At 73.2% G+C, this 55,972-nt stretch carries 51 protein-coding genes and 1 riboswitch (2 of these 52 running past the window's edge); of the genes, 19 read left to right on the top strand and 32 right to left on the bottom strand.

Features of this window, described 5'->3' with window-relative positions; genetic code table 11:
• Both ACFPM7_RS09420 and ACFPM7_RS09415 read left to right on the top strand, forming a co-directional pair.
• On the top strand, nt 1–323 hold the 3' portion of the coding sequence (locus ACFPM7_RS09420; protein WP_378246019.1) for a class I SAM-dependent methyltransferase. 472 nt of this gene lie to the left of the window's left edge; only the last 323 of its 795 coding nucleotides appear in the window; the start codon falls outside the window, past its left edge; it ends in the stop codon at nt 321–323.
• 27 nt (nt 324–350) lie between these two features.
• Nucleotides 351–2,138 (top strand): choline/carnitine O-acyltransferase, encoded by a 1,788-nt coding sequence (locus tag ACFPM7_RS09415; RefSeq protein ID WP_378246017.1) that lies wholly within the window; start codon nt 351–353, stop codon nt 2,136–2,138.
• Nucleotides 2,139–2,145: 7 nt separating this feature from the next.
• On the opposite strand, the gene dapC is transcribed toward ACFPM7_RS09415, so the two are convergent.
• Nucleotides 2,146–3,225, bottom strand: a complete 1,080-nt coding sequence (gene dapC / locus ACFPM7_RS09410; protein WP_378246015.1) for a succinyldiaminopimelate transaminase — start codon at nt 3,223–3,225, stop codon at nt 2,146–2,148.
• On the bottom strand, nt 3,225–3,551 hold the full coding sequence (gene fdxA / locus ACFPM7_RS09405; protein WP_378246013.1) for a ferredoxin: 327 nt from the start codon (nt 3,549–3,551) through the stop codon (nt 3,225–3,227). Before fdxA ends, dapC begins: the two co-directional genes overlap by 1 nt.
• 163 nt (nt 3,552–3,714) lie before the next feature.
• On the opposite strand from fdxA, the gene ACFPM7_RS09400 reads away from it, so the two are divergent.
• Nucleotides 3,715–4,434 (top strand): GNAT family N-acetyltransferase, encoded by a 720-nt coding sequence (locus ACFPM7_RS09400; protein WP_378246011.1) that lies wholly within the window; start codon nt 3,715–3,717, stop codon nt 4,432–4,434.
• Here ACFPM7_RS09400 and ACFPM7_RS09395 read toward each other — a convergent pair.
• The 10 genes from ACFPM7_RS09395 to typA all read right to left on the bottom strand — a co-directional run bounded on the left by ACFPM7_RS09395 (nt 4,394) and on the right by typA (nt 17,131).
• Nucleotides 4,394–5,272: a hypothetical protein gene (locus ACFPM7_RS09395; protein WP_378246009.1), complete on the bottom strand. Its 879-nt coding sequence runs from the start codon at nt 5,270–5,272 to the stop codon at nt 4,394–4,396. The two genes, ACFPM7_RS09400 and ACFPM7_RS09395, sit on opposite strands and share 41 nt — an antisense overlap.
• Nucleotides 5,273–5,317: 45 nt before the next feature.
• Nucleotides 5,318–5,773 carry a hypothetical protein gene (locus tag ACFPM7_RS09390; RefSeq protein WP_378246007.1) on the bottom strand — a complete coding sequence of 152 codons (456 nt, stop codon included), beginning with the start codon at nt 5,771–5,773 and terminating at the stop codon, nt 5,318–5,320.
• The gene (gene mshB / locus ACFPM7_RS09385) at nt 5,770–6,636 is read right to left on the bottom strand and encodes an N-acetyl-1-D-myo-inositol-2-amino-2-deoxy-alpha-D-glucopyranoside deacetylase (RefSeq protein WP_378246005.1); all 867 of its coding nucleotides are present in this window, start codon (nt 6,634–6,636) and stop codon (nt 5,770–5,772) included. The genes ACFPM7_RS09390 and mshB overlap by 4 nt, the downstream gene beginning before the upstream one ends.
• A 108-nt stretch (nt 6,637–6,744) precedes the next feature.
• Nucleotides 6,745–7,785, bottom strand: a complete 1,041-nt coding sequence (locus ACFPM7_RS09380) for an ABC transporter ATP-binding protein (protein WP_378246003.1) — start codon at nt 7,783–7,785, stop codon at nt 6,745–6,747.
• Nucleotides 7,782–8,927, bottom strand: coding sequence for an ABC transporter ATP-binding protein (locus ACFPM7_RS09375; RefSeq protein WP_378246001.1), 1,146 nt, complete (start codon nt 8,925–8,927; stop codon nt 7,782–7,784). Before ACFPM7_RS09375 ends, ACFPM7_RS09380 begins: the two co-directional genes overlap by 4 nt.
• Nucleotides 8,927–9,844, bottom strand: a complete 918-nt coding sequence (locus ACFPM7_RS09370) for an ABC transporter permease (protein WP_378246343.1) — start codon at nt 9,842–9,844, stop codon at nt 8,927–8,929. Before ACFPM7_RS09370 ends, ACFPM7_RS09375 begins: the two co-directional genes overlap by 1 nt.
• Before the next feature lie 10 nt (nt 9,845–9,854).
• Nucleotides 9,855–10,853 carry an ABC transporter permease gene (locus ACFPM7_RS09365; protein WP_378245999.1) on the bottom strand — a complete coding sequence of 333 codons (999 nt, stop codon included), beginning with the start codon at nt 10,851–10,853 and terminating at the stop codon, nt 9,855–9,857.
• A gap of 162 nt (nt 10,854–11,015) precedes the next feature.
• Nucleotides 11,016–12,818: an ABC transporter family substrate-binding protein gene (locus tag ACFPM7_RS09360; protein ID WP_378245997.1), complete on the bottom strand. Its 1,803-nt coding sequence runs from the start codon at nt 12,816–12,818 to the stop codon at nt 11,016–11,018.
• Between the two features lie 580 nt (nt 12,819–13,398).
• The gene (locus tag ACFPM7_RS09355; RefSeq protein ID WP_378245995.1) at nt 13,399–15,138 is read right to left on the bottom strand and encodes an ABC transporter family substrate-binding protein; all 1,740 of its coding nucleotides are present in this window, start codon (nt 15,136–15,138) and stop codon (nt 13,399–13,401) included.
• Nucleotides 15,139–15,223: 85 nt separating this feature from the next.
• On the bottom strand, nt 15,224–17,131 hold the full coding sequence (gene typA / locus ACFPM7_RS09350; RefSeq protein WP_378245993.1) for a translational GTPase TypA: 1,908 nt from the start codon (nt 17,129–17,131) through the stop codon (nt 15,224–15,226).
• A gap of 179 nt (nt 17,132–17,310) precedes the next feature.
• Here typA and ACFPM7_RS09345 point away from each other — a divergent pair, with 179 nt between their 5' ends.
• Both ACFPM7_RS09345 and trpS read left to right on the top strand, forming a co-directional pair.
• Nucleotides 17,311–17,466: a hypothetical protein gene (locus ACFPM7_RS09345; RefSeq protein WP_378245991.1), complete on the top strand. Its 156-nt coding sequence runs from the start codon at nt 17,311–17,313 to the stop codon at nt 17,464–17,466.
• A 135-nt stretch (nt 17,467–17,601) separates the two neighbouring features.
• A complete protein-coding gene (trpS, locus tag ACFPM7_RS09340) occupies nt 17,602–18,564 on the top strand; it encodes a tryptophan--tRNA ligase (RefSeq protein ID WP_378245989.1) in 963 nt (320 codons plus the stop codon).
• A gap of 22 nt (nt 18,565–18,586) precedes the next feature.
• On the opposite strand, the gene ACFPM7_RS09335 is transcribed toward trpS, so the two are convergent.
• The 3 genes from ACFPM7_RS09335 to ACFPM7_RS09325 all read right to left on the bottom strand — a co-directional run bounded on the left by ACFPM7_RS09335 (nt 18,587) and on the right by ACFPM7_RS09325 (nt 21,419).
• A complete protein-coding gene (locus ACFPM7_RS09335) occupies nt 18,587–19,288 on the bottom strand; it encodes a (deoxy)nucleoside triphosphate pyrophosphohydrolase (protein ID WP_378245987.1) in 702 nt (233 codons plus the stop codon).
• Between the two features lie 81 nt (nt 19,289–19,369).
• A complete protein-coding gene (locus ACFPM7_RS09330) occupies nt 19,370–20,701 on the bottom strand; it encodes a sensor histidine kinase (protein ID WP_378245985.1) in 1,332 nt (443 codons plus the stop codon).
• 1 nt (nt 20,702) lies between these two features.
• The gene (locus ACFPM7_RS09325) at nt 20,703–21,419 is read right to left on the bottom strand and encodes a response regulator transcription factor (protein ID WP_378245983.1); all 717 of its coding nucleotides are present in this window, start codon (nt 21,417–21,419) and stop codon (nt 20,703–20,705) included.
• Between the two features lie 148 nt (nt 21,420–21,567).
• Here ACFPM7_RS09325 and ACFPM7_RS09320 point away from each other — a divergent pair, with 148 nt between their 5' ends.
• From ACFPM7_RS09320 to ACFPM7_RS09305, 4 genes are all read left to right on the top strand, one after another.
• Nucleotides 21,568–22,641 carry a LolA family protein gene (locus ACFPM7_RS09320; protein WP_378245981.1) on the top strand — a complete coding sequence of 358 codons (1,074 nt, stop codon included), beginning with the start codon at nt 21,568–21,570 and terminating at the stop codon, nt 22,639–22,641.
• A complete protein-coding gene (locus tag ACFPM7_RS09315) occupies nt 22,638–23,615 on the top strand; it encodes an ABC transporter ATP-binding protein (RefSeq protein WP_378245979.1) in 978 nt (325 codons plus the stop codon). Before ACFPM7_RS09320 ends, ACFPM7_RS09315 begins: the two co-directional genes overlap by 4 nt.
• Nucleotides 23,612–24,472, top strand: a complete 861-nt coding sequence (locus ACFPM7_RS09310) for an ABC transporter permease (RefSeq protein ID WP_378245977.1) — start codon at nt 23,612–23,614, stop codon at nt 24,470–24,472. Before ACFPM7_RS09315 ends, ACFPM7_RS09310 begins: the two co-directional genes overlap by 4 nt.
• 100 nt (nt 24,473–24,572) lie before the next feature.
• Nucleotides 24,573–25,193, top strand: a complete 621-nt coding sequence (locus ACFPM7_RS09305) for a hypothetical protein (protein ID WP_378245975.1) — start codon at nt 24,573–24,575, stop codon at nt 25,191–25,193.
• A 13-nt stretch (nt 25,194–25,206) separates the two neighbouring features.
• Here ACFPM7_RS09305 and ACFPM7_RS09300 read toward each other — a convergent pair whose 3' ends face one another.
• The 3 genes from ACFPM7_RS09300 to ACFPM7_RS09290 are packed head-to-tail and all read right to left on the bottom strand — an operon-like array spanning nt 25,207 to nt 28,780.
• Entirely contained in the window at nt 25,207–26,208 is a 1,002-nt protein-coding gene (locus ACFPM7_RS09300) for an ABC transporter ATP-binding protein (RefSeq protein ID WP_378246341.1), read from the bottom strand.
• Complete coding sequence (locus ACFPM7_RS09295; RefSeq protein WP_378245973.1) at nt 26,205–27,788, bottom strand: ABC transporter permease; 1,584 nt, start codon at nt 27,786–27,788, stop codon at nt 26,205–26,207. The genes ACFPM7_RS09300 and ACFPM7_RS09295 overlap by 4 nt, the downstream gene beginning before the upstream one ends.
• Complete coding sequence (locus ACFPM7_RS09290) at nt 27,752–28,780, bottom strand: thiamine ABC transporter substrate-binding protein (RefSeq protein ID WP_378245971.1); 1,029 nt, start codon at nt 28,778–28,780, stop codon at nt 27,752–27,754. The genes ACFPM7_RS09295 and ACFPM7_RS09290 overlap by 37 nt, the downstream gene beginning before the upstream one ends.
• A gap of 19 nt (nt 28,781–28,799) precedes the next feature.
• A riboswitch (TPP riboswitch) is annotated at nt 28,800–28,910 on the bottom strand.
• A 34-nt stretch (nt 28,911–28,944) separates the two neighbouring features.
• Here ACFPM7_RS09290 and ACFPM7_RS09285 point away from each other — a divergent pair.
• Nucleotides 28,945–29,241, top strand: a complete 297-nt coding sequence (locus ACFPM7_RS09285) for a 4a-hydroxytetrahydrobiopterin dehydratase (protein WP_378245969.1) — start codon at nt 28,945–28,947, stop codon at nt 29,239–29,241.
• Here ACFPM7_RS09285 and ACFPM7_RS09280 read toward each other — a convergent pair.
• From ACFPM7_RS09280 to ychF, 3 genes are all read right to left on the bottom strand, one after another.
• On the bottom strand, nt 29,231–30,388 hold the full coding sequence (locus tag ACFPM7_RS09280; RefSeq protein ID WP_378245967.1) for an alkaline phosphatase PhoX: 1,158 nt from the start codon (nt 30,386–30,388) through the stop codon (nt 29,231–29,233). The two genes, ACFPM7_RS09285 and ACFPM7_RS09280, sit on opposite strands and share 11 nt — an antisense overlap.
• A 99-nt stretch (nt 30,389–30,487) precedes the next feature.
• Nucleotides 30,488–30,613, bottom strand: coding sequence for a hypothetical protein (locus ACFPM7_RS09275; protein WP_378245965.1), 126 nt, complete (start codon nt 30,611–30,613; stop codon nt 30,488–30,490).
• Nucleotides 30,614–30,805: 192 nt separating this feature from the next.
• On the bottom strand, nt 30,806–31,885 hold the full coding sequence (gene ychF, locus ACFPM7_RS09270; RefSeq protein ID WP_378245963.1) for a redox-regulated ATPase YchF: 1,080 nt from the start codon (nt 31,883–31,885) through the stop codon (nt 30,806–30,808).
• Nucleotides 31,886–32,234: 349 nt separating this feature from the next.
• On the opposite strand from ychF, the gene ACFPM7_RS09265 reads away from it, so the two are divergent.
• Together ACFPM7_RS09265 and ACFPM7_RS09260 are read left to right on the top strand one after the other, a co-directional pair.
• On the top strand, nt 32,235–35,450 hold the full coding sequence (locus ACFPM7_RS09265) for a S8 family serine peptidase (RefSeq protein ID WP_378245961.1): 3,216 nt from the start codon (nt 32,235–32,237) through the stop codon (nt 35,448–35,450).
• A 98-nt stretch (nt 35,451–35,548) separates the two neighbouring features.
• Complete coding sequence (locus ACFPM7_RS09260) at nt 35,549–37,015, top strand: AlkA N-terminal domain-containing protein (protein ID WP_378245959.1); 1,467 nt, start codon at nt 35,549–35,551, stop codon at nt 37,013–37,015.
• On the opposite strand, the gene ACFPM7_RS09255 is transcribed toward ACFPM7_RS09260, so the two are convergent.
• A complete protein-coding gene (locus ACFPM7_RS09255) occupies nt 36,995–38,503 on the bottom strand; it encodes an ATP-dependent DNA ligase (RefSeq protein WP_378245957.1) in 1,509 nt (502 codons plus the stop codon). The two genes, ACFPM7_RS09260 and ACFPM7_RS09255, sit on opposite strands and share 21 nt — an antisense overlap.
• 111 nt (nt 38,504–38,614) lie before the next feature.
• On the opposite strand from ACFPM7_RS09255, the gene ACFPM7_RS09250 reads away from it, so the two are divergent.
• Entirely contained in the window at nt 38,615–39,289 is a 675-nt protein-coding gene (locus ACFPM7_RS09250; RefSeq protein ID WP_378245955.1) for a hypothetical protein, read from the top strand.
• Here the strand turns inward: ACFPM7_RS09250 and ACFPM7_RS09245 are convergent.
• Complete coding sequence (locus ACFPM7_RS09245) at nt 39,186–40,139, bottom strand: EamA family transporter (RefSeq protein WP_378245953.1); 954 nt, start codon at nt 40,137–40,139, stop codon at nt 39,186–39,188. The genes ACFPM7_RS09250 and ACFPM7_RS09245 overlap by 104 nt on opposite strands.
• 93 nt (nt 40,140–40,232) lie before the next feature.
• On the opposite strand from ACFPM7_RS09245, the gene pdxR reads away from it, so the two are divergent.
• Nucleotides 40,233–41,633: a MocR-like pyridoxine biosynthesis transcription factor PdxR gene (gene pdxR, locus ACFPM7_RS09240; RefSeq protein ID WP_378245951.1), complete on the top strand. Its 1,401-nt coding sequence runs from the start codon at nt 40,233–40,235 to the stop codon at nt 41,631–41,633.
• On the opposite strand, the gene ACFPM7_RS09235 is transcribed toward pdxR, so the two are convergent.
• The gene (locus ACFPM7_RS09235; RefSeq protein ID WP_378245949.1) at nt 41,630–43,021 is read right to left on the bottom strand and encodes a class II fumarate hydratase; all 1,392 of its coding nucleotides are present in this window, start codon (nt 43,019–43,021) and stop codon (nt 41,630–41,632) included. The two genes, pdxR and ACFPM7_RS09235, sit on opposite strands and share 4 nt — an antisense overlap.
• 96 nt (nt 43,022–43,117) lie before the next feature.
• On the opposite strand from ACFPM7_RS09235, the gene ACFPM7_RS09230 reads away from it, so the two are divergent.
• Complete coding sequence (locus tag ACFPM7_RS09230; RefSeq protein WP_378245947.1) at nt 43,118–44,098, top strand: NAD(P)/FAD-dependent oxidoreductase; 981 nt, start codon at nt 43,118–43,120, stop codon at nt 44,096–44,098.
• Between the two features lie 81 nt (nt 44,099–44,179).
• Here ACFPM7_RS09230 and ACFPM7_RS09225 read toward each other — a convergent pair whose 3' ends face one another.
• On the bottom strand, nt 44,180–44,797 hold the full coding sequence (locus tag ACFPM7_RS09225; protein ID WP_378245945.1) for a L,D-transpeptidase: 618 nt from the start codon (nt 44,795–44,797) through the stop codon (nt 44,180–44,182).
• An 84-nt stretch (nt 44,798–44,881) separates the two neighbouring features.
• Nucleotides 44,882–45,937: a class II fructose-bisphosphatase gene (gene glpX, locus ACFPM7_RS09220; RefSeq protein WP_378245943.1), complete on the bottom strand. Its 1,056-nt coding sequence runs from the start codon at nt 45,935–45,937 to the stop codon at nt 44,882–44,884.
• An 836-nt stretch (nt 45,938–46,773) separates the two neighbouring features.
• Here glpX and ACFPM7_RS09215 point away from each other — a divergent pair.
• Complete coding sequence (locus tag ACFPM7_RS09215; protein WP_378245941.1) at nt 46,774–47,781, top strand: DUF4245 domain-containing protein; 1,008 nt, start codon at nt 46,774–46,776, stop codon at nt 47,779–47,781.
• An 84-nt stretch (nt 47,782–47,865) separates the two neighbouring features.
• On the opposite strand, the gene ACFPM7_RS09210 is transcribed toward ACFPM7_RS09215, so the two are convergent.
• Genes ACFPM7_RS09210 through ACFPM7_RS09195 form a run of 4 tightly spaced genes read right to left on the bottom strand, consistent with a single transcriptional unit; the run spans nt 47,866 to nt 50,282 of the window.
• Nucleotides 47,866–48,069: an exodeoxyribonuclease VII small subunit gene (locus ACFPM7_RS09210; protein ID WP_378245939.1), complete on the bottom strand. Its 204-nt coding sequence runs from the start codon at nt 48,067–48,069 to the stop codon at nt 47,866–47,868.
• Nucleotides 48,066–48,464 (bottom strand): sugar ABC transporter substrate-binding protein, encoded by a 399-nt coding sequence (locus tag ACFPM7_RS09205; protein WP_378245937.1) that lies wholly within the window; start codon nt 48,462–48,464, stop codon nt 48,066–48,068. The genes ACFPM7_RS09210 and ACFPM7_RS09205 overlap by 4 nt, the downstream gene beginning before the upstream one ends.
• A 4-nt stretch (nt 48,465–48,468) precedes the next feature.
• Nucleotides 48,469–49,710, bottom strand: a complete 1,242-nt coding sequence (gene xseA, locus ACFPM7_RS09200; protein ID WP_378245935.1) for an exodeoxyribonuclease VII large subunit — start codon at nt 49,708–49,710, stop codon at nt 48,469–48,471.
• Entirely contained in the window at nt 49,707–50,282 is a 576-nt protein-coding gene (locus ACFPM7_RS09195) for a lipid droplet-associated protein (RefSeq protein ID WP_378245933.1), read from the bottom strand. The genes xseA and ACFPM7_RS09195 overlap by 4 nt, the downstream gene beginning before the upstream one ends.
• 87 nt (nt 50,283–50,369) lie before the next feature.
• Between ACFPM7_RS09195 and ACFPM7_RS09190 the strand changes: the two genes are divergently transcribed.
• Nucleotides 50,370–51,338 carry a 4-hydroxy-3-methylbut-2-enyl diphosphate reductase gene (locus tag ACFPM7_RS09190; RefSeq protein WP_378245931.1) on the top strand — a complete coding sequence of 323 codons (969 nt, stop codon included), beginning with the start codon at nt 50,370–50,372 and terminating at the stop codon, nt 51,336–51,338.
• A gap of 11 nt (nt 51,339–51,349) precedes the next feature.
• Here ACFPM7_RS09190 and ACFPM7_RS09185 read toward each other — a convergent pair whose 3' ends face one another.
• Together ACFPM7_RS09185 and rmuC are read right to left on the bottom strand one after the other, a co-directional pair.
• A complete protein-coding gene (locus tag ACFPM7_RS09185) occupies nt 51,350–52,024 on the bottom strand; it encodes a DUF6542 domain-containing protein (RefSeq protein WP_378245929.1) in 675 nt (224 codons plus the stop codon).
• Nucleotides 52,025–52,110: 86 nt separating this feature from the next.
• Nucleotides 52,111–53,067 (bottom strand): DNA recombination protein RmuC, encoded by a 957-nt coding sequence (rmuC, locus tag ACFPM7_RS09180; RefSeq protein ID WP_378245927.1) that lies wholly within the window; start codon nt 53,065–53,067, stop codon nt 52,111–52,113.
• Between the two features lie 98 nt (nt 53,068–53,165).
• On the opposite strand from rmuC, the gene ACFPM7_RS09175 reads away from it, so the two are divergent.
• Both ACFPM7_RS09175 and ACFPM7_RS09170 read left to right on the top strand, forming a co-directional pair.
• Nucleotides 53,166–54,314 (top strand): exonuclease SbcCD subunit D, encoded by a 1,149-nt coding sequence (locus ACFPM7_RS09175; protein ID WP_378245925.1) that lies wholly within the window; start codon nt 53,166–53,168, stop codon nt 54,312–54,314.
• On the top strand, nt 54,311–55,972 hold the 5' portion of the coding sequence (locus ACFPM7_RS09170; RefSeq protein WP_378245923.1) for an AAA family ATPase. 1,254 nt of this gene lie beyond the right edge of the window; only the first 1,662 of its 2,916 coding nucleotides appear in the window; it begins with the start codon at nt 54,311–54,313; the stop codon falls past the right edge of the window. The genes ACFPM7_RS09175 and ACFPM7_RS09170 overlap by 4 nt, the downstream gene beginning before the upstream one ends.

Below are 55,972 nucleotides of genomic sequence, written 5' to 3'. Positions count from 1 at the left end.
TGGTGGTCTCCACCGGCTGCGTCGGCTACATCACCGAGGCCACCCTGGCAAGGGTCGCGGGCGAGCGGCTGCCGTGGATGGCGCACTTCGTGCTGCGCATGTTCCCCTTCGCCCCGGTCGCCGACCGCCTCGACGCCCTCGGCTACGAGACCGAGGTCGTGGACCACATGTTCCCGCAGCGCCGCTTCGCCTCCGACGCCGAGCGCGAGCAGGTCCTGGACACCCTCGCCCAGGTCGGGGTCGACCCGACGGGGTGGGAGACCGAGGGCTGGCTGCACGCCCGATTGCACATCTCCCGTCCCCGCGCCAGAGTCTCGGCGTAGATCAGCTCCGCTTCCCGAAGGACGACCGTGGACACCGAAACCCTGTCACCGCGCACGTTCGGCAACGAGGACCGCCTGCCCAGGGTGCCGCTGCCCACCCTGGAGGAGTCCTGCGCGCGGTTCCTGCAGTGGTGCGCGCCGCTGCTGAGCGCCGAGCAGCTCGCCGAGACCGAGGAGGCGGTCGCGGCGTTCCTGCGGCCGGGCAGCCCGGCGCGCACGCTGCACGCCGCGCTGGAGCAGTACGACGCCACCGAGGGCGTGCGCAGCTACCTCGACCTGTTCTGGCCGTCGCGCTACCTCGGCCGCCGGGACCGGATCGCGCTCAACGCCAACTTCTTCTTCCTGTTCGAGGATGTCGAGTCCGACCAGGTGTCGCGGGCGGTGGCGCTGCTGTCGGCCGCGGTGGAGCACAAGCTGGCGCTCGACGCCGAGGAGCTGGCGCCGGTCGTGCTGCGCGGGCAGCCGCAGTCGATGGAGCAGCAGAAGTTCCTGTTCTCCACCACACGTATCCCCGGCGTCGAGCAGGACACCGTCCGCGCGCCGTACGGTCACGGCTGGGACGGGCCCTCGCCCGCGCGGCACGTCGCGGTCTTCTTCCGCGGCGCGGTGTTCTCCCTCGACGTGCTCTCCCCCGACGGCCTGCCCCACTCCCCCGACGCGCTGGCCGCGGGCCTGCGCTCGATCCTGGCCGACGCGGTCCGCCCCGCCTCGCCCGTCGGGCACCTGACCACCAAGGCCCGCGCCGAGTGGGCGGCGAGCCGGGAGGCGCTGCGGGCGCTGCCGGGCAACGCCGGGGCGCTGGAGGTCATCGAGTCCGCGCTGCTGTGCCTGTGCCTTGAGGACTTCGCGCCCGCCGACCTGCAGGAGGCCTGCGACCAGCTGCTGCACGGCGACAGCGGCAACCGGTGGTTCGACAAGGCGGTGTCGCTGATCGTCTTCGCCGACGGCCGCGCGGGCATCAACGTCGAGCACTGCGGCCTCGACGGCACGACGATCCTGGCCTTCACCGACGCCCTGCTGCGCCCGCCGCCGCCGCGTTCGCCCGCCGTCGCCGACGGCGAGCCGCAGGTCGCCGCGGTCGAGTTCACCGTGGACGAGGCGCTGCGCGCCGACATCGCCGCCGCGGCCGCCTCCTTCGGCGAGTACGCGGCGGGCACCGCGACGATGACGGTGTCCTTCCCCGCTTTCGGCGCGGAGGCGATCAAGGCGCTGTCGATGTCCCCCGACGCGTTCGTGCAGATGGCCTACCAGCTGGCGCACAAGCGTTCCAAGGGCCTGACCGGCGCCACCTACGAGTCCATCGCCACCCGCCAGTTCCAGAACGGCCGCACCGAGGCGATGCGCGTCGTCACCCCCGAGGTGCTGGCGTTCCTGGCCGCCGTCGAGGACCCCGAGGCCACTGAGGAGGCCCGCCGCGACGCCCTGCGCGCCGCCGCGTCGGCGCACGTGGCCAGGGCCAAGGAGTGCCAGGCCGGGCTCGCGCCCGAGCAGCACCTGTGGGAGTTGCAGTGGGTGCAGCGCAGGCGCGGGGCCGAACTGGGCACGACGGAGCCGCTCGCGCTCTACGACTCCCCCGGCTGGCTGGTCATGCGCGATGACTACCTGAGCACGTCCTCGGCGCCGTCGACCACGATCCAGTACTTCGGCTTCGGCTCGACCAGCCCGCAGTGCATCGGCGTGGCCTACGTGCTGCTGCCGGAGCGCTTCAACGTCTACCTGAGCACCCCGCGCTCGGTCGCGGCGGAGATGACCGCCTTCGCCGACCACCTGCGCACCGCGGTGGCCGAGCTGGGGGCGCTGCTGTCGGAGGCCTGAGCGGTCATCACGCGGTCGTGAGGCGGACGACGGCGGCGGTGACGCGCTCGTCGGTGGCCGTCAGCGCGACGCGGACGTGCTTGTCGCCCGCGGGGCCGTAGAAGGTCCCGGGGGCGACGAGGACGCCCAGGTCGGCCAGCCAGGAGACGGTGTCCCACGCCGACTCGCCGCGGGTGGCCCACAGGTACAGGCCGGCCTCGGAGTGCTCGACGGTGAAGCCCGCCTCGACGAGGGCGGCGCGCAGGGCGTCGCGGCGGCGGCCGAAGCGGGCCTTCTGGGCGGCGATGTGGTCGTCGTCGGCCAGGGCGGCCGACATCGCCGCCTGGACCGGGAAGGGCACGATCATGCCCGCGTGCTTGCGGATCTCCAGCAGCTTCGCGACCAGAGCCGGGTCACCGGTGAGGAAACCGGCCCGGTAGCCGGCGAGGCTGGAGGACTTCGACAGCGAGTGCACGGCCAGCAGGCCGGTGAAGTCCCCGTCGCAGACCGACGGGTGCAGGATCGACACCGGCTCGGCGTCCCAGCCCAGGGCCAGGTAGCACTCGTCGGAGGCGACGACGACCCCGCGCTCGCGGGCCCACGAGACGACCTTGCGCAGGTGCTCGACCGGCAGCACCCTGCCGGTCGGGTTGGCGGGCGAGTTCAGCCAGATCAGGCCCGGCACCTCGGGGCCGAGCGCGGTGAGCCCGTCCGAGCGCACCGGCCTGGCCCCGGCGAGCAGCGCCCCGACCTCGTAGGTCGGGTACGCCACCTCCGGGAACACCACCGCGCGGCCGCCGACCCCCAGCAGGGTCGGCAACCAGGCCACCAGCTCCTTGGAGCCGATGGTGGGCAGGACCGCCCCCTCGGACAGCCCCACCACGCCGAAGCGCCGCGCCATCGCCGCGACCGCGGCCGCGCGCAGCGCGGGCGTGCCGTGCGTGGTGGGGTACCCGGGGACCTCCGAGACCGACGCCAGCGCCGCGCGGATGACCGGCGGCACCGGGTCGACCGGTGTCCCCACGGACAGGTCGACCACGCCGTCGGGGTGCGCTCGCGCGCGGGCGGCGTGGCCGGCCAGGCTGTCCCAGGGGAAGTCAGGCAGCACTAGTGGTCGTGCTCACGGGCGTCGAGCGCCTTGATCCAGTCGGGGTCGTGGCTGGTCTTGCCCGTCTTGGACGCTCCACCCGGCGAACCGAGGTCGTTGAAGAAGTCCACGTTGGCCTTGGTGTAGTTGGTCCACTGGTCGGGAACGTCGTCTTCGTAGTAGATGGCCTCGACCGGGCAGACGGGCTCGCAGGCGCCGCAGTCCACGCACTCGTCGGGGTGGATGTAGAGCATCCTGTCCCCTTCGTAGATGCAGTCGACGGGGCACTCTTCGATGCAGGCCTTGTCGAGCAAATCGACGCAGGGCTCGGCGATCACGTACGTCACTGCGGTCTCCTGCTCCTTCTATCTTTGACGCGCGCAGGCGTCCTTCTGCGCGACAGGCGTCAGTATCTCTTGCCGCCCACTGTGGCATGCAGCAGGTGCCGAGTTGCTCACATTGCGAGAGCTCGTGGCTGGTTCGGGCAACTGGTTCGGGCAACACTGCAGTATGCACTCCACCCGGGCGCTGGAAACGGTGTGCGCCGACGCGTGGCCCGCGATGGCCGAACAGGACCTCGGCGAATGGCGGATGCGCGCGGCGGGCGGCTACACCGGTCGGGCTAACAGCACCCTCGCGCTCGGCGACCCGGGGATGCCGGTCGGGGCCGCCCTCGACGCGGTGACGGACTTCTCCCGCGCCCACGGCATCCGGCCGTACCTGCAGGTCGTGAGCGGGTCGGCGGTCGAAGCGGAGCTGCGGGCCCACGGCTGGGACGCCGCCGACCACGCCAGGGGCGCCGAGACCCACGTCCTGACCGCCCCGGCGGGGCCGGGAAGCGGCGGTGGTGCTGGTGGCGGTGAGGTGTCGGACGCGCCGCCCGCGGGCTGGCTGGAGGTGGCCGTCGGCGGGGAGCCGACCGCCGCCCAGCGGCACGTGCTGACCGGCGGACCGCGGGTCGGGTTCGCCACGGCGCGCGCGGACGGGGAGATCGCGGGCGTGGCCCGCGGGTGCGTGGTCGGCGACTTCCTGCACATCGCCGTGCTGGAGGTGCTGCCACGGCACCGCAGGCGCGGCCACGCCACCGCGCTGATGGCCGCCCTGAGCCGCTGGGCGGGCTCGCCGCACCGGGTGCTGCAGGTCGCCACGGCCAACACCGGCGCGGTGGCGCTCTACCGGCGCGCGGGCTTCACCGAGGCGCACCGCTACCGGTACTGGGCCCGCGGCTGATCCACTTGCGGCCCTTCTTCACCGCCCGCTTCAGCGCCGAGCGCTCGCCGAGGTAGTCGCCGAGCGCGCCGACGAGGGGCAGCATCCCGATGGCCTGGTGGTAGAAGCGGCCCTGCGGGCGCTTGTCGATCTCCTCGCCGAGCGCGTACAGCGTGCGGCCGAAGCGCCACAGGGTGCGCGCGGCGGCCTTCACGGTGACGCGGCCGTGCTTCTCGGCGCTCTCGTCCAGCTCCTGGGTCAGTTCGGCGGTGGCGGCGTCCTCGTCGGCGCGCTGCTCCGCGCCGCCCTCGGCCAGCGCGCGATCGATCTCGCGGTCGAAGAGCACGTGGGCGATGAGCTGGACGCGCGCGGCGCGGTCGAGGCCGTTCTCGATGCCAACGGCCGCGAGCACGATGCCCTGGCCCGCGGTGGCGAGGGTGGACTGGATGGGCAGGCGGTCGGCCAGCGCGCCGCCGACCCCCGGGATGGCCGCGATGAGCACGGTGAACCGGCCGACCCGGTTGACCCACCACCGCTCCCGCTCCTCGACGCCCATCTCCGCCCACGCCTCGGTGCCGGGCACGCGCACGTGCTCCAGGCCCTCGCGCAGCCGCTCGCGCAGCGACCGGTCGACCTTCTCCAGGTGGTGGTCGTCCTCGCGGTCGGCTGCGGAGCCCTCGATCTGCTCGGCCCCAGCTGCAGGCTCCGGCGCCTGCGCGGACACAGCGCGCTCGGGCAGGACCTTGCGGACCAGGAAGAACGGGTTGGAGTCGCGCAGCGCGTCGAGCATCGGCGAGGTGGCCCGCACGAAGGGACGCAGGACGGACGCCACGTGCGCGTCGGAGATGTACTCAGCCACCCGGCCATCCTCGCGCGCCCGCGCGGATACGGCATGACGCGGGCCTCAGGTGCCGCGCGCACCCTTGGCGGCCATCTCCTTGTTCCGCGCGATCGCGGCCTTGGCGAGCACGTCGCCGATGCGGAACGCGGCGGGGAAGGCGCCCGCGCCCAGCAGCAGCAGCATCCGCCAGTCGCTCAGGACGATGCGGTCGCCGCCGGGGACGACGAGCACGAACAGCAGCATGACGCCCAGCCACATCCACAGCGGCGCGCCCGCGACCGCGGCGCGCGGCTCGACCCTGGCCGCCGCGCCGACGAGCCACCACATGCTGACGGCGGCGACCAGCGCGGAGATGGGGAACGGCGCGCCGCCGAGGTCCGGCAGGGCGGTGCCGTCGAAGCGCAGCGGCAGGTAGAACAGCTCGAACACCGCGAGCGCGGCGCTGACCAGCAGCAGGCCGGTCAGCGAACCGGGCTGCTCATCCCGGTCGGGCACGCTGGCGCCGCGCTCGGCCGTCACCGGTCGGCGCCCGCGTGTTCGACCGGGGCGAGACCGCCGAACAGGTCGGACTCGACGGGGCCGGTTCCGGAGGCCAGCACGTAGAACTCCCGGTCCAGGACCGGCTGGGCGATGCCGTTGGACAGCGCGTAGGCCAGGGCGCCGCCGTCGCCCTGCCAGACGCCGACCTGGGTGGCGTGGGCGCGCAGGGCGCGCAGCTTGGCGGGCAGGTGGTCGGAGATGTCCACCGACGTGGTGATGGCGGAGTCGGCGACCACGGGCAGCTCGCCCGCCCCCGGCAGCCGGTAGGGCTGTTCGACGCCCGCCAGCGCGGCCAGGCCGTCGGTGACGGCCTGCTCGGAGACCACCGCGTGGTAGAGCCGCTGCACGTCCGGGCAGCTCGCCAGGGCCTCGACGGTGACGTCGTGGGCGCGGACGTGGTCGGGGTGGCCGTAGCCGCCGTCGGGGCCGTAGGTGATGACCACCTGGGGCCGGACGTCGGCGAGGATCGCCGCGAGGGCGGCGGCCTGCTCGGCGAGGTCGCCCGCGGCGAAGGCGCGCGGGTGCGCGTTGGCCTCGGTGCCGACCATGCCCGAGTCGCGCCAGCGGCCCATGCCGCCGAGGTAGCGGTGGTCGGAGACGCCGAGCGCGGCGCACGCGGCGCGCAGCTCGCCCACCCGGTAGCCGCCGAGCTGGTCGGCGGCGTGCGCGGCGAGCTGGGCCAGCGACTCCGGGATGATCTCGCCCTCCTCGCCGAGCGTGCACGTCACGAGGGTCACCTGCACGCCCGCGGCGGCGTAGCGGGCGATGGTCCCGCCGGTCCACAGGCTCTCGTCGTCGGGGTGCGCGTGCACGAGCAGCAGGCGTGGTGGGGCTGTCAGCATCGGGGTCAGCCTAAGCAGAGTAAGGCGATGCCGGTGCACGAACCCTCGAGTTCGCGCACCGGCATCGGCGGTCATACCGGGAAGTGGATCTTTCCCGGGGTCACCCTACTACGGCAGGACCTGCCGTTCCTCGGCGAAGTGGCACGCCGAGAGGGTCGCGCCGTGGGCCACCAGCGGCGGCTCCTCGGTCGCGCAGATGTCCTGCGCCTTCCAGCAGCGCGTCCGGAACCGGCACCCCGACGGGGGGTTGGCCGGGCTGGGCACGTCGCCGGTCAGCACGATGCGCTGCCGCTGCCGCTCCTGCTTGGGATCGGGCACCGGCACCGCGGACAGCAGCGCCTGCGTGTACGGGTGGGTGGGGCGGTCGTAGATGACCTCCCGGTCGCCGATCTCGACGATCTTGCCCAGGTACATCACCGCGACCCGGTGCGAGATGTGCCGCACGACCGACAGGTCGTGGGCGACGAACAGGTACGCCAGCCCGAGCCGTTGCTGCAGCTCCTCCAGCAGGTTGACCACACCGGCCTGCACGGAGACGTCCAGCGCCGAGACCGGCTCGTCCAGCACGATCATCTTCGGGTCCAGGGCCAGCGCGCGGGCGATGCCGATGCGCTGGCGCTGGCCGCCGGAGAACTCGTGCGGGTAGCGGTTGCGGTGCTCGGGGTTGAGGCCCACCAGCTCCAGCAGCTCGTCCACCCGGCTCTGGATCTTCTTGTCGTCGCCGTAGCCGTGGATGCGCAGCGGCTCGGCCACCACGTCGTTGACCTGCCACCGCGGGTCCAGCGAGGCGTACGGGTCCTGGAAGACGATCTGCATGTCCTTGCGCAGCGGGCGCATCTGCGCAGGCTTGAGCGAGGTCAGCTCGCGGCCCTCGAACTTCACCGACCCGGAGGTCGGCTTGTGCAGCTGCAGGATCGCCCGCCCGGTGGTGGACTTGCCGCAGCCGGACTCGCCGACCAGGCCCAGCGTCTCGCCCTTGTTCAGGGTGAGGCTGATGCCCGCGACCGCCTGGACCTCGGCCACCGTGCGCGGGATGATCCCGCCGCCGCGGATCGGGAAGGTCTTCACCAGGTCGGTGACCTCCAGCAGCGGGGCGGTGCCCGCGTCCGGGGTGGCCGCGCGGCCCGCCTTCGCGTAGGTCTCGGTCATGAGCTATGGCCTTCCTCGTCCGAGCGCTTGTCCACCCCGAGGTCCTCCACGACGGCGAGGGTCGGGTCGATGGCGGTCAGCGCGGCCGGGTTCTCCACCAGGCCGATCTCGTCGTGCTCGAAGACCTTCTCCGGCTCCTTCATCGAGGCCACGTCCTGCCACCGGTGGCAGCGGCCGTAGTGGCCCGCCGTGTCGGTGGCGGCCAGCACGGGCTCGACCTGCTTGCACTCGTCCACGACGAGCGGGCAGCGCGGGGAGAAGGAGCAGCCGGTGGGCAGGTTGATCAGCGAGGGCGGGGAGCCCACGATCGGGGTCAGCCGCTGGCCCAGCATGGCCGGGTTGGGCAGCGAGCCGAGCAGGCCGACGGTGTAGGGCATCCTCGGGTTCTCGAAGAGCTCGTCCACCGGGCCGGACTCCACGACCGTGCCCGCGTACATGACCTGCACGCGGTCGACCATGCCCGCCACGACGCCGAGGTCGTGGGTGATCATGACGATGGCCGCGTCCGTCTCGTCGCGGATGCGCAGCAGCGTCTCCAGGATCTGCGCTTGGACGGTCACGTCGAGGGCCGTGGTCGGCTCGTCGGCGATGATCACGTCCGGGTCGTTGATGATCGCCATGGCGATCACCACGCGCTGGCGCATGCCGCCGGAGAACTCGTGCGGGTACTGCTTGGCCCGCCGCACCGGCTCCGGGATGCCGACCAGCTCCAGCGCCTCGACGGCCTTGGCCCACGCGACCTTCTTGGACACGTCGTGGTGGGCCCGGTACGCCTCGGCCAGCTGCCACCCGATGGTGAAAACCGGGTTGAGCGAGGTCATCGGGTCCTGGAAGATCATGGCGATCGAGTTGTTGCGCAGGCCCTGCATCTGCTTGTAGGACTGCCCGACCAGCTCGCGGTCGCGGAACTTGATCGACCCGGTGATCTTGGCGGTGTTGGGCAGCAGGCCCATCACCGCCATCGACGAGACCGACTTGCCGGAGCCGGACTCGCCGACGATGCCCAGCACCTCGCGGGGCCGCAGCGAGTAGGAGACGTTGCGCACGGCGCGCACGAGGCCGTCGTCGGTCCCGAAGGTGACCGAGAGGTCGTCCACGGCGAGCACGGCGTCGGTGGTGACGCGCTCGTTGAGTACGGTCATCAGGCACGCACCTTCGTCTGCCTCGGGTCGAACGCGTCGCGCAGCCCGTCGCCGATGAAGTTCACCGCGAGCGAGAGCAGCACGATGATCACGAACGGACCCCAGAACAGCCAGGGCCGCCCGGTGATCTGCGAGTAGTTCTCGTTGATGATCAGGCCGAGCGAGGTGTCCGGGATCTGCACGCCGAGGCCGATGAAGCTCAGCGCCGCCTCCGAGAGCACGGCGAGAGCGACGGCCAGCGTGGCGTTCACCGTGATGCTGCCGATCATGTTCGGCACCAGGTGCCGGAAGATCACCCAGCGGGTGCTGGCGCCGGAGGCGGTGGCCGCCTCGATGAACTCCCGCTGCGAGAGCGACAGCGTCTCGCCCCGGCTGATGCGCGCGATGGACATCCAGCCGAAGGAGGCCAGCACCAGCGCCACGACGTACCACGAGCCGCTGAGCGCGTTGACCAGGATGGCCGCGACGGCGATCTGCGGGATGATCAGCAGCAGGTCGATGAACCGGCTGATGGCGGTGTCGACGTAGCCGCGCAGGTAGCCGGCGAGCGCGCCGAGGGTGACGCCGACGGTCGTCGCGACGACGGCGACGACCAGCGCGATCTGCACCGACAGGCGGGTGCCGCGCATGAGCTGCGCGAGCATGTCCTTGCCGATCTGGTTGGTGCCGAGCGGGTGCTGGCCGCTGGGCGACTCGTAGCGGCCACCGCTGGCGTCCTCGACCGAGATGGTCCAGAACAGCGGGCCGAGCAGGCCGAAGGCCACGATCAGCAGGAAGACGACGAGGCTGGCCACGGCCAGCTTGTGGCGGAAGAACCGCTGGCGGATCAGAGTGCTCTGCTTGCGCGCCTTGGTCGAGTCGAACTCGCTGACCTTGGTGACCGGGGCACCCCCGCCCGGGGAGCCCGCGGTGAGCATCGACGGGTCACTAGGCAAGGCGAATCCTCGGGTCGAGTACGCCGTACATGATGTCGGCGACCAGGTTGAAGACGATGACGAGCGTCGCGGTGACCATCAGCCACCCCATCAGCATGTTGGGGTCGAACTGGCGCACCGAGCTGACCAGCAGCGAGCCCATGCCGCGCCAGCCGAAGACCGTCTCGGTCACGATGGCGCCGGTGAAGACGGTGGCGAAGTTCAGCGAGAACAGGGTGGTCACCGGGATCATCGCGTTGCGGAACGCGTGCCGGAGGATCACCCGCCGCTGCGAGAGGCCCTTGGCCTTGGCGGTGCGCACGTAGTCCGAGTGCAGCGTCTCCAGCATCGAAGCGCGCTGGAAGCGGCTGTAGGCCGCGAAGCTGATCAGGGCGAGGGTGAGCGTCGGTAGTGTGTAGACGCTCGTATATTGGAAGATCACTTCGCCGAAACTGCCCTCGAACCCGCTGGTCGCCGGGCTGACCGTGCTGAGCCAGCGGTCGAAGCCCATGTCCTGCAGGACGTTGTTGAACTGGATGCCGTAGGTCTTCAGGATCACCGCGACACAGAAGACGGGCATCGAGAACATCAGGAACGCCGCGGACGTGGCGAAGTAGTCGAAGATCGAGTACTGCTTGACGGCGGCCAGCAGGCCGACGGACACACCCAGCAGGATCGCCAGGACCTCAGCGCCGATGACGAGCCGGAAGGTGATCCAGAGCGCCTGCATGACGGAGTCGAAGACGTCGACGCTGGCCTGCCCGAGCGCGATGCTCTTGCCCCAGTCGCCGGACAGGAAGTCCGTCAGCCAGTTCCAGTAGCGCTCGATGATGGGCTTGTCGAGGCCAAGGGTGATCTCCAGGGAGCGGATCTGCTCCTCGGTGACGTTGGGGCGCGCGCGGTACTCGGCCAGGGGATTGCCGGAGGCGGCGACCATCACGTAGGCAAGGAAGCTGCCGATCATCAGGATCGGGACGGATATCAGCAGCCTTCGGATGATGTAGCGAATCACGAGAACTCCTCGGTGGGGCCCCGGGCGACCGGTAGGTGCGCACGCGTCCTTGGCCCGCACCAGTGTGCTCCGGTTGAGGCCAGTGCCCAAGCGAAGGGGCCGGGTGTTGTGGCCCGGCCCCTTCGCTCGTAGACCGTCAGCCGCCGGGGGGCGGCAGGGCGACTAGGAGGTCTTCACCCACTCGTTGGCGTTCCAGAGAGCGCCGTAGTACGACTGGAAGTAGACCTTGTCGATACCCTTGAACGCCCACATGCGCGGCAGCTGGAACAGCGGCAGCGAGTAGTTCGCGTCGGCCAGGGCCTTGTCGGCCTTGGCGTAGGCGGCCTGGGAGGCGGCCGGGTCGAGGTTGGTCGTGGCGTCGGCGAACGCGGCGTCAGTGGTCGAGTCCGACCAGTTGGACCAGTTCTGGCCACCGCCGGTGGAGTAGATCGACTTCTGGCCCGACTTGAACGGCGCGGACGACCAGGCGAACAGGGCGATGTCGTAGTCGCCCTGGCTCACGCGAGTGTCCAGGAAGTTCGGGTCGGTGTCGTCGACGATCTCGAAGCCAGCGGCCTTGCAGTGCGCCTGGACCAGCTCGACGGTCTGCTTGCGGCGCGGGATGTCGGTGTGCGAGATCTTCAGCGACAGCTTGTCGCCGCCCTTGGTGGCGACACCGTCGCCGCCAACGGTCCAGCCAGCGCCCTCGAGGGTGGCCTTGGCCGCGTTCGCGTCACCGGTGTACTGCGCGTAGTTGTCGACGTAGCCCTCTTCGCTCTGGAAGAAGACCAGCGAGCCGAGCGGCTTGGCGTCCTCGAGAACCGGGCGGACCAGCTTCTCGACCAGCTCGTCGCGGTTCACGCACTGCATGAACGCCTTGCGGACCGCCGGGTCCGACAGGAACTTGTTCTTGATGTTGAGGTCGAAGTGCTCGAAGGTCAGACCCTCGTTGGCGCCGAAGGTCACGCCCTGGGCCGAGAGGTTGCGCAGGCGCTCGGCCGCGTTCGCGTCCGGCTGCGCCATCGAGTTGACCTGGACCTCGCCGTTCTCCAGCGCCTGGGCCTGGGCCACCTGGTCGGAGATGCCGCGCAGGATGACCTTGGCCGGGCCGCCCTTGTTGCCGATGAAGGCGTCGTTGCGCTCAAGGGTGACCGAGCTGTTCTGCTCGAAGCCGGTGATCTTGTACTGCGCCGAGGACGGCATCAGCTCGGCGGTGAAGCCGTTCCACTTGGTCTTCCAGAACTCCGCGACCTTGGTGAGCTCGGCCTTGTCGGAGGTCGGGGTCAGAGTGGTGACGTCGGCGACGCCTGCACCCTTCTCCAGCACGTGGGCCGGGAGGATGTCCAGGGAGATGCCGAACAGGCTCTTGTAGTCCGGGTAGGCCGTCTCGAAGGTCGTGACGAACTCGGTCTCGGACTTGCACTCGGCCTTGTTGATCAGGTCGTAGCCGGTGGTGCCCGCCGCGGCGAACAGGTCGGCGTCGTCGTCGCCCTTGACCTTGCCGGTCTGCGCCAGCCAGGCGAGGTAGAAGTCGTCGCAGTCCCAGGCCTCGCCGTCGGACCACTTGACGCCGGGCTTCATCTTCCAGGTGACGACCTGCGGGTCCTGGCTCGTCAGCTCGACGGCTTCCATGACGTCCTTGTTGAGCAGGACCTTGTCATTGCCATCGAGCTTGTAGGCGCCGGACAGCACCATCGTCAGCGCGAACGAGTTGTACGAGTTGTTCGCGTCCGCCGTGGCGTTGTTGTAAGCCGTGAACGGGTTGTCGGTGGAGACGGTGATCGTCTCGGTGCCCTGGGCCACCTCGGGGGAGGTGTACTCGTCACCCGACTGACCCTTGGAAACGGCCATCGAGTTGACGTCGCCGCTGCCGTCGGTGGAACCGTCGGTGCCGCCACCGTTGTCCGAGCCGCCGCACGCGCTCAGGACGAGCGACGTCGCCGCGACTGCGGCGAACGCCGACAGTGTGGATTTCTTGATTGACACGTGCCCTCCTAGCACAGGGCCCCGCACTCGGCCGGTCCGGCCGAACGGTCCCTTACCCATCACGCCCCCAACGACCGTCGGGCGGCGCACTAACCGCGCACGCTAGGAACGAAACGGTCCCCCGGTCACCTGTGCCACGGCGATCGTGACCAAAGGGTGACACGCGACGTGGGCCACGCAACGCGACCGTTACCAGCGAGCACACAGCGCAGGATGCCAGTGACTGGCTGTGTCGCCGACCGGGGGCTGTCCCAACGACGGCATGTCCAGATCGCGCCAATTCCCCCATGCGGCCGGTCGGCGGCAGCTGAGCCCCACCGTTCGGGTGACTACACAGTGTTTACAGTATTCCGTCCGCGCGGTCTTCGCCCGATTGCGTGATAACCGACAGTTGTCCCCCGGCTGAGGTCCGGGCTAGGCCGTGTTTCGGGTGTGGGGCACGCGAGAGTCGTGATCAGTTCGCCCGCACGCGGCGCGGGCGGGCCGCCGCGGATACCGGAGTTGTATCCGGGCGTGTCCGCCCGTGCCGCGTGCGGGTGAACTGGCGCGGCTATCGCGTGCCCCACATCTGAAACACGGCCTAGCTCTGCCGCTTCCACTCGTCGGCGAGGGCGAACGGCCCGGCCAGCGGCGGGCCCGCCGCGACGCCGGTCACCGAGCGGTGCACGACCAGCTGGGACGACTCCTGGTACAGCGGGTACACCAGCGCGGCCTGCCACAGCCGCGGCTCCACCGAGGCCAGCACCTCCGCGGCCGGGGTCGCGCCGGTCAGCGCGGCCTTGACGGACTCGTCGACGCCTTTGTCGCAGTAGCCGAGCGGGTTGGCGGCCACCGGCTCCGGGGTGTCGCCGGGCGGGGTGGAGGAGGTCGTCGGCGTCGGCGTGGCGCCCGCCTCCGCCTCGCCCGCGCAGCCGAAGCGGCCCGCCAGCGCGACCGCCAGGTCACCGCCCGCGGGCAGCGGTCCGACCAGCAGGTCGACGGTCTCCTGGTCCGGGTCGTACGGGTCGGCCGGGGTGAGCACGCGGGACTGGATGCCCGCCACCGACAGCTGCCGCTGCACTTCGGCGGCGAGGTCGGTGTAGTCCTCGCGCCCGGCGGCGATCGTCAGGTTCAGCGGGGTGCCCGCGCGCTCCCACATCCCGGATTCCTCGGTGTAGCCCGCGCTGGTGAGCAGCTGCCGCGCCAGGGCGGGGTCCGGCTTCACCGGCACGTCGGACGGGCGGGTGGCGCGGTAGCCGGGGGCCGAGGGCGGGGTGATGAGCGCGTCGGCGAGCAGCTGCCCGGCCGGGCCGCCGCCGGTGCCCACCTCGACCAGCTCCGCGCGGTCCAGGACGGCCACCACGGCACGGCGCACCGCTGACTGGCGCATGGCCTCGCTGACGGGCCTCAGCAGCACGGTGGCGACGGTGGAGCCCGGTACGGGGGTGGTGACGACCTCCGCGCCGAGGCCGTCGACCAGGGCCTCGCCCTCGGCGTCGACGGGCAGCAGCCCGAGCTGGGTGTGCCCGGTGCGCAGCGCGCCGACCAGGCCCGCGGCGTCGGTGCGCCGCAGCACGATGCGGTCGAGCGCGACGGGCTCGGTCCAGTACCGGTCGTTGCGCTCCAGGACGACCTCTCCCCGGTCGCGGTCGAGCTGGCGCAGCGAGTACGGCCCCCCGCTGGCCGGGTAGCCGTCGGCGAGCGCGCCGCCCCAGCCGCCGGGGCTGTCCTTGAGCAGGTGGGCGGGCAGCAGGTCGGAGAACAGCGACCGCCAGCCCGGGTAGGGCTGGGCGAAGGTCACCTCGACCACCTTGCCGCCTTCCCGGGCGGAGATGTTCTCGATCAGCCGGTAGCCCGCCCCGTCGACCGAGCCGGGGGACTCGCGCAGCTGCTCCCACAGGTAGACGAAGTCCTCGGCGGCGATGGGCGCGCTGTCGGACCAGGCGGCCTCTTGGCGCACCCGGTAGGTCACCACGTACGGCTCGGCGGTGGTGACCTCGGCGGAGACCATGACGGTGCGGTCGAGGCGGCGCACCCCGTCGGGACCGGTGCGGAACACCGAGGGCAGCAGCACCTGGGCCAGCGAGGTGGTCAGCGTCGACTGGTCGGACAGCTTGTGCGGGTTCAGCCCGCCGTCCACACTGCCCACCCCGACGACGACCTCGCCGGGGTCGACCACCCGGCTCGTCTCGGTCCTGGCGATCTCGGTGGTGACCAGCGGCGGCGGCGGCGCGTTGGTGCAGCCCGCGACCGCCACCACGGCGACCGCCGCAGCGGCCGCCTTGACAGCCGCCCCGGCTCTGCGCCGGGCGGCTCCCCGGCGGGCGACAACCCGGCGCACGTCGAACCTCCCTGGAATCCCCCGGGATGACATGCTGCCAGAAGGCACGGGGGGCCCACCCGGCGATCGGGCGAGCCCGGTCGCGCTACTTCTGGTCGCGCGCCTTCTCCCGGGAGCGCGTCCTGCCCCGCGTGGTGGCGTCCAGGATGACCTTGCGCACCCGGACCACGTCGGGTGCGACCTCGACGCACTCGTCGTTGGCGCAGTACTCCAGCGCCTCCTCCAGCGAGAGCTTGCGCGGGCGCGCGAGCGTCTCGAACACGTCGGCGGTGGAGGAGCGCATGTTGGTGAGCTTCTTCTCCTTGGTGACGTTCACGTCGAGGTCCTCGGCGCGGGGGTTCTCCCCGACGACCATGCCCTCGTACACGTCCGCGCCGGGCTCGACGAAGAACGTGCCGCGGTCGGCCAGCTGCAGCATCGCGTAGCCGGTGACCGAGCCCTGGCGGTCGGCGACCAGCGAGCCGCTGTGCCTGCTGCGGATCTCGCCCGCCCAGGGCGCGTAGCCCTCGAAGATGGCGTTGGCGATGCCGGTGCCGCGGGTCTCGGTGAGGAAGTCGGTGCGGAAGCCGATCAGCCCGCGGGACGGGACCACGAACTCGATCTTGACCCGGCCGGAGCCGTGGCTGCTCATCTGCTCCATGCGGCCCTTGCGGCCCGCCAGCAGCTGGGTGACCGAGCCGAGGTGCTCCTCGGGGGCGTCGACGGTCAGGCGCTCGAACGGCTCGCACAGCGAGCCGTCGATCTGCCGGGTGACGACGGTGGGGCGCCCGACGGTCAGCTCGAAGCCCTCGCGGCGCATCTGCTCGACCAGGATCGCCAAGGCCAGCTCGCCTCGACCCTGCACCTCCCAGGCGTCGGGGCGCTCGGTGGGCAGCACCCGCACCGACACGTTGCCGATCAGCTCGGCGTCGAGGCGGTTCTTGAGCAGGCGGGCGGTGAGCTTCTTGCCGCCGTTGCGCCCGGCCAGCGGCGAGGTGTTGACGCCGATGGTCATGGAGATGGCGGGCTCGTCCACGGTGAGCCGGGGCAGCGCCTCGGGGGCGTCGACGTCGGCGAGGGTGTCGCCGATGGTGATGTCGGGGATGCCCGCGATGGCGACGAGGTCGCCCGCGGCGGCCTCCTCGGCGGGGACCCGCTCCAAGGCTTCGGTGATCAGCAGCTCGGTGATGCGCACGTTGCTGATCGAGCCGTCGGCGCGCATCCAGGCCACGGTCTGGCCCTTGCGGAGCTTGCCCGCGTGGATGCGGCAGAGCGCGATGCGGCCGAGGAAGGCCGAGGCGTCGAGGTTGGTGACCAGGGCGCGCAGCGGGGCCTCGGCGTCGCCGACCGGCGGCGGGACGGTGCCCAGCAGCAGGTCGAAGAGCGGGTCGAGGTTGTCGCTGTCGGGCAGGCCGCCGTCCTCGGGCTGGGTGAGGCTGGCGCGGCCCGCGCGGGCGGAGGCGTAGACGACCGGCAGGTCCAGGACGGACTCGTCCAGGTCGTCGAACTCCGAGGCCAGGTCGAGCAGCAGGTCGTGGGACTCCTCGACCACCTCGGCGATGCGCGCGTCGGGGCGGTCGACCTTGTTGACGACCAGCACCACGGGCAGCTTGGCGGCCAGCGCCTTGCGCAGCACGAAGCGGGTCTGCGGCAGCGGCCCCTCGGAGGCGTCGACCAGCAGCAGGACGCCGTCGACCATGGACAGGCCGCGCTCGACCTCGCCGCCGAAGTCGGCGTGGCCGGGGGTGTCGACCACGTTGATGGTCACCGGGCCCTCGGGCGTCTGCCTGCGGACCGCGGTGTTCTTCGCGAGGATCGTGATGCCCTTCTCGCGCTCCAGCTCGCCGGAGTCCATGACCCGGTCGACCAGCTCGGCGCGGGCGGCGAAGGCCCCCGACTGGCGCAGCATGGCGTCGACCAGGGTCGTCTTGCCGTGGTCGACGTGGGCCACGATCGCGACGTTGCGCAGGTCGAGCCTGCGCAGGCGGGTGGGCTCTGCGGTCGCTGTGGGCACGCGCGTGCTCCTGAGTCTCGCTGGCGGGTGGCGGCGGTCGGCGGGCGTGCCCAAGCAGCGGAGGCGCTGCTGCCGCACCATGAGGGTACCTCCCGCGGGGTTGTGGCCGGACCCACAGGGCGGTGCGGGCGGGTTCGCCTAGCCTCATCCAGGGGTTCCTCGTCGGTGAACGGAGTCGAATGGGCAAGAAGCACAAGACGCCCGCCGACCGCGTGAAGAAGCTGATGAGGAAGGGCAAGGTCAAGAAGAAGTGCTGCCGCTCGAAGTCCCCGTGCAAGAAGTGCCCTGTGTTGGCACTGCGCAGGATCAAGGCGGAAATGAAGAGCGCGGCGTGAGCGCGCGCTGCTACCTTGCCCGCATGAGCACCGGACTGTGGTGGGCCGCCTAGCGGCGGCCGCACCCTGTCCTCGACCAGGCCGTCCGTTCCGGGCGGCCTGCGGCGTGTCCGGGACCAGACTGTAAGGAAAGTCATGACCCGGCTCTCGGCCATCACCCCCTCCGGCCACGCCCACGCGGGCAACCACCTCGGCGCGCTGCGCCACTGGGCCCGCGACGGCGGCCCCGAGGACCTGTATTTCGTCTCCGACCTGCACGCGATGACGCAGTCCTACAGCCCGCCGCGGCTGCGCGCGCTCACCAGGGAGCTGCTGGCGGTGCTGGTCGCCGAGGGCATCGCCCCCGAGCGGCTGTGCGTGCAGTCCGACCTGGTGCGGGAGCTGGGCGCGCTGACCTGGCTGCTGGAGTGCGTGTGCTCCTACGGCGAGGCGGCCAGGATGACGCAGTTCAAGGCCAAGGGCGACGCGGCCGCGCGGCTGGGCCTGCTCACCTACCCGGTGCTGATGGCCGCCGACATCCTGCTGCAGGGCGCCGCCGAGGTCCCGGTCGGCGACGACCAGCTCCAGCACGTGGAACTGGCCCGGTCGCTGGCCAGGCGGTTCAACTCGACCTACGGCGAGGTCTTCACCGTGCCGAGGGCGGTGACCCCGCCGACCGCGGCGCGGGTGCGCGACCTCTCGGCCCCGGACCGCAAGATGTCGAAGTCGACCCGCGACGCCGCGGGCACGGTGTTCCTCCTCGACCCGCCGGACCTCATCCGCCGCAAGGTGGCCCGCGCGGTGACCGATTCCTCCGACCACTCCGCCGGCGTGGCCTACCTGCCCGATGAGCGGCCCGGCGCGGCGAACCTCATCGAGATCTACGCCGCGTGCGCCGGGGTCGCGCCCAAGGAGGTCGAGTTCGGCTCGTACGGTGAGCTGAAGTCCGCGGTCGCGGAGGCGCTGGTCGAGGAGCTGCGGCCGGTCCGGGAGCGGGTCCAGGAGCTGCTGGCCGACCCCGGCGAGCTGGACCGGATCAGGGCCGACGGCGCCCAGCGGGCCCGCGAGCGCGGCGCGCACCGGCTGTCCTCGGCGCTGCGGCTGGCAGGCGTCGGCTGAGGTCCACCGGTCCGCCCCCCGCTCAGCCGACCGGGGCCGCCAGCCTGCCGCGCAGGGCGGGCAGCAGGACCCGGTCGGCAGGCAGCCACTCGACGCTGTCGATGTCCTGCTCGGTGAGCCACCGCACGGCCTGGTGCTCCAGCGCCCGCGGCGTCCCGGTGGGCGCCTCGGCCGCGTACAGCCGCAGCACCAGGTCCTCGGCGATGGCGACGTCGGGCCCGATGACCTCCAGCGGGCGGACCTCGATGCCCAGCTCCTCGCGGCACTCGCGGCGGACCGCGTCCGCGTCGGACTCGCCGGGCTCCACCCGGCCGCCGGGGAACTCCCAGAGCCCGGCCGCCTCCGGCGGGTAGGCACGCTGCTGGGCCAGCACCCGTCCGCGCCGCAGCACGGCGGCCCCGACCACGACCCGCGCCTCGGCCAGCACCGCGGCCCGCCGGGCGATCCGCTCGCGCAGCCCCTCCGCCCAGCCGTGCGGTCCGCGCGCGGCGACGGTCAGCTCAGTGCCGTCCGCCACCGCCTCGATCCCGACGTCCAGCGCCACCGGCACCCGGCCCGCCGCCACGGCGCGCAGGCCGTCGACGTCGAGGTGCACCACGCGCAGCCGGTGCTCGCCGACGCACACGTCCTCGCCGGGCACCACCAGGGCGGCGGGCTCGGCGCCCAGCACTCCGGAATCGGTGAGGGCGGCGGCGACGGCCCGGGGCGGGAGGGGAATCCGCATGCGCGCATCCTGCCCGCGACCGCCGGGGATGGGGACGGGACACGCCTGGTTGACCCGCTCGGCGCACGCTCCGTACGCCGTTCAGCCGTGCGCGCGCCAGGTGACCTGGAAGCGCGCGCCGCCCTCCGGCGACTCCCCCACCCGCACCGCGCCGCCGCGCCTGCGGACCACCTCGGCGACCAGCGCCAGCCCCAGCCCGGACCCGCCGCTGCTGCGCGCCCTGTCGTCCTGCACCCGGTAGAAGCGGTCGAACACGCGCTCGCGGTGCTCGGCGGCGACCCCGTGCCCGTCGTCGTCCACCACGAGCCGGGCGGAGCGGTTGCCCGCCAGGACGGTGACGGTGATGTGGGCGCGCGCGTGCCGGAAAGCGTTGCGCAGCAGGTTGTCCAGCACCAGTTCTACTTCGGACGGCGCCGCCTGCACCCAGCACGCGGCGGGCGGCAGGTGCAGCTGGACGGTCGGGCCGCCCGCCGGGCAGCGGCGCACCGCCGCGGCGGCGGCCTCGCGCAGGTCGACCGGTTCGGCGGCGGGCAGCTCGCCCGCGTCCGAGCGGGCCAGCGCGAGCAGGCCGTCCACCAGCGAGGACAGGCGCTGGGACTCGGCGACGACCTCGGCGAGGACTTCCTGGGACAGCTCGGCGTCGGGGTGGGCGACGGCGACCTCGGCCTGCACGCGGATGGAGGCGACCGGGGAGCGCAGCTCGTGGGCGGCGTCGCCGGTGAAGCGGCGCAGCCGCTCGGTGGCCTCGTCGCGGCGGGCCAGCAGGGCGTTGAGCGCGCCCGCGAGCGCGCGGATCTCGTCGTGGGCGTCGGGCAGGGGCAGGCGCACGCCCGGGGCGAGGCGGCCCGCGGCGGTGCGCATGCGCTCGACCGGGCGCATGGCCTGGCGGACGGTGAGCCAGGTGGCCAGCGCGACCGCGGCCGAGACCAGGCAGGCGGCCAGCAGCAGCCAGGTCAGGGCCTCGTCGTCGGCGCTGTGGAAGCCGACGAGCCCGGTGCCGACCGCGACGAGGCGCTGGCTGCCGTCCGGGGCGGTGGCGACGGTGCCGTGCCAGCGGGTGGGCGGGACGTCGCGCTTGCGCAGCAGGGGGGTGGCGGCTTTCAGCTCGCGGATGTCCGCGGTGGACAGCAGGGGGCCGGGGCCGCTGTCGAGCGGGACGCCCGCGGTGTCCAGGACCCACACCTGGGTGTGCGGGTTCGGGGTGCCCGCCCGCTGCCCGGCGGCGACCGCGGCGACAGCCTGGCCCAGCACCGCCGAGAGCTCCTTGTCGGCGGCGCGCACCAGCACCGAGCCCGCGAGCTTGCTGGTCAGCACGGCCACACCGACCAGCACCACGAGGGTGGCCAGGGTGGCGACGCTGGTGATGCGGAAGCGGGTCGAGCGCCGCAGCCACATCCCCCGGAGCCTGCTCATGTCACCGCGGCCGCGCGGGGTCGAGCGCGGCGTCGATCTCGCCGGTGGAGGCCAGGTAGCCGTGGCCGCGCACGGTGCGCACGATGCCGCCCGCGCCGACGGCGTCGAGCTTGCGGCGCAGGTAGCCGACGTAGACCTCGACGGCGTTGCGGGTGGCGGCCTGCTCGTCGCCCCAGACCGCGCGCAGCAGGTCGTCCTTGGTGACCACCGAGCCCGCCCGGCCCGCCAGCGCGTCCAGCACGGCGAACTCGCGCGGGCTCAGCGCGACCGGCTCGCCCGCGAACCGCACGGCCCGGGTGGCCCGGTCGACCTCCAGCTCGCCGAGGCGCAGCACCCGGCCCGCGCCCTCCTCGGCGCCGCGGCGCAGCATGGCGCGCACCTGGGCCACCAGCACGACGAAGGAGAACGGCTTGACCAGGTAGCCGTCGGCGCCGAGGTCGAGGCCGTCGGCCTGGTCGATCTCGCCGTCCTTGGCCGAGACCAGCAGCACCGGGCTGCGCACGCCCTTGGCGCGCAGCGCTTCCAGCACCCGGTAGCCGGACAGGCCCGGCAGCATGATGTCGAGCAGGATCACGTCGAACGTCCCGGTCAGCGCGGCCCGCAGCGCACTGGGGCCGTCGGCGGCGACCGCGACGTCCATGCCCTCGGCGGACAGGCCGCGCTGCAGCGCCCGGCGCACGCCCGGCTCGTCGTCGACCACCAGCACCCGAGGCTTCACGCTGCCATCATGGCGGGTGGCCGGGGAATCCCGCCGCCGCTCTCAGCGGGTTCTCAGCGTGGCGGGCGCTCTCAGCGCCATCTCAGGACCCGGGGTGCAGCCTCGGTGGTGCGGGAACACGAACCCGACTTCAGGGGAGAAGACAACGATGGACAGGAAACGCACCGCGCTGGGGATCGCCGCGGCAGGGACCGCGACGGGGGTCGTCGGCCTCGTCCTGCTGGCCACGCCCGCCGGGGCGGGCGCCGCCCCGCCCGAGCTGCCCGCGACGACGCCGGAGGCGCTGGTCGGCTCGGTGCTCACCGCCGAGGTGCCCGCGATGGCGGGCACCGTGCAGCTGACCAACGACCTCGGGCTGCCCATCCCGGGCCTGCCCAGCTCCGACGGCCACATGGCCAGGGTGTTCGCCGACGGCGACGGCCGCTTCCGGGTCGCGCTGGAGGACAGCGGCTCGGCCGAGCGCACGATCGTCGCCGACGGCGTGAACACCTGGATCTGGGACACCGCCGACCGCAGTGTCACCAAGTTCGAGGGCACCGGGGCCGCCCCCGACGGGGTGCCCACCGACAAGCTCGCCGACCCGGCCACCGCGGCCCGCGAGCTGGTCGCGCTGATGCAGAAGGACAGCACCATCACCATCGACGGCACGGCGCGCGTCGCCGACCGGCCCGTCTACCAGCTGGTGCTGACCCCGAAGCCGACCGAGCGCACGCTGCTGCGCGAGGTGCGGGTCTCCGTCGACGAGGCCACCCGGCTGCCGCTGCGGCTGGAGGTGCTGGCCAACGGCCAGGCCGAGCCCGCGCTCAGCGTCGGGTTCGCCGAGTTCGACACCGGCGCGCAGGACCCGGCGCTGTTCCGGTTCACCCCGCCCGCGGGCACCACGGTGACCGAGGGCGAGGCGGACAAGCCCGCCAAGCCTGCCAAGGGCAACGAGCTGCTCGACGGCGTCGACCTCAAGGTCGTCGGCGAGGGCTGGGACACCGTTCTGGTCGGCAAGGTGCCCGGTGAGGCGCTGAGCACCCCGATCCCGGGCGGCGCGGGCCGCGGCGAGAACACCGCGACCGGCCTGCTCCAGCAGATCGGCCAGGAGGTGACCGGGCCCTTCGGCACCGGCTACGCCATCACGACCAAGGTCGGCACCGCGCTGGTGACCACCGACGGCCGCGTCGCCGTCGGCGCGGTGCCCCAGCAGGTCCTGGCCGAAGCGCTGGCCGCGAAGTGACCGCGGGGTCGACCGTGGTCGCGGCCGCGCGCACACGGGGGTTGCGCAAGGTGTACCGGGGGACAGTGGCCGTCGACCACGTCGACCTCGAAGTCCCGACCGGTGCGGTGATGGGGATGCTCGGGCCCAACGGCTCGGGCAAGACCACCACGATCCGGATGCTGCTCGGCCTCGTCGCGCCCACGGCGGGCGAGGTCGAGCTGCTGGGCCACCGGCTGCCCGAGGGGGCGGCCAAGGCCCTGCCCGACGTGGGCGCCCTGGTGGAGGGGCCCGGGTTCCACCCGTTCCTCTCCGGCCGGGAGAACCTGCTGCGCATGGGCGCCGCCGAGCCCGCGCTGGCCACCGCGGCCATCCCGGCGGCGGTGGCCGAGGCGCTGGAGCGCGTCGGCCTCGCCCACGCCGCCGACCGCCGCTACAAGGGCTACTCGCTGGGGATGAAGCAGCGCCTCGGCCTGGCCGCCGCGCTGCTGGCCCCGCGCCGCTTCGTCATCCTCGACGAGCCGACCAACGGCCTGGACCCGGCGGGCACCCGCGAGGTGCGGGCGGTCATCGCCGACCTGCACAAGGCGGGGACGACGGTGCTGGTGTCCTCGCACCTGCTCGCCGAGGTGGAGGCGACCTGCACGCACGTGGCGGTGCTGCACCAGGGCACCGTCGTCGCCCAGGGCGAGCTGGGCACGCTGCTGGACTCGGGGAACGCGACGCTGCTGGTCACCACGCCCGAGGTCGCGCTGGCCGTGGACGCGCTGCGCGACAACCGCATCCCGGCCAGGGCGGTGCCCGAGGGCATCCTGGCCGACCTGACCACCAGCGGCGCGCCCGAGGTCGTGGCGACCCTGGTGCGCGCCGGGGTGCCGGTGCACGAGGTGCGCCGCCAGCGCACCGGCCTTGAGGACCTCTTCGCCCGGCTCACCGAGTCCAGCGAGCCCGAGGCGCTCGACGCCGAACTCGCGCTGATGGGGGACCTGCGATGACCGCGATCACCGACGTGGCGGCTGTTCCCGCCGCCGCCCGCACCACGGCTCCGCTGGGCAGGCTGCTGCGCTCGGAGCTGCGGATGATGCTGCGGCGGCCGCGCACCGTGGTGGCGCTGGCGCTGCTGGCCGTGGTGCCGGTGATCGCCGGGATCGCCATCCGCATCGCCTCCAGCGGCGACGGCCCGGTCGGCGAGGGCCTGGCCGTGCTGGTCGAGGGCAACGGCCTGATGCTGCCGATCTTCACGCTGCTGGCCGCGCTGACGATGCTGCTGCCGCTGGTCGGGGCGACGCTGGCGGCCGACGCGCTGGCAGGCGAGTCCGCCCACGGCACACTGCGCTCGCTGCTGATCGCCCCGGTCGGCCGGGGCAGGCTGCTGGCCATCAAAGCCTTCGGCGTGGCCACGGTGACCCTCGTCGCGACCCTGGTGATGGCGCTGACCGGCACGATCACGGGCGTGCTGCTGCTCGGCGGCGACGGGATGCTCACCGTCTCCGGCACGACCCTGTCCTTTGTGGATGGACTGGGCCGGGTGCTGCTGGCCGCGCTGCTGGTCGCCGTGCAGGTGTGGGGCGTGGCCGCGGTGGCGCTGGCGGTCTCGGCATGGACCGACCACCCGCTGATCGTGCTGTCGGTGGCGCTCGGCCTGCTGATCGTCTCCGGCGTGCTGAGCGCGATCCCGGCGCTGGACTGGCTGGAGCCGTTCCTGATCACCACCGGCTGGGAGTCCATCGGCGAGGTCGTGCGCGACCCCATCCCGTGGGGCTCGCTGTCGGAGGGGGCGCTGCGCGCCGGCTGCTACATCGTGATCGGCTGCTCGCTTGCCCTCTCGCGCATGCTCAGCCGCGACGGCTAGTCCACTGCCCGTCGGGGCGGTCTCGGGGGAACCCGGGACCGCCCCGACGTCGGCGTCGCGGAGATCGCGCGCGGCGGACCCCGTCGGGCACGGTGGAGCGATGGACAAGCCGCAATCGGAGAACGCAGGGATCTTCGCCGCCGTCACCGCCCGTGCGGTCAGCACGCTGCGGCGCAGCCGAGGCAGCGCAGGCGAGGGCACGGCGGGCGAGAGAACCGCGAGCGCGTTCAGCGGCATGTCCTCGGTGCAGGAGCTCAACGACTTCATCACCGCCACCGGGAAGCCGTGGTACCACGGCGGCGGCTACGCGATGCTGCAGTGGTGCCTCCACTACGGCCTGGAGGCCGTGGAGACGCGGGACCTGGACATCTTCGTGCTCGGCACCGACGAGCACGCCGCCGTGCACCTGGCCCTCTTCGGGGTCGCGCCGGAGCAGCTGGGCACCAAGCCGCCGCTGGGCGGGTACGAGGTCTCCCTGCTGTCCGCCCGGGGCGAGCCGGAGCGCTTTCTCATCGACGGCGTCCCCGTGGTCAGTCCCCTGGTTCTCGCCAGGAACTACCAGCGCAGCCCCTTCGACGAGATCAAGCGGCGCAACCAGGACGCCGACACCGAGTCCGACGAGGGCAAGCAGCAGCGGCGGGCGCGCCGGGCGGGCGTGATGCCCGAACTGCTCAAGATGTTCAACGCCGACATCTCCTCCGGGGCGCTCACGCCGATGTAGCGACGCCGCCGGGTCACGCCCGGCCGATGAGCGCCACGCCGACCGGGTCGACGGCGAGAGCGATCCGGCTGCCCACCTCGGGTGCGCCCGCGACCTCCGCGACGGCGTCCACCGGGCCGTGGCCGTCGAGGTCGGCGACGACGCGGACGTGGTCGTGGCGGTGCGCTCGGCCGGTGACGACCGCGGTCGGCTCGCCCGCGGTCACCCGCAGGCCCGCGGGGCGCAGGCCGATGCGGGCCGCTCCGTCGGGGGCGGCCAGTGCGGCCGTGCCGAACTCGCAGGTCAGGACGCCGCTCTCGATCGTCGCGTCGGTGAAGGTCGTGCAGCCGAGGAACCGGGCGGTGGTCTCGTCGGCGGGCCGCCGCCAGACCTCGGCGGGCCGGCCGACCTGGCGGATGCGGCCGGAGTCCATGACCGCGACGCGGTCGGCGAGGGTGAAGGCCTCGTCGTGGTCGTGGGTGACGACCAGCGCGGTGGTGCCCGCCTCGCGCAGCAGCCGCGACAGGTCGATGGCCAGCTGCTCGCGCAGCGAGCGGTCCAGCGCCGAGAGCGGCTCGTCCAGCAGCAGCAGCCGCGGTCGGGGGGCCAGCGCGCGGGCCAGGGCGACCCGCTGCTGCTCGCCGCCGGAGAGCGTGGCCACCCTGCGCTTCCCGTAGCCGTCGAGGCCGACCAACTCCAGCAGCTCGGCGACCCGTCCCGGCGAGCGCTCGCCGCGCATGCGCAGCCCGAAGGCGACGTTGCCCGCGACGTCGCGGTGCGGGAACAGCTGGCCGTCCTGGAAGACCAGGCCGAACCCGCGGCGGTGCACCGGCACGCCGGACAGGTCGGTCCCGTCCCAGGACACCCGTCCCCGGGCGGGTTCCAGGCCGGCGACGGCGCGCAGCAGCGTCGACTTGCCGCAGCCGGAGGGGCCCAGCAGGGCGAGCACCTCGCCGTCGCCGATCTCGAAATCCACATCGGACACAGCAGCGACAGATCCGTAGTGGACTGTCAGGCCGGTGGCGCTGAGCATCAGAACTCCCCCAACTCGCCCGCGCGCAGGCGTTCCACGACGAGGACGACCGCGACGGTCACCAGCATCAGCAGCGTGCAGGCGGCGTAGGCCATCTGCGCGTTCAGCTCGCCGGGGCGGGCGACCAGCCGCCCGATCACCACCGGCAGGGTGGCGGTGTCCGGGCGGGCCAGGAAGCTCGTCGCGCCGAACTCGCCGAGCGCGACGACGTAGCCGAACCCGGCCGCGGCCAGCAGCGACCGCGCGGCCAGCGGCAGGTCGACCTCCCGCCACACCCGCCACGGCCCGGCGCCCAGCGACGCTGCGGCCTGGCGCAGCCGCTCATCGATCGAGCGCAGCACGGGCAGGACCAGCCGCACCACCAGCGGCGTCACCACGAGCGCCTGGGCCAGCGGGACCAGCGCCGCGGAGGTGCGCAGGTCGCCGGGAAGGGCGTCGAGGGTGATCAGGTAGCCGAAGCCGACGGTCACCGCGGACACCCCCAGCGGCAGCATCAGCGCGGTGTCGAGGGCGTCGACGAACCGCGCCCGGCGCAGCGCCACCAGCGCGACCGAGGCGCTGATGCCCAGCACCAGCGCCAGGACCGTGGCGTCGGTGGCCGCGCGCAGCGAGTTCATCGCCGCCTCCCAGCCGGTCACCGACAGCGAGCCGCGGAACCCGGTTCCCGACAGCGCCGCGTAGCCCGCGAACCCGCCGTCGAAGGACCGGACGACCAGCGAGGCGATCGGCGCGACCAGCAGCGCCAGGACCACCCCGGCCGCGCCGACGACCCACCACTCGCCGCCGCTCGGCCCGCGCGTGCCCTCGGCGCGCGGGCGCAGCGCCAGCGCCGACTCGCGCCGCCGCCGCGCCCGCGCGCCCAGCACCAGCACCGCGACCACGGCCGCCACCTGCAGCAGCGACAGCGCCGCCGCCCCGGAGAGGTCCAGCAGCTCGACGGTGCGCAGATAGATCTCGGTCTCCAGCGTCCGGTGCCGGGCGCCGCCGAGCAGCAGCACGACACCGAAGCTGGTGGCGCAGAACAGGAACACGACCGCTGCGGCGGAGCCCAGCGCCGGGGTCAGCGCGGGCAGCGTCACCGAGGTGAACGTGCGCAGGCGCGAGGCGCCCAGCGACCGGGCCGCGTCCTCGGCGCGGCGGTCCAGGTGCGCCCACAGCCCGCCGACGGTGCGCGCCACGACGGCGACGTTGAAGAACGCGTTGGCCAGCACGATCGCGAGCACCCCGCCGCCCATCAGCGACCGGAACGCCAGGCCGACCACCACCGTGGGCAGCACGAACGGAACCAGCACCAGCGCCCGCACCACCGCGGCCCCCGGCAGCCGCACCCTGGCCAGCAGGAACGCCACCGGCATCCCGGCGAGCACGGCCACCGCGGTCGCCGCGGCCGCCTGCCCGACGGTGAACCCGACCAGCGCCCAGGTCTGCCCCTCGGCGAGCACGGCGAGCGCGTCGCCGTCGAGGCCGCGGCGCACGATGGCGGCCACCGGCCAGGCGAAGAAGACCGCCAGGAAGCCCAGCGGCAGCAGGCCCAGCAGCGCCGGGCTCAGCCCTGGACGGCCGCGCGCCACTGCTGCACCCACCGCTCCCGGTTGGCCTGGATCTCCGCCGCGGGCAGCGTGGCGGGCTCGGCGGGCAGCGGCGCGGCCTTCTGCCACGACTCGGGCAGCTCGACGTCGGAGCGCGAGGGGTAGACGTACATCAGCTCCGGGACGGTGCGCTGGAACTCCGGGGACACGAGCAGGTCGACCACCTGGCCCGCGTCGGCCGGGTTCTTCGCGCCCGCCAGCACGCCCGCGTACTCGACCTGGCGGAAGCAGGTGTCCAGGACGGCCTGGGTGCGCGGCTGCCCGTCCTCGCCGATCTCCGCCGACGGCGAGGACGCGTAGGACACCACGATCGGGCGCGGCCCGTTGCCGGAGGAGCCGGAGAACTCCTGCGTGTAGGCCTCCTCCCAGCCCGCGACGACCAGCACGCCGTTGGCGCGCAGCTTCTCCCAGTAGCCCACCCAGCCGTCGCCGAAGTGCGCGACCGTGCCGAGCAGGAACGCCAGGCCGGGCGAGGAGGTCGCCGGGTCCTCCACGACCAGCAGGTCCTTGTAGCGGGGATCGGCCAGCTCGTCGAAGCCCTTGGGCACGGGCAGCTTCCGCTCGGCGAGCGCGGCGGTGTCGACGTTGACGCACACGTCGCCGACGTCGACGGCGGTCAGCCGGTTGGTGTCGTCCACGGCGTAGCTCCCCGGCCCAGCGTCCGCCGCCGACGAGCGGTGCTCGGCGAAGACGCCCTCGTCCAGGGCGCGCGAGGCGAAGGTGGTGTCGACGCCGAAGGCGACATCGCCGATGGGGCTGGCCTTGGTGAGCACCAGCTGGTTGGTCAGCGCGCCCGCGTCACCGCTCTTGCGGACCTCGATCCGGATGCCGGTGCGGGCGGTGAAGGCGTCGAAGACGGCCTGGTCGTGGGCGAAGGAGTCGTGGGTGACGAGCACCACGGCGCGGTCGCCGGGCGGTTCGTCGCCCCCGCCCAGCGAACATCCGGCGAGCAGCAGCGCGGCCAGGGCGATCGGGGTGCGGCGCATGGGGTGGTTCCTCCTCGGGCGTGCGCCACGAGGCCCTCCCTGCGCAGGCATGACCCTGATCAGGTGTGACGGTCGAGGGCTTGTCGCCCTCCTCTCAGCCCGGCGCAACCGGACTCCCGTGGCGCTGTGAGCGTACGCCCCGCCCAGCGGCCAAGATGGGGCCCATGGGTGAACTGCTGAGAGACGCCGAGATCGGCAAGGCGCTTGGCCAGCTTCCGCGCTGGCGGCTGGTCGAGGGCGGCCTGGAGCGGGAGGTCGAGCTGGACTCGTTCCCGCAGGCCATCCAGGTCGTGAACCGGGTGGCCGAGATCGCCGAGAACGACGACCACCATCCCGACATCGACATCCGCTGGCGCACGCTGAGGTTCCGGTGCAGCACGCACTCGGTGAACGGGATCACGGCCAAGGACGTGCGCCTGGCCGCCGAGATCGACGGCGTGGTCGAGTCGATCAGCGCCTGAACGGCCCGGTCACCTCGTAGGTGATGCCGCCGCTGCTGCTGCCGGACGTGCCGCGCTGTGAGGAGAAGTACAGCCGGTCGCCCGCCGGGCTGAACGCGGGCCCGGTGATCTCCGATCCCGACTGTCCGCCGACGCGCAGGAACGGCGCGACGACGCCGGCCGGGGTGATCACGCAGATCTCCAGGTTCCCGCCGTCCTCGGCGACGAACAGGTCGCCGTTGGCCGCGCCGGTGATGTTGTCGACGCCGGTCAGCGGCGGTGCGCCGCCGCTGACCAGGCTGTCGTCGTAGGTGAGGGAGAGGGTGGAGGCGGTGGCGTCGTAGGCCCAGACGCGGTTGTCGCCCTTGGTGGTGAACCAGCAGGTGCCGTCGGCGTAGTAGCAGCCCTCGCCGCCGTTGAAGCGCTTGGCGCCGGAGACCTGGTAGCGGGTGGCGGTGGGGCTGCCGTCGGGATCGGGGACGGTCGCCCAGGTGACCGGCCCGCTGGTCGCTGTCCCGCCGCGCATCACCTGGAGGGTGCCGCTGCCCAGGTCGCCCCAGGTCGTGGGCCGGAAGCGGTAGAGGCAGCCGTCGGCGACGTCCTCGGTGAGGTAGACGTAGCCGTGCTCGGCGTCGACCGCGCACGCCTCGTGCTTGAACCGCCCCATCGCCGGTCGGACGACCGCGGGGTTCACGCCCCACGGGTCGGTCTCGTAGACCTGCCCGTCGGAGACCTCCTCGCAGGAGAGCCAGGTGTTCCAGGGCGTCGCGCCACCGGCGCAGTTGACGTTGGTGTTGGCCAGCGTGCGGTAGGCGCCGGTGATCCGGCCCTGCGCGTCGAACCTGACCGCGCCGACCCCGCCGGTGCCGGAGACCTCGCTGTTGGAGACGTAGATCCAGCCGCTCCCGTCGGCGAAGCACGCCCCGCCGTCGGGCGCCGGGTGCCAGGTGTAGTTCGTCCCGGCGACCTTCTGCCCACTCCTGGCCACCACCCGGCTGGTGAACCCGGCGGGCAGCCTGATCCCGTTGCCGTCGGCCGCCAGCAGCCCCCCGTACGGACTGGCCCCCGGCTGCGCCCCCGCCGCGAACGCCTGCCCCCACGACGCCCCACCGAACGCCGCCGCCGCACCGCCGACCACCGCCACCCGCAGGAAACCGCGCCGTTCCATGATCCTCCGATCATCGGGTTCGCCGGATCGGACGCTAGGAGCGGCAGCTGTCGCCGAGACCACGCCGCGATGATGATCACGCGGCGGTTCGGTGAAGGATCAGTCCGCGGGACGGCGGGGCGAAGCCGCTGTCGGCCTTGTCCAGGCCGACAGCCGGGCGGCGACCTCGGAGTACTGGAGCGCGCCGGTCGCGGCCGCGATCACCAGGTCGTGGGCGTCGTCCACCGAGGTCAGCGGCGAGCGCGAGCAAGTCCTCCGGCGTGAGGTACTCGATGTTCACTGCGCCAAGCGGTCGAGCAGCGAGGCGTAGCGCTCACGCCCCCTCGGCGAGCATGGCCAGGGCGCACTCCTGCTCGTCGTTCAGCCGCAAAGTCATCGCCATGGCCGGTGCTACCAAATCGGTATCATGATCAACGGTCAGACGTTGAAGCGGAACTCCACCACGTCGCCGTCGGCCATGACGTAGTCCTTGCCCTCGATGCGGACCTTGCCCGCCGTCTTCGCCGAGGCCATCGAGCCCGCCGCCACCAGGTCCTCGAACGAGACGATCTCGGCCTTGATGAACCCGCGCTCGAAGTCGGTGTGGATGACACCGGCCGCCTGGGGAGCCGTCGCGCCCTGCGGGATGGTCCAGGCGCGGGCCTCCTTCGGCCCCGCGGTCAGGTAGGTCTGCAGGCCCAGGGTGTGGAACCCGGCGCGAGCGAGGGCGTAGAGGCCCGGCTCGTCCTGGCCGACGGACTCCAGCAGCTCGCGGCGGGACTCCTCGTCCAGTTCCAGCAGTTCGGCCTCCACCTTGGCGTCGAGGAAGACGGCGTCGGCGGGGGCGACGAGCTTGGCGAGTTCGGCGCGGCGGTCCGGGGAGGTCAGGACGGCCTCGTCGGCGTTGAAGACGTAGAGGAAGGGCTTCGCGGTGAGCAGGTGCATCTCGCGCAGCAGCGAGATGTCGACCTCGCGCTGGGCGGAGAAGAGGGTGCGACCGCCGTCGAGGATGTCCTTGGCCTTGGCCGCCGCGTCGGCCGCCGGGCGGGCGTCCTTGCGGGTGCGGGCTTCCTTCTCCAGGCGGGTGATCGCCTTCTCCAGGGTCTGGAGGTCGGCGAGGATCAGCTCGGTGTTGATGGTCTCGATGTCGGCCAGCGGGTCGACCTGGCCGTCGACGTGGATGACGTCGGGGTCGTCGAAGACGCGGATGACCTGGCAGATCGCGTTGGCCTCGCGAATGTTGGCGAGGAACTGGTTGCCCAGGCCCGCGCCCTCGGACGCGCCGCGCACGATGCCGGCGATGTCGACGAAGGACACCGTCGCGGGCACGGTCCGGGCGCTGCCGAAGACCTCGGCGAGCCGGTCCAGCCTCGGGTCGGGCAGCGGGACGACGCCGACGTTGGGCTCGATGGTGGCGAACGGGTAGTTCGCGGCGAGCACGTCGTTGTTCGTCAGGGCGTTGAAGAGGGTGGACTTGCCGACGTTGGGCAGGCCGACGATCCCGAGGGTCAAACTCACGACCGGCAGTCTACGGAGCCGCCCGACCGGCACCGACCAGGCAGTCTCGATCCACGGGGTATCCGAAACGTTACCAACACTTTTGCCAGTTTTCGTCACCCTTAGCCACGCGTCGTCCGCCGTAGGCATGCATAAGAGCGACCGTCTGCTAGGTAACAACGACCCATCCCTCAGCGATATGCGCACCCTGTGTACTGATCGTCCACGGTTAGACCGTAAGGATTAGCCCAAATGGACGCTAGTCACCACGTCAAGGGCAAACAACACTCCGTGAGCGCCCTGCTGTCATCCGCCTACCGGACCGACCAGGCATGCATTCAGCTCACCCGCTGAGGAAGAAGGACGTGGGATGACTCAACCCGAACGGCGACGGCCCGGCCGTCTCGCCATCGGCTTGGCGTTCACCACGGCTATCGCCAGTGCCATGCTGGCGATGCCGAACGCCAACGCCGCCGCGCCCGCGCAGGGCGCCGCGGATGAAGGACCTGCTCTGGGCAAGCACGACCAGCAGCTGCTGGCCGAGGCCAAGCAGGCAGGCGAGAAGACCGTCAAGGTCCTCATCGCCACGGATGAGGGCGCGGGCACCGCCGCCGTCGACGAGCTCGCCCGCAACGGCGCCGAGATCGAGTACCGCGCGGACAGCATCGGCTACGTCCGCGCCGAGGTCTCCGTCGACAAGGTCGAGAAGATCGCCAAGCTGCCCGGTGTGGCGGCGCTGGACGTCAGCGAGGTCATCCCGCTGGACAACCCGCGCCCCGAGGGCCAGGCCAACCCGACCCCGCAGACCCCGCCCGGCCCGTCGACCCCCAGGGTCAACGCGTACATGCCGACCGGCGACATCGGCTCCGCCCAGTGGGTCAACGACAACCCCCAGTGGGATGGGCGCGGCACGACCATCGCCATCGTGGACTCCGGCGTCGACCTGGACCACCCGGCGCTGAAGACGACCACCACCGGCGAGCGCAAGATCGTCGACTGGGTCACCTACACCGACCCGGGCTTCACCAACGGCGTCAACAACGACGACGACCCGACGTGGCTGCTGATGAACGGCACCCGCGACGGCGCAGCCGTCGGCCTGCCCGCCGAGGGCACCCTGGCCTACGCGCAGCTCAACGAGCGCGACCCGCGCCTGGCCGGTGAAGAGGGCAACGACCTCAACCGCGACGGCAACCCCGCGGGCAGCAGCGGCCTGTTCGGCGTCGTGTGGAACAAGACCACCGACACCGTCTGGGTCGACACCGACCAGGACGGCAGCTTCGGCGACGAGAAGCCGATGCAGAACTACAAGCTGCGCTACGACATCGGCACCCTGGGCACCGACAACCCGGCCACCCCGGTCCGCGAGTCGATGACCTTCACCGTGCAGACCTCGCCGGCGACCAACTCGGTCAACATCGGCATCGTGGCGGGCGCGCACGGCAGCCACGTCGCGGGCATCACCGCCGCCAACCGCATGTTCGGCGGCACGATGACCGGCGCGGCCCCCGGCGCCAAGCTCGTCTCCGTCCGGGTCTGCCTGTTCGTCTCCGGCTGCACCTCCTACGCGCTGCTCGAAGGCATGATCTACGCGGCCGAGAACGCCGACGTGGTCAACATGTCGATCGGTGGCCTCCCGGCCCTGAACGACGCCAACAACGCGCGCGCCGAGCTGTACGACCGCCTCATCGACGAGACCGGCACCCAGATCTTCATCTCCGCGGGCAACTCCGGCGCGGGCATGAACACCGTGGGCGACCCGTCGGTGGCCACCAAGGTCGTCTCCGTCGGCTCCTACATCACCAAGGACACCTGGCAGAAGAACTACGGCTCCGACCTCGGCGTGTCCGAGTCGCTGCACGGGTTCTCCTCGCGCGGTCCGCGTGAGGACGGCGGGTTCAAGCCGCAGATCATCGCCCCGGGCTCGGCCATCTCCACGGTCCCCACCTGGCAGCTGGGCGGTCCGGTCGCGGGCGTCTACGCGCTCCCGCCGGGCTACGCGATGCTCAACGGCACCTCGATGGCCTCCCCGCAGGCCACCGGCGCCGCCGCGCTGCTGCTGAGCGCCGCCAAGGCCAAGAACATCTCCGCCGCGCCGCACCAACTGCGCAAGGCGTTCATGTCCACCGCGCGCTTCGTGTCGAACCTGCAGGCCTACGAGCAGGGCACCGGGCTGGTCGACGTCAAGAAGGCGTGGAACCTGCTCAAGTCCAACCCGAGCGACACGGTCATCACGTCCTCGGTCCCGGTCAACACCGTCCTCTCGGGCTTCCTGAAGACCCCGGGCGTCGGCGTCGGCATCCACGACCGCGAGGGCGTCAAGGCGGGCGACCGCTACACCCGCCAGTACACCTTCACCCGCACCACCGGTCCGGACAGCCCGGTCACCTACCAGGTGAAGTGGGTCGGCAACGACGGCACCTTCAGCTCGCCGAACACGATCACCCTGCGGAAGAACTTCGCCACGAAGCTCACCGTGACGATCAACCCGCGCACCTCCGGGGCGCACTCGGCGCTGCTGAACCTGGACAGCCCGACCACCTCCGGCATCGAGCTGCAGACGATGAACACCGTCGTCGCCGCGGACGAGTTCACCGCGAGCAACGGCTACACCGTCCGCAAGGGCGGCCAGGCCGCGCGCAACGAGTCGCAGCAGTTCTTCTTCCGCATCCCGGCGAACACGCCCGCCTTCAAGGTGGACCTGGTCGGCGGCGGCGCCCCCGGCGCGGGCCAGGTGCGCTTCCTGCGCTACCACCCGTACGGCACCGGCGTTGACACGAACAGCTCGCTGAACTGCTACAACCCGCCGGTCACCCCGGGTGGCAGCTGTGGCGGCAGCCCGACCAGCCGCACCATCAGCAACCCGCTGCCGGGTGTGTGGGAGGTCGTCGTCGAGGCCCGTCGGACCTCCGACGTCGCCAAGGCGCCGTTCACCCTGACCGCGTCGGTGCTGGGCGCGACCGTGACCCCGAACCCGGACGTCATCGCGTCCGCGACCCTGGGCACCCCGGTCAACCGCAGCTACACGCTGAAGAACGCGTTCGGCCAGTTCACCGGCAAGGCGTCCGGCACCGCGCTGGGCAGCGCCAAGCAGGCCACGCCGACCATCGAGGACGGCGGCAGCCAGCAGTACCCGATCACCGTCACCGCGGGCTCGACCGCGCTGCGGGTGAAGATCGGCAGCACCTCCGACATCGCGGCCGACCTCGACCTCGCGGTGTTCAACTGCACCTCGGGCGGCTGCGTGCTGGCCGGGCAGAGCGCTGACGGCGACTCCGAGGAAGAGGTCGTCATCGCCAACCCGGCGGCGGGCCAGTGGGTGGCGCTCGTGGACGGCTACGCCGTCCCCGCGGGCACCACGACGTTCAAGTACCTGGACGTCTTCACCAACCCCGCCTTCGGTTCGGTCGCGGTGACCGACGCCAACGCCGTGCGCGCCCCCGGCGCGTCGTGGACGGTGGCGGGCACCGTGACGGCGAACGCGGCCCCGGCCGCCGGTCGCGTGCTCCTCGGCAACGTCGAGGTCCGCACCGACACCAACGTGCTGGTCGGCTCGGGCGACGTGATCGTCCAGGCCGTGTCCTGATCACGCGCTGAACGAGGGGGCCGGTCCTGCGGGGCCGGCCCCCTCTTCATGTCCGAATCCCGCCAGCCGGGGGTGTCGGGGTTTGCGAGCATGGACGCGTGCTGACCGACCCCGACCTGCGCTACCGCGCTGTCACCGCCCGGGACGCCCGCTTCGACGGGCAGTTCATCACCGCCGTGCGCACCACCGGCATCTACTGCAGGCCGTCCTGCCCGGCCACCACTCCCAAGCGCCAGAACGTCGAGTTCTACGCCACCTCGGCCGCCGCCCAGCAGTCCGGCTACCGGGCCTGCAGGCGCTGCCTGCCCGACGCCGTCCCCGGCTCCCCCGAGTGGGACCTGCGCGCCGACCTGGCCGGGCGGGCCATGCGGCTGATCGCCGACGGCGCCGTCGAGCGCGACGGCGTGCCCGGCCTCGCCGCGCGCCTGGGCTACTCCGAGCGCCACCTCACCAGGGTGCTGACCGCTGAACTCGGCGCCGGGCCGCTGGCCCTGGCCCGCGCCCACCGCGCGCACCAGGCGCGGCTGCTGCTGGAGACCACGGCCCTGCCCGCCACCGATGTCGCCTTCGCCGCGGGCTTCGCCAGCGTCCGCCAGTTCAACGACACCATCCGCGAGGTCTTCGCCACCACGCCGACCGCCCTGCGCGCCGCCCGCCGCGGCGAGCGCCCGGTCTCCCCCGGCCGGGTCGTGCTGCGGCTGCCGGTGCGCGCCCCGTTCGACGCCGACGGCGTGCTGGCGTTCCTGGCGGCGCGCTCGGTCGACGGCGTCGAGGAGGCGGACGCGGGCGCCTACGCCAGGACGCTGCGCCTGGCGCACGGCACCGCCACGGCCCGGCTGCGCCCGGTCAACGGCCACCTGGAGTGCGCGCTGGCGCTGACCGACATGCGCGACATGGGATCGGCGGTGGCCCGCCTGCGCAGGCTCTTCGACCTCGACGCCGACCCGGTCGCCGTGGACGAGGTCCTCGCCGCCGACCCGGCGCTGGCCGCGTCGGTGGCCGCGGTGCCCGGCATCCGGGTCCCCGGCACGGTCGACGGCGCGGAGACGCTGATCCGCGCGCTGCTGGGCCAGCAGGTGACGGTGGCCGCCGCCCGCACCGCCGCGACCAGGCTGACCGCCGCGCTGGGCGAGCGGCTGCCCTCCCCCGACGGCGCGCTGAGCACCCTGTTCCCCACCGCCGCGGCGGTCGCCGAGCACGGCGCGTCGGTGCTCACCGGTCCGGCCCAGCGGGTGGAGTCGGTCGTGGCGGTGTGCGCCGCGGTCGCCGCCGGGGACCTGGAGCTGCACGTGGGCGCCGACAGCGCGGAGCTGGGCGAGCGGCTGTGCGCCTTCGGCGGCATCGGCCCGTGGACGGCGGGCTATGTCGTCACCCGGCTGCTGGGGGCCTCGGACACGCTGCTGCTGACGGATGTCGCGCTGCGCAAGGGCGCGGGCGTGCTCGGCATCCCGTCCACACCGGACGCGCTGGCCGAGCGCGGCGAGCGCTGGGCGCCGTGGCGCTCGTACGCGGGAATGCACCTGTGGCGGGCCGCCGCCGCGCCGCTACGGCAGCAGGCCTCGTAGGGCGTCGATGGTGTCCGCCTCGGCGGGGGTCTTGTCGGGGCGGTAGCGCAGGACGCGGGCGAAGCGCAGCGCCACCCCGCCCGGGTAGCGGGTGCTGACCTGCACGCCGTCGAGCGCGATCTCGACCACCACGTGCGGGCGCAGGTGCACCCCCCACTCGTCGCGGTGGGTCTCGAACTCGGGGAAGGTCCTGGTCTGCCAGGCGAGCAGGTCGTCGGTGAGGCCCTTGAAGGTCTTGCCGACCATGACCGGCGGCCCGCCGTCCGGGTCGCGCGCGCCGAGGTGCAGGTTGGACAGCGTTCCCGTGCGGCGGCCGTGGCCCCACTCTGCGGCCAGCACGACCAGGTCGACGGTGTGCACGGGCTTGACCTTCTGCCACGCCTTGCCGCGCCTGCCCGCCTGGTACGGGGAGTCCAGGTCCTTCACCACGACGCCCTCGTGCCCGGCGTCGAGCGCCTGGGAGGTCAGCTCCTCCGCCTGCTCGGCGGTCGGCTCCAGGACGCCGGGGATGACGTGCTCGCCGACGGCGGCGCGCAGGGCCCGCGCGCGCACGCGCAGCGGCTCGTCGATGAGGTCGCGGCCGTCGAGGTGCAGGCAGTCGAAGAAGTAGGGCCGCAGCAGCAGCGCCTTCACCTGTTCCTCGCGGGTGCTGCCGAAGCGGCTCATCGTCTCCTGGAACGGGCGGGGGCGGCCGTCGTCGGCCAGCGCCAGTGTCTCCCCGTCCAGGACGGCGCTCTCGCAGGGCAGGCCGCGCACCAGCTCCACCAGCTCGGGGACGGCCTCGGTGATCTCGCGCAGCGTGCGCGTCCACACGCCGACCTCGTCGCCGCGCTTGTGCACCTGGATGCGCGCGCCGTCCAGTTTGTACTCGACGGCGCACGGCGACAGGTCCGCGACGGCCCCGGCGATGGTCGCGCCCGGCGAGGCGAGCATGGGGCGCACCGGCCTGCCGAGTTCGAGGCCGATGTCGGCGAGGACGTCGTCCATCGCGGCGACGGCCGTCTCCGGCAGGCGGCCGGAGAGCATGAACGCCCGCCGCACCGCCGGGGCGGGGCGCTCCCAGGCGCGGGCGATGGCGTCGAGCATCACCCCCTCCAGCGCGCCCTGGCGCAGCTCGCCGGTGAGCAGGGCCAGCAGGAAGCGCTGCTCGTCGGCCGTCGCGGCGGCGAGCAGGCCGCCGAGCAGCTCGGCGCGCCGGGCCGTCGAGCCCGCGCCGCGCACGGCCGCGACCTCGTCGAACAGGGCGTCGACGGCGAGCACGGCCAGGCTCGGCTCGGCGGCGGGCGGGCCGGTCAGCGCGCTCAGCGTGCGCCAGCCCGCGCCGATGCGGCCCTGCCTGGGCGCGCCCGAGAGGAAGGCGACCACAGCGGGCACCTCGGCCCGGTCGGCCGCGGTGAGCAGCCCGGCGAGCGCGTCGACCTTCGCCAGCCGCGACCGGGTCGCCCCGACGGTCGCGGACACGGCCACCACTTCGGCGAGTCCCACCATGGCCCCATCGTGCCCCGAACCCCCGACATCCGCCCGCAACCGCGACGCCCGCCGTCCGTCTATGTCTGCGAGGCCTCAGACCCGTTCATCGTGCACAGTGGAGGAAGAGTCATGTTCGTTCGTGCCGCAGTGGTCGTGGCCGGTCTGGCCCTCGTCACCGCCTGTGGGGCCCCGCGCGACGCCGCACCCGCCCAGGCCCCCGCCACCTCCGAGGCGCCGGTCGCGGTGCCGTCGGAAGCGCCCGAGGTCTCGCCCACCGAGGTGAGCACCGACGCCGCCCGACCCGCCCCCAGCACACTGCCCGCGCTGCCCACCAGGGTGCCGGTGACCACCCGCAAGCCGGTCGTCACCAGGACGCCGGTCGACTCCAACACCATCGTCGGCCCGTTCGGCTGGCAGACCCTGCGCCTGGGCATGACCCCGGCCGAGGCCGAGGCCCTGGGCGTGGCCACCCCGATGCCGGAGGGCGGGGACCTGTGCCAGGTGTGGCCCGCCGTCGGCGCGTCGGCCCTGGAGCGGGTCATCGTGCACCCCGTGCACGGGGTGTTCGCCATCCACCCGAAGGAGGCGGACTGGCTGCGCACCCCCGAGGGCATGCGGATCGGCTGGACCACCGCCCAGGTGGCCGCCGCCTACCCCGACTTCGACCCGGCCAAGGCCGACTACGCCCACGGCCCCACGGTCAGCGTGCCAGGGAATCCGGACGCGGTGTACCGGATGCAGTTCGAGTCGGGAGTGCTGGCGCGCTTCCTGCTGGAGCGGGCGACGGACCTGTGCGCGACGTGACCCCCCGCGGGCCGACCCTCCGCAGTCCGATGACGCACCCCACCCCCACCAGCGCGACGCCTGCCACCGCGGCCCAGCGGAAGTCCTCGGCGCCCATCAGCACCGACGCCACGAGCCCGGCCACCGGCATCGTCCCGGCCAGCACCCCGGCCCGCCCCGCGCCGAGCACCCGCACGCAGCCGAACCACAGGCAGGCCGCCACCACCGCCAGCACGGCGACACCGGCCAGCGCGCCCGCCTCCACGGGCGTCGGCATCCTCGGCTCGTCCACCACCGCGGCCAGCGCGGCCCCGGCCACCCCGGCGAGCAGGTGCGACCACAGCGAGGCCACCAGCCCACCGTGGCGCTGGATCAGCCCGACGGCGAACAACGTGAACCCGACCTCGCCGAGCAGCGTCGCCACCGCGAGCGCCAGCCCGAGGCCGGTCCACTCCCCACCCCCGGACAGCACCACCACCCCGACGACCACCACGGCCGCTCCGGCGACCGCCGCCGCGGCAGGCCTGCGCCCGACGAACAGCGGCCCGAGCAGCGCCAGCAGCAGCGGGCTGCCGCCGAGCACCGCGGCCACCAGCCCCGGGTCGGCGTGCTGCTGCGCGCCGATCAGCGTGGCGTTGAACCCGAGCATGCCCACGGCGACGACGGCGGCCAGCGCGGGCAGCTCGGCCAGGGTCGGCCTGCTGATGGGGATGCGGCGCAGGCGCAGGAAGGCGTAGAGCACCGCCGCGCCGAGCAGGAAGCGGGCCGCCTGGCCGGTCAGCAGCGGGTAGTCGACGAGCAGACCGGAGACCGGGATCGAGCCGCCGATCATCGCCGCGGCGGTGAGCCCCGCCAGTCGTGGGTGAGTCACCACACCAGCATCTGCCGGAAATGGACCAACCAGAAGGTCCACTTGCCGTCATGTCAACTGGACCACTTCACGCCCCGGTGAGACCATCCGGCCATGCCGTCGACGGGCAGGACCGCGGTGATCGGGGTGCCCGCGCGGGAGTTGCTGCTGGCCAGGGGCGGGCGCGGGCGGTCGGTGGAGGTCGGGCTGCGGCAGGCGATCCGGGACGGCGCGCTGGCGGCGGGGACCCGGCTGCCGTCGAGCCGGGACCTGGCCGCGCAGCTCGGGGTCGCGCGCGGGACGGTGACGGCGGCCTACACCCAGCTGGTCGCCGAGGGGTACCTGACGGCCAAGCGCGGGTCCGGGACCACCGTGGCCGCGGTGACGGCGGGCGTTGAGGAGGCCGCGCCCGCGGTCAGGTCCGCGCGGTGGGGGTTCGACCTGCGGCCCGGCATCCCCGCGCTGGGCGCGTTCCCGCGCGCGGAGTGGCAGGCGGCGGCGAAGGCGGGGCTGGCCTCGCTCAGCGACGACGAACTCGGCTACCCCGACCCGGCCGGGCTGCCCGCGCTGCGCGCCGAGCTGGCCTCCTACCTGGGGCGGGTGCGGTCGCTGCCCGCCGCCGACGTGGTGGTGACGCACGGGGTCGCCGAGGGCCAGGCGCTGCTGGCGTTCCTGCTGCGCGCCGACGGGCACCGCGCGATCGCCGTGGAGAACCCGACGCACCCCGGCTCGGCCGAGGTGTTCGCCGCGCACGGGCTGCGGCCGGTGCCGGTGCCGGTCGACGAGGACGGCCTCGACGTGGCCGCGCTGGCCCGCAGCGGGTGCCGGGCCGTGCTGGTCACCTCCGCCCACCAGTTCCCGCTGGGCGTGGTGCTCGGGCCCGCGCGGCGGCGCGCGCTGGTGGAGTGGGCGCGCGGCTGCGACGGCATCGTGCTGGAGGACGACTACGACGCCGAGCACCGCTACGACCGGCCCGCCGTCGGGCCGGTGCGCACCATCGACCGCGAGCGCGTCGCCTACCTCGGCAGTGTCAGCAAGGTCCTCGCGCCCGCGCTGCGGCTGGGGTGGCTGGTCCCGCCACCGGCGCTGCGCGAGCGGGTCGTCCAGCGCAAGCGCTTCTCCGACCTCGGCTGCTCGCCGCTGCCGCAGGCCGCTCTCGCGCACCTGCTGCGCACCGGCGGCTACGACCGCCACCTGCGCCGCACCCGCCAGCTCTACCGGCGCCGCCGCGACGCCCTGCTCGACGCCGTCGCCGCCCACCTGCCCGACTGGCGCCCGCACGGGGTAGCCGCGGGGCTGCACGTCGTGCTGCGCCTGCCCGAGGGCTCCGACGACGCCGCCCTGGAGCGCGCCGCCGCCCGGCGCGGCGTGCACGCGCCCGCGCTGCGCGGCTACACCCTGGACGGGCGCACGCCGTTCCCCGGGCTCGTCGTCGGCTACGCGGCGACGAGCCCGGACCGGCTGCGCGCGGCCGTGCGCGAGATCGCCGCCGTGCCTGCCGCGGAGTACCGCTAGGCGCCGCCGAGGGCCATCCGCAGCACGTCGAGGGCTTCGTCCAATTGGGACTCGGTCAGGGCGCCGGACTCCAGGTGGCCTCGGGCGATGACGACCTCGCGGATCGTGCGGCGCTCGGCCAGGGCCTGCTTGGCGATCGCGGCGGCCTCCTCGTAGCCCAGGTAGCGGTTGAGCGGCGTCACGATCGACGGGGAGGACTCGGCGTACTCGCGCATCCGCTCGGCGTCGGGCGTCGCGCCCGCGATCACCTTGGTGGCCAGCAGGCGCGAGACCGCGGCCAGCAGCCTGCTCGACTCCAGCACGTTGCGCGCGATCACCGGCAGCATGACGTTGAGCTGGAAGTTGCCCTGCGTGCCCGCGAACGCGACGGCCGCGTCGTTGCCGATCACCTGGGCGACGACCATCATCGTCGCCTCCGGGATCACCGGGTTGACCTTGCCCGGCATGATCGAGGAACCCGGCTGCAGGTCGGGCAGGGCCAGCTCGGCCAGGCCGGTGCGCGGACCCGAGCCCAGCCAGCGCAGGTCGTTCGCGATCTTGAACAGGGCCACGGCCGCGGTCCGGAGCTGCCCGGACAGCTCCACGACCGAGTCCTGCGTGGCCTGCGCCTCGAAGTGGTCGGGGGCCTCGGTCAGCGGCAGCCCGGTCACCCTGGCCAGCTCGCCGGCGACCGCCGCGCCGAAGCCCTCGGGCGCGTTGAGGCCGCTGCCGACCGCGGTGCCGCCGATCGGCAGCTCACCGACCCTCGGGAGGGTCGTGGTCAGCCGGGTCGCCGCGGCGCGGACCTGGGTGGCCCACGCGCCCGCCTCCTGCCCGAGGGTCACCGGTACCGCGTCCATCAGGTGCGTGCGCCCGGACTTGACCAGGTCCGACCACTCGGCCGCGCGGGTCTCGATGCCCAGCGCCAAGGCCTCCAGGGCGGGGAGCAGGTCGGTGACGACGGCGTCCACCGCGGCGACGCGCAGCGTGGTGGGAAAGGTGTCGTTGGACGACTGCGAGGCGTTGACGTGGTCGTTGGGGTGCACGTCGCGGCCGAGGGCGCGGGTGGCGAGGGTGGCGATGACCTCGTTGGCGTTCATGTTCGACGAGGTGCCGGAGCCGGTCTGGAACACGTCGATCGGGAAGTGGTCGTCGTGCTCACCCGCGGCGACGGCGTCGGCGGCGGCGGCGATGGCGGCGGCGAGGTCGTCCTCCAGCACGCCGAGGCGGCCGTTGACCCTGGCGGTGGCGGCTTTCAGCAGGCCGAGCGCGCGGATCTGGGCGCGTTCGAGGCCGCGGCCGGAGATCGGGAAGTTGTCGACGGCGCGCTGGGTCTGCGCCCGCCACAGCGCCTCGGCGGGGACCCGCACCGCACCCATGGTGTCGTGCTCTGTTCGGAACTCGGGCATAACTCCAGTCTTGCCCCAAACTCCGCGGTGGGCAGCGTCAGCCGGCTCTCATAGGGTGGTGTGAGGACGCCCACCACGCCCGGAAGCAGGTACTTCATGACCGCTCCGATCGATACCGACCTCCTCGTAGTCGGCGCGGGGCCCACCGGCCTCTTCGCCGCCTACTACGCCGGTTTCCGCGAACTGTCGACCGTGGTGGTCGACTCGCTGCCCGAACCCGGCGGCCAGGTCACCGCCATGTACCCGGAGAAACTGATCTACGACGTCGCGGGCTTCCCGGCCGTGCGCGGGCGCGACCTGGTCTCCGCGCTGGTCGAGCAGGCCGACCAGTGGAAGCCCACCTACCTGCTGGGCAGGCGGGCCGCGGCGCTCACCGAGGTCGACGGCCGGTTCGAGGTCGCCCTGGACGGCGATGTGGTGGTGCGCGCCAAGGCGGTGCTGGTCACCGCGGGCATCGGCGAGTTCACCCCGCGCCCGCTGCCCGCGGGCACCGACTGGCTCGGCCGCGGCATGATGCACTTCGTGCCGTCGTTCGAGGACCACCGCGGCCACCACGTGATCATCGTCGGCGGCGGCGACTCGGCCTTCGACTGGGCGCTGGCCCTGCACCCGGTCGCCGCCAGCGTGACGATGGTGCACCGCAGGGCCAAGTTCCGCGCCATGCCCGCCACCGTCCGCCAGGTCCAGGACCTGGGCGTGCCGATCATCACCGACGCCGAGGTCGTCGCGTTGCGCGGCGGACCCGCCGGGCTGGCCGAGGTGGAGCTGGCCGTCAAGGGCGTCGACGTGAACCCGGTGCTGCCCGCCAACACCGTCGTCGCCGCGCTGGGCTTCACCGCGGACCTGGGGCCCATCGAGTCGTGGGGCCTGGAGATCCACCAGCGGTCGATCGCGGTCGACTCGACCATGCGCACCGCGCGCGAGGGCGTGTACGCCGCGGGCGACGTGGCGGCCTACCCCGGGAAGGTGAAGCTGATCGCGACCGGCTTCGGAGAGGCGGCGACGGCGGTCAACAACATCGCGGTGGCGCTGGACCCGGACGCGCACCTGTTCCCCGGGCACTCCAGCGGGAGCTGACGCGCCGGAGCCCTGCCGACCGCGCCAGGCAGGGCTCAGCCGTGTCTGGTCTCCAGCACCAGGCCCCAGCACACCGGCCCGTCAGCGCACCACCTGCACGACGGACCCCACTCGCAGCTCGGCGAAGTACGTGGCCGCGGCGGCGGGTGACAGGTGGATGCAGCCGTGGGACTCCTCGGTGAGGCTGCCTTCGTGGAAGGCGATGCCGCCGTTGAAGAAGACCGAGTACGGCATGGGCGCGTTGTCGAAGATGCTGCTGCGGTGGTGGCGGTTCTTCCAGCCGACCTTGAAGGTGCCCGGCGGGGTCTCCCAGCCGCGGCGTCCGTGGGTGATCGGGACGGGTCCGTAGACGGCCTTGCCGTCGGCGATCAGCCAGGACTTGTTGGCCGACAGGTCGATGCAGGCGTCGGCCGTCGCGGCGCAGGGCGTGCCCTTCGCGTTGCCCACCGGCGCGGGTGTGGTGGGCCGGGCGGTGGTCGGTCTGGTCGTGGTCGGCTGCGGTGTGGTGGGGCTGGTCGGCTCGGCTGTCGTCTGCGGGGCCGATGTCGTGGCCGATGTCGTGGCCGATGTCGTGGCCGATGTCGTGGTCGATGTCGTGGTCGCAGGGGCGGCGTCCGGCTGCTCGGATGCGGTTCCCGTCCCGCATGCCGTCAGTGCCACGACCGTCGCCGCCCCCAGCAAAGCGTGTCGGATGCGCATGGCCGCTCCTCGCTTCTCCGGCGGTTGGTCTCCACCTTGAAGACGACACCGGAACCCACGGAGTTGTCGGCCGCGACCGATCCGTTATGGCAGCGGCGGAAGCTGCTCCTCGCCCTGCTCGATGTCGAAGTCGACGGAGGCGTACTCGCGCAGCTTCGTCAGCCGGTGGAAGCCATCGATCATCCGCACCGTGCCGGACTTGGACCGCATGACGATCGACTGCGTGGTGCAGCCGCCGGAGCGGTAGTGCACGCCGCGCAGCAGGTCGCCGTCGGTGATGCCGGTGGCGCAGAAGAACACGTTGTCACCGCGCACCAGGTCGTCGGTGTGCAGCACCCGGTCGAGGTCGTGCCCGGCGTCGCGCGCCTTCGCCCGCTCGGCGTCGTCCTGCGGCCACAGCCGCCCCTGGATCGCCCCGCCCATGCACTTGAGCGCCGACGCCGCGATGATCCCCTCCGGCGTCCCGCCGATCCCGATGAGCATGTCGACTCCGGTGTTGGGCCGCGCCGCCGAGATCGCCCCCGCGACGTCACCGTCGGAGATGAAGTGGATGCGTGCACCGGCCGCCCGCACATCGCTCACCAGCTGATCGTGCCGCGGCCGATCGAGGATGCAGACGGTCACGTCGGAGACGTCGGTGTGCTTGGCCTTCGCCACCCGCCGGATGTTCTCGGCGACCGGCGCGGTGATGTCGATGACGTCGGCGGCCTCCGGCCCCACGGCGAGCTTCTCCATGTAGAAGACCGCCGACGGGTCGAACATGGCCCCCCGCTCCGCGGCCGCGAGCACCGCGATGGCGTTCGGCATCCCCTTGGACATCAGCGTCGTGCCGTCGATCGGATCGACCGCCACATCACAGTCCGGCCCATCCCCGTTGCCCACCGCCTCCCCGTTGTAGAGCATTGGCGCTTCGTCCTTCTCCCCCTCCCCGATCACCACAACCCCCCGCATCGACACGGTCCCCACCAGCTTCCGCATGGCATCGACCGCCGCCCCGTCACCACCGTTCTTGTCCCCACGCCCCACCCACCGCCCCGCAGCCATCGCCGCCGCCTCGGTGACCCGGACCAGCTCCAGCGCCAGGTTCCGATCAGGCGTCTCCCGACGACGGGCGTTGCTGGACGTGGACGCGCTGCTCATGCTGCCTCCCGGATCGACGGCTGACCCGCGAATCCTCCCAGACCCGATCGTTCCAGTGCCCACTCAGCGACCGGTGCCCCTCGTCACGCTTGATCGGCGGAATGGCGGGCTGATCAGGGAGAACGGTGGTGTGGAGAAGGGTGATCCCGGCGGCGGAGGTCTGGGGTGACGGCCTGGAGGGTGGGCTGTCGACAGGTGGGAGGGGAGGCGGACAGGCCGGGAGGTGGGGTGCGGAGTGGCGGATGCGGCCCGGCGGTGGAGCGTGCGGTGGTGGGCACGCGTGGAGTAGTTGGCCGTGCAGTGGTGGGCAGACCTGGGGTGGAGCGGGGGGCACGGAGTCGCGGGCAAGGCAGGGAGGGGGCGGGCCCGCCCGGAGCGATGGGCCCCGCTCCGGGGCAGAGCGCCGGACGAGCGTGGAGTGGCGGGTCGGCTTGCGGGAGCGGGGTGGCAGGTGGGCGGGTGGAGAACGGGGGCGGTGTCGCGGGGTGGCGGATCGGCCTGCGAGGGCGGGGTCGCAGGTGGAGGACGTGGGCGACGGACGCGTGGGGGGCGCGGGGTCGAGGGCGGGGCGGGTGGAGAAGGTGGGCGGCGGACGTGCGGGAGCGTGAGCCGGGCAGTGGCACGTGCGGGCGGAGAGCTTGAGGCTTCGGCACCAGGTGGTGTGGATGGAGTGGGTCGTCGGCGGCTCTGCGAGGTTGGCGAGGAGGTGGCCAGGGACCTGGAGAGCGGTCGATGACTCTTGGGACACGGTGGGGGAAGTGTGGAGGCGGCCGGCGGGGCAGAGGTGACGGGCGGAAGTCGCGGGGACGGAGGATCGTGAGAGGGTCGCGGAGGAGATGGTGAGTCCCTTCGGTGGTGGATGCTCGGCGAGCAGTGAGTGGAATCGAGAGCCAGTGGTGAACGGTGCAGTGACGGGCGCGGGTGGGCACGGCGACGGACACGACGGCGGGCACGGAGTGGACAGGCACGCTGACGGGCAGTCGGGCTCGGGCTCGGGCTCGGGCTCGGGCTCGGGCTCGGGCTCGGGCTCGGGCTCGGGCTCGGGCTCGGGCTCGGGCCAGGATCGTTCGGTTGGTGCTCGGGCGGGGGCGGTAGGCGCAGGTGGGAACGTGGTCCACGGTGGGGAAGTTGTCCACGGTGGGGAAGTTGTCCACGGTGGGACCTCAGGTAGTGCCGTTGGCGGATCGGGAGCTGGCGGTGGAACGGGTGCCGGCAGTGGAACGGGCGCCAGCGGCGGAGCAGGTGCCAACGGCGGGGGTCAGGGGGCGATGCCTGCGGCGACGGCGAAGAGGCTTTCGCAGTCGTTGCGGGACATGGTGTGGTCGTTGGTGGCGTTGTTGGTGATCATCGGGATGTTGTTGGTGTTCAACCGGGGGTGCTCGTTCAGTCCGGGTGGGCCGTCCGTTGATCCGTCGAGTGCGCCCACTGTGGATCTGGAGGGCGTGCTTCCCGGGCGGGCCAAGGCAGTTGACTTCGGGGTGCGGCTGCCTGCTGTGCCCGCGGGGTGGTCGGCGAACTCCTCCAGCACGGGGGCTGTGCCGCCCGCGTCGGTGGTGGTGCGGGTCGGGTGGCTCACGCCGGAGCGGTTCGTGCAGTTGAGTCAGTCGGGGGCGGAGGAGGGTGAGCTGGTTCGGGTGGAGACCGACATGGAGGAGCCGGTGGCTCGGGGGCGGGTTGAGGTGGGGGGTACTCAGTGGACGGTCTACGCCGGACGGCGCGACGAGGCCGTGTGGGCCGCCGATCTCGGGGACGCGCGGGTGGCGATCACCGGCACGGGGACGGAAGAGGAGTTCCGGGTGCTGGCCGAGGGAGTCGTGGAGGCCGCGCCGCTGCCGGGGGAATGAGGTCATGACTCCACGGTGCCGAATCGAACGCCAGTTCGACAGGACACGATGGAGTGATCCGCCCCTAACCGTCCGTGGAAACGGTCAGGCGTCGGTGTCGGCGGCGGCCAGGGCGGTTTCGACTCGCTCGCGGGCGCCCGCCAGGTGGTGGTCGCAGATCTTGGCCAGCTTCTCGCCGCGCTCCCACAGCGCCAGGGACTCCTCCAGGGACAGCCCGCCCGCTTCCAGCGTGGCCACGACCGAGGCCAGTTCGTCGCGGGCCTGTTCGTAGCCCAGCTCGTCGCTCACCGCGCGGCGCTCCTTGAGTAGACGCGGACCAGGGCGGTGGCCACCGCCTGGTCGTAGCCGACGAACGCTTCGGCGAACTCGGCGCCGTCGCGGTCGGCGACGGCGTCGACGATACGGGCGGCGGCGCGCTCCATGCGGCCGCGGTCGCCGGGGCCGAGGCCGCCGGCGTAGGCCGAGGTCGCGACGCCGAGGTCGCGCAGGCGGTCGGGGAGGGCGCGGCGGGCCGGGGCGTCGCAGTCCGCGAGCAGGGCGGCCCAGCAGTCGGCGGCGGCCGCGTCGGCGCGCAGGGCGTCGAGGTGGACCTGGCGGACGTCGGGATCGGCGGTCGCCTCGGCCGCCAGGGTGGCGGCGGTGGAGACGGTCAGGGGCAGGAACGTCGAGTCGGTCCTGGCCACCGCGTCACCCTCCTTCGCCTGCCGGTTCCCGGTCGCCGGTGGCGACCGCGTGGAGGGCGCCGTCGGCGACCCGGATGCGCAGGCGGGCGCCGTCCGGTGCGTCCACCAGGGAGCGGAGGACGCGAGCGGACCCGTCGGCATCGGTGTACTGGACCACCGCGTACCCGCGGTCAAGAGTGGCGGCTGGCCCCAAGGTCGTCAAGCGCGCCCGGGTCGCGATCAGGGCTGTTTCCTCGGCGGTCACCCGACCGAGCACCGCGCGGCGGGTGCGGGCGGTGAGGGCGGCGACGGCGTCGGCGTGGCGGTCCAGAGGGGTGAGGGGGTCGGCGAGGACGGGGCGGCTGCGCAGGGACTCCAGGAGCCTGCGCTCGCGGTCGACCCAGCCGTGCAGGGCGCGGCGGGCGCGGTCGCGCAGCTGGCGCACGCGCGCGGTCTCCTCGGCGACGTCGGGGACGACGCGCTTGCCCGCGTCGGTCGGGGTGGAGCAGCGCACGTCGGCGACGTGGTCGAGCAGCGGGGTGTCCGGCTCGTGGCCGATGGCGCTGAGCACCGGGGTGCGGCAGGCCGACACGGCACGGCAGAGCGCCTCGTCGGAGAAGGGCAGCAGGTCCTCCACGCTGCCGCCGCCGCGGGCGATCACGATCACCTCGACGTCGGGGTCGCGGTCCAGCACCGACAGCGCGTCGACGATCTGCGGCACCGCGAGCGCGCCCTGCACGGCCACGTTCTCGATGCGGAAGGCCACCGCGGGCCAGCGCGCGGACGCGTTGGCGATCACATCGCGCTCCGCGGCGGACGCGCGGCCGGTGATCAGCCCCACCTTCTTCGGCAGGAAGGGCGGGCGGCGCTTGCGCTCGCGCGCGAACAGTCCTTCGGCGGCCAACAGCCGCCGCAGCCGCTCGATGCGCGCGAGCAGCTCACCGATGCCGACGGCGCGGATCTCCTCGGCGCGCAGGCTGATCGTGCCGCGGTTCATGAAGTAGGTCGGCTTCGCGTGCACGACGACGCGGGCGCCCTCGCTCAGCGTCGGCTGGGCGCGCATGAGGTTCATCGAGCAGGTGACCGTCATCGACACGTCCGCGGCGGGGTCGCGCAGGGTGAGGAACGCGGTGCCGGTGCCGGGCCGCGCCGAGATCTGGGTGAGCTGGCCCTCCACCCACACGGTGCCCAGCCGGTTGATCCACTCGGCGATCTTGCGGGCCACCGTGCGGACCGGCCACGGCTCCTCCGGGGTGGGGCCGCTCACGTCTGGTCGCGCACCGTCGCGATGCGACGGGTGAGCATGCCCACGAAGGACGGTCGGTTCTCGGTGCCGCGCTCGTAGGCCAGCAGCTCCTCCAGCTCGGCGACGGTGAACGCCCGCAGGCGCGCGCGCAGCTGGGGCAGCGACAGCTCGTCGTAGTTCGCCACCGAGGTGGGCGGCTCGACCGGGGTGCCCGCGATGGCCCGCTCCTCGGCCGACCAGGGGTCCTCGGCGTCGTCCTCGCCCAGGTCGGGCTCGTCGTCGGCCCGGTCGAAGGCCGAGGCGCGCGGGTCGCTGGGCGCCGGGTCACCACCGAGGTCGCCCTCGACGTCGATGTCCTCGTCGAAGGTCGCCCACTCGGGGCTCTCCTCGACGGGCAGCAGCGCCGCGAGCGCCTCGTCCCCCCGGATGGCCAGCTCGGTGACCTGCTGCTGAAGCCGCATCGAGGCCTGCAGCGCCTGGCTGACCACCGTCACCGGGAGTCCGGCGAGGGTGCTGGGCAGGTCGCGGGCGCGCTCCACGGCCGTCACGGCCAGCCCGGCCGCGACCCGCAGGGGCAGGGGGAGGCTCTTCATGGCCCCTAGCCTGCCCGAGCGCGCCCGCCAAGCCCAGAGCGGGGCACGCCACACACGGCCGCGCCGGGGCGCAACTACCCTGGGGGCATGACTGCTGCGAACCCGACGCCGGGCAAGCGCGTGCTGCTGGCCAAACCGCGCGGCTACTGCGCTGGTGTTGACCGGGCCGTGGAGACCGTCGAGAAGGCGCTGGAGACGTACGGGGCGCCGGTCTACGTGCGCAAGGAGATCGTGCACAACAAGCACGTGGTGGACACGCTGCGCGAGCGCGGCGCGATCTTCGTGGACGAGACCGACGAGGTGCCCGAGGGCGCGCTCGTGGTGTTCTCCGCGCACGGGGTCTCCCCCGCCGTCCACACCGAGGCCGCCGAGCGCAACCTGCGCACGATCGACGCGACCTGCCCGCTGGTGACGAAGGTCCACAACGAGGCCCGGCGCTACGCCAAGCAGGACTACGACATCCTCCTCATCGGCCACGAGGGCCACGAGGAGGTCGAGGGCACCGCGGGCGAGGCCCCGGAGCACATCCAGTTGGTGGACACCGCCGAGGACGTCGACAAGGTCGTCGTGCGCGATCCGTCCAAGGTGATCTGGCTGTCGCAGACGACGCTGTCGGTGGACGAGACGATGGAGCGGGTCGACCAGCTCAAGGGCCGGTTCCCGAACCTGCTGGCCCCGCCGAGCGACGACATCTGCTACGCCACGTCCAACCGCCAGCACGCGGTGAAGACGATGGCCCCCGAGTGCGACCTGGTGCTGGTCGTCGGCTCCACCAACTCGTCCAACTCCAAGCGCCTGGTCGAGGTCGCGCTGCTGGCGGGCGCGAAGGCGTCGTACCTGATCGACTTCGCGCACGAGGCCGACGAGGCGTGGCTCGACGGCGTGCAGACCGTGGGCGTGACCAGCGGCGCGTCCGTGCCGGACAACTTGGTCATGGACCTGCTGGTGTGGCTGGCCGAGCGCGGCTACGCCGACGTCTCGGAGATCACCACGGCGAACGAGAAGATCGTGTTCAGCCTGCCGCCGGAGCTTCGGCGGAAGATGAAGTCCGGCTGAGCCCGGCGGGCTCAGCGCTCCGGGCGCGGCCTGCGGCGCTGCCCGCGCTCGTCGTCGCGGTCCTCCCGCGCGGGCCTGCGCGGGCGGCCGGAGTCCTCGCGCGGCCGGGCGCGCTCGGGCTTGCGCGCGGGGTCGGCGGGCTTGGGCCTGCGGCGCGGCGGCGGCGCGTCGTCGGCCTCATCCGCGGCGGGGCGGGACTTGGCGGCGGCCTTGACGCGCTTGCGCGGGTCCGGGTCCTTCTGCAGGAAGAGCCGCGCGACCCCGATCGCCAGCACCACGCCGGTGGTGATCGCCATCGTGGGGAAGTTGCTGGTCAGCGGCAGCGCGACGTTGAACACCAGGCCCTTGAGCCCGCCGCTGGCGCCCGCCCCGAGCGCCACGTTCGCCCCGACGGAGACCAGCGCGAACACCAGCGGCGGCTGCACGACCGGACCGAACAGGTTGCGCCTGCGCACCAGGCAGACGGCGGCGACGCAGCCCGCGACGAACGCGACCTGGAAGATCGTCCCCAGGGTGTCGTTGGCCTTCATGTCGATCACGGCGCCGACGGCGCTGAGCCCGACGGCCAGCAGCACCGCACCCCACCACGGCAGCCCCCGCGACCGGCCGAAGAGAGGGCGTTCGTCCCAGGCTGGTTCCGCGCGCTCTTCATCAAGCTCGGCGCGGCGATCGCGAGTGGCTGTCACGCCCGCACACGTTAGCCGTTCGGCGCACCGCGCCGGCGGGCGTCGTCCGTTGCCGCGCCGAACGCCTGTCTGGCGTGCGAGCGCGGTCACCCGTCATGGTGCACAGGTGTGCCCTGGACGGGGGAATCGCCGTTGACGGCGATCTCGTCGGCCTGCCGCAGCGCGGGCAGCGGGGTGGGGTTGGCGGTGGACTCGCTGAGCGGCACGACGGAGGCGCGGAACTGCTCCAGGGCCTCCAGCTCGCGGCGCCGGGCGGAGACGAAGCGCTGCAGGTGGGTGCTGGAGAGGTTGAGCGCGTCGATGGCCCCGCCCGCGGCCCGGTGCGCGGCGGCGGCGCCCGCGCGGACGGCGGCGACGTCCTCGACGATGACCCGCTCGGTGGCGGCGAACAGCGACGCCGCGGCGACCACGCCGAAGCCGGTGGGCCCGCAGAGGAAGACGCGGCGGTCGAGCAGCCAGCGCAGCAGCTCGGGGTCGGTGTCCAGGGCGGCGACGACGGCGGCGTCGGAGGGCACGAACATGACGGTGCCGTAGATCGCGTCGGCCCAGCGCTGGTAGCCCTTGCCCGCCAGCTCGGCGGCGCGGGAGCGGATGTGGCGCACGTGCACGCGCAGCGCGTCCAGGCGCTCCTCCGCGTCGTCGGTCTCCACGGCCTCGGCCCAGCAGGCCAGGCTGGCCTTGGCGTCGACGGGCACGCGCCTGCCGTCGCCGACGAGCAGCAGCAGGTCGGGGCGGGCCGCGCCGCCGCCCGCGACATCGGTCTGGACCTCGAAGTGCAGCCCCTCGCGCAGGCCGAGGGCGCGCGCGGTCTCGATCAGCACGCGTTCGCCCAGCTCGCCGCGGCCGTGGATGGAGGCGAAGGCGACCTCGTAGCGGCGCAGAGCGGCCTGGTGGGCGTCGGAGCGGGCGCGCTCGCCCGCGACCTCGGCGCGGGCGGCGTCGACGCGGCGGGAGCTGTCGGCGTAGAGGCGCAGGAACAGCGCCACCGCCCCGATGAGCAGCAGGGCGAGGACGGCGGTGAGGGTGCCAAGGACGGCGGTCACGCGATCATTGTCCCCGACGCGGGCGCGGATCCGGCCGAACGCCCGTTCGACGGCGTGCCTCCCCCGATCGGGTCGAAGATCGCCCTACCGTGGACGCCATGCGGCTCCTGCACACCTCCGATTGGCACGTGGGCCGCACTTTCCACGGCCGCGACCTGCTGGCCGAGCAGGAGTCGGTGCTGGGCGGGCTGGCCGACCTGGTGGCCGACGAACGGGTGGACGCCGTCGTCGTCTCCGGCGACCTCTACGACCGCGCGGTGCCCTCGGCCGAGGCGGTCGGGGTATGCGGGCGGGTGCTGCGCCGGATCTCCGACGCGGGCGCGCGCATCGTGATCACCCCTGGCAACCACGACTCCGCGCCGCGGCTGGGCGCCTTCGCCGACTTCGCGACCGCGGGCGGGCTGCACCTGCTGACCTCGGTGCGCGACCTGCACACCCCGGTCCTGCTGGAAGACGCGCACGGCCCGGTGGCCGTCTACGGCGTCCCGTACCTGGAGCCGGACCCGGCGCGGGTCGTCTTCGGCGACCCCGGGCTCAAGGGCCACAGCGGCGTCATCGGCGAGGCGATGCGCCGGATCAGGGCCGATCTGGCGCGGCGCCCGGCGGGCACCCGGTCGGTGGTGCTGGCGCACGCGTTCGTCATCGGCGGGGAAAGCAGCGACTCCGAGCGCACGATCGCCGTCGGCGGCGTGCCGCACGTGCCGGGGGCGCTGTTCGACGGCGTGGACTATGCCGCGCTCGGGCACCTGCACGGCCCGCAGGTCCTGGCCGAGCACCTGCGCTACTCGGGCAGCCCGCTGGCGTACTCGTTCTCCGAGGCCCGGCACCGCAAGTCGGTGTGGCTGGTGGAGCTGGACGCGGGCGGCCTGGCCGGGGTCGAGCGCCGCGAGCTGCCCGTGCCGCGTCCGCTGGCGACGCTGCGCGGGGCGCTGGAGGAGCTGCTGGCCGACCCGGCGCACGAGGCCGTCGCCGACCACTTCCTGTCAGTGGAGCTGACCGACCCGGCCCGCCCGATCGATGCCATGCGCAGGCTGCAGAAGCGCTTCCCGCACGCGGTGCACCTGGAGTGGCGCCCGCAGGGCCGCGTCGAGGTGCCGCGCAAGTACGGCGACGCCGTGCGCGGGCGCGACGACGAGGCCGTCTCGTGCTGCTTCGTGGCCACCGTGCGCGGCACCGAGGCGACCGAGACCGAGCAGGCCATGCTGCGGACCGCGCTGGCCGAGGTCGCCGGGAAGGAGCGGGATTGAGGCTGCACCGCCTGGAGCTGACCGCGTTCGGGCCCTACCCGGGCACCGAGGTGGTCGACTTCGACGCGCTCGGCGCCGAGGGCCTGTTCCTGCTGCACGGCGACACCGGCGCGGGCAAGACCTCGCTGCTGGACGCGGTCTCGTTCGCGCTGTTCGGCAGCGTGCCCGGGGTGCGGCAGGACGCCAAGCAGCTGCGCTGCCACAACGCGGCGGAGTCCGCGCACACCGAGGTGTCGCTGGAGCTGACGGTGCGCGGCAGGCGGCTGCGGGTCAAGCACAGTCCGGAGTACGAGCGCCCGAAGCGGCGCGGGGACGGGTACACCAAGCAGCAAGCGACAGCCTCGCTTACCTGGCTGGACGACGAGCACGAACCGTTGACCCGCATCGACGAGGTCGGCCGCACGGTGCAGCACCTCCTGGGCATGACCAAGGAACAGTTCTTCCAGGTCGTGCTGCTGCCGCAGGGCGAATTCGCCCGGTTCTTGCGCTCGGAGACCGACGAGCGCGCGAAGCTGTTGGAGCGGCTCTTCGGCACCGAGCGGTTCCAGCGGGTCGAGCACTGGTTCTCCGATCACCGCAGGGCGCTGCGCGCCGAGGTCGAGCGCGCCGGGGTGCTGGCGGGCGGTTTGGCGGGCCGGGTGGCCCAGGTCGTCGGCGTGGAGCCGCCGACGGAGCCGGACGAGCCGTGGCTCGCCGCCCTGGAGGCCGCGGCCCGCGACGCCGCCACCGCCACCGCGGCCGAGCTGGCGGCGGCCAAGCGGCTGCGCGAGCGCACCGAGGGGGAGCTGACCGAGGGGCGCGCGCTCTCCGAGCGGGTCCGCCGGGTGCGCAGGGCGGGCCAGGAGCTGGCCGAACTGGCCGCGCAGGCCGGTGACCGGGCGGGCTGGGAGGCCGAGCTGACCGCGGCGCGGCGCGCTCTCGGCGTGGTCGCCGCGCAGGAGGGCCTACGCGTGGTGGAGCGCCAGGCGCAGGCCGCCGCCGACACCTGCGCCCTGCGCCGCGATCAGGCCGTGGAGCTGGGCTGGGACACCGCGGGCGATCCGCGCGCCGCGGCGGGCGCGCTGCGCGAGGAGGCGGGCGAGCTGGCAGGCCTGGTCGCCGAGGCCGAGCGCCAGGCCGAGGACGAGGCCCGCGTCGCCGAGCTGGCGGCCAGGCTGGCCGCGGTCGACTGGGACGCCCTCGGCGCCGAGGCCGACCGGATGACCGTCGCCGTCGCCGAGGCCCGCCAGAGCGTCGCCGACGCCGCGCACGCGGTCGCCGCCGTGGACGGGCTGCGCGCGTCCGCCGAGGCCGCCGCGTCCGCCGTCCGCCATGCCGCTGAGCTGCCCGTGGCACAGCGGGCGTTGGAGAAGGCCGCCCGAGACCACACCGACGCCGTGGACGCCCACCAGAACGCCCGGGAGCGGCTGCTCGACGTCCGGCAGCGGCGCCTGGCGGGCATGGCCGCCGAGCTGGCCGCCACGCTGGACGGCCCGTGCCCGGTCTGCGGTTCCGCCGAGCACCCCGCGCCCGCCCGCGCCGCCGACCCGGTCTCCGCCGCCGACGAGCAGAGCGCCCACGACGACGAGCAGCGGGTCCTGCGCCGCCGGGACACCGCGGCGAAGGCGCTGAGCCTGGCCGAGACCGCGGTCGAGGCGCTGCGGGAGAAGCTGGCCGGG

Source organism: Actinokineospora guangxiensis, assembly GCF_042657845.1.
Classification (GTDB): Bacteria; Actinomycetota; Actinomycetes; order Mycobacteriales; family Pseudonocardiaceae; genus Actinokineospora; species Actinokineospora guangxiensis.
This window is presented reverse-complemented; position numbering and strand designations above follow the sequence as displayed.

Excerpts from the sequence above, each read along its gene's own strand:
- ACFPM7_RS09400 (WP_378246011.1), top strand. The coding sequence starts at position 3,715 with ATGCACTCCACCCGGGCGCTGGAAACGGTGTGCGCCGACGCGTGGCCC.
- mshB (WP_378246005.1), bottom strand. The coding sequence starts at position 6,636 with ATGCTGACAGCCCCACCACGCCTGCTGCTCGTGCACGCGCACCCCGAC.
- ACFPM7_RS09380 (WP_378246003.1), bottom strand. The coding sequence starts at position 7,785 with ATGACCGAGACCTACGCGAAGGCGGGCCGCGCGGCCACCCCGGACGCG.
- ACFPM7_RS09375 (WP_378246001.1), bottom strand. The coding sequence starts at position 8,927 with ATGACCGTACTCAACGAGCGCGTCACCACCGACGCCGTGCTCGCCGTG.
- ACFPM7_RS09370 (WP_378246343.1), bottom strand. The coding sequence starts at position 9,844 with ATGCTCACCGCGGGCTCCCCGGGCGGGGGTGCCCCGGTCACCAAGGTC.
- ACFPM7_RS09345 (WP_378245991.1), top strand. The coding sequence starts at position 17,311 with ATGGGCAAGAAGCACAAGACGCCCGCCGACCGCGTGAAGAAGCTGATG.
- trpS (WP_378245989.1), top strand. The coding sequence starts at position 17,602 with ATGACCCGGCTCTCGGCCATCACCCCCTCCGGCCACGCCCACGCGGGC.
- ACFPM7_RS09335 (WP_378245987.1), bottom strand. The coding sequence starts at position 19,288 with ATGCGGATTCCCCTCCCGCCCCGGGCCGTCGCCGCCGCCCTCACCGAT.
- ACFPM7_RS09330 (WP_378245985.1), bottom strand. The coding sequence starts at position 20,701 with ATGAGCAGGCTCCGGGGGATGTGGCTGCGGCGCTCGACCCGCTTCCGC.
- ACFPM7_RS09320 (WP_378245981.1), top strand. The coding sequence starts at position 21,568 with ATGGACAGGAAACGCACCGCGCTGGGGATCGCCGCGGCAGGGACCGCG.
- ACFPM7_RS09310 (WP_378245977.1), top strand. The coding sequence starts at position 23,612 with ATGACCGCGATCACCGACGTGGCGGCTGTTCCCGCCGCCGCCCGCACC.
- ACFPM7_RS09305 (WP_378245975.1), top strand. The coding sequence starts at position 24,573 with ATGGACAAGCCGCAATCGGAGAACGCAGGGATCTTCGCCGCCGTCACC.
- ACFPM7_RS09290 (WP_378245971.1), bottom strand. The coding sequence starts at position 28,780 with ATGCGCCGCACCCCGATCGCCCTGGCCGCGCTGCTGCTCGCCGGATGT.
- ACFPM7_RS09285 (WP_378245969.1), top strand. The coding sequence starts at position 28,945 with ATGGGTGAACTGCTGAGAGACGCCGAGATCGGCAAGGCGCTTGGCCAG.
- ACFPM7_RS09280 (WP_378245967.1), bottom strand. The coding sequence starts at position 30,388 with ATGGAACGGCGCGGTTTCCTGCGGGTGGCGGTGGTCGGCGGTGCGGCG.
- ACFPM7_RS09265 (WP_378245961.1), top strand. The coding sequence starts at position 32,235 with ATGACTCAACCCGAACGGCGACGGCCCGGCCGTCTCGCCATCGGCTTG.
- ACFPM7_RS09255 (WP_378245957.1), bottom strand. The coding sequence starts at position 38,503 with ATGGTGGGACTCGCCGAAGTGGTGGCCGTGTCCGCGACCGTCGGGGCG.
- ACFPM7_RS09250 (WP_378245955.1), top strand. The coding sequence starts at position 38,615 with ATGTTCGTTCGTGCCGCAGTGGTCGTGGCCGGTCTGGCCCTCGTCACC.
- pdxR (WP_378245951.1), top strand. The coding sequence starts at position 40,233 with ATGCCGTCGACGGGCAGGACCGCGGTGATCGGGGTGCCCGCGCGGGAG.
- ACFPM7_RS09235 (WP_378245949.1), bottom strand. The coding sequence starts at position 43,021 with ATGCCCGAGTTCCGAACAGAGCACGACACCATGGGTGCGGTGCGGGTC.
- ACFPM7_RS09230 (WP_378245947.1), top strand. The coding sequence starts at position 43,118 with ATGACCGCTCCGATCGATACCGACCTCCTCGTAGTCGGCGCGGGGCCC.
- ACFPM7_RS09225 (WP_378245945.1), bottom strand. The coding sequence starts at position 44,797 with ATGCGCATCCGACACGCTTTGCTGGGGGCGGCGACGGTCGTGGCACTG.
- glpX (WP_378245943.1), bottom strand. The coding sequence starts at position 45,937 with ATGAGCAGCGCGTCCACGTCCAGCAACGCCCGTCGTCGGGAGACGCCT.
- ACFPM7_RS09215 (WP_378245941.1), top strand. The coding sequence starts at position 46,774 with ATGGTGAGTCCCTTCGGTGGTGGATGCTCGGCGAGCAGTGAGTGGAAT.
- ACFPM7_RS09195 (WP_378245933.1), bottom strand. The coding sequence starts at position 50,282 with ATGAAGAGCCTCCCCCTGCCCCTGCGGGTCGCGGCCGGGCTGGCCGTG.
- ACFPM7_RS09190 (WP_378245931.1), top strand. The coding sequence starts at position 50,370 with ATGACTGCTGCGAACCCGACGCCGGGCAAGCGCGTGCTGCTGGCCAAA.
- ACFPM7_RS09175 (WP_378245925.1), top strand. The coding sequence starts at position 53,166 with ATGCGGCTCCTGCACACCTCCGATTGGCACGTGGGCCGCACTTTCCAC.